Annotated in this window: 62 protein-coding genes, 2 tRNA genes and 1 pseudogene (2 of these 65 cut by a window edge); 50 read left to right on the forward strand and 15 right to left on the reverse strand. The window is 32.1% G+C overall.

Features of this window, described 5'->3' with window-relative positions; genetic code table 11:
- From DWY01_RS01210 to DWY01_RS01240, 7 genes are all read left to right on the forward strand, one after another.
- On the forward strand, positions 1-948 hold the 3' portion of the coding sequence (locus DWY01_RS01210; protein WP_117992523.1) for a hypothetical protein. Its footprint begins 378 nt before the window's first position; only the last 948 of its 1,326 coding nucleotides appear in the window; its start codon lies beyond the left edge, outside the window; the stop codon is at positions 946-948.
- 111 nt (positions 949-1,059) lie between these two features.
- The gene (locus tag DWY01_RS01215) at positions 1,060-1,929 is read left to right on the forward strand and encodes an ABC transporter ATP-binding protein (RefSeq protein ID WP_117992524.1); all 870 of its coding nucleotides are present in this window, start codon (positions 1,060-1,062) and stop codon (positions 1,927-1,929) included.
- 2 nt (positions 1,930-1,931) lie between these two features.
- Positions 1,932-3,047 carry an ABC transporter permease subunit gene (locus DWY01_RS01220; protein ID WP_117992525.1) on the forward strand — a complete coding sequence of 372 codons (1,116 nt, stop codon included), beginning with the start codon at positions 1,932-1,934 and terminating at the stop codon, positions 3,045-3,047.
- Between the two features lies 1 nt (position 3,048).
- Positions 3,049-4,389, forward strand: coding sequence for a hypothetical protein (locus tag DWY01_RS01225; RefSeq protein ID WP_117992526.1), 1,341 nt, complete (start codon positions 3,049-3,051; stop codon positions 4,387-4,389).
- The gene (locus tag DWY01_RS01230; RefSeq protein WP_199519818.1) at positions 4,370-4,624 is read left to right on the forward strand and encodes a hypothetical protein; all 255 of its coding nucleotides are present in this window, start codon (positions 4,370-4,372) and stop codon (positions 4,622-4,624) included. Before DWY01_RS01225 ends, DWY01_RS01230 begins: the two co-directional genes overlap by 20 nt.
- A gap of 32 nt (positions 4,625-4,656) precedes the next feature.
- Entirely contained in the window at positions 4,657-6,687 is a 2,031-nt protein-coding gene (locus DWY01_RS01235; RefSeq protein ID WP_117992527.1) for a DUF1430 domain-containing protein, read from the forward strand.
- Positions 6,684-7,313 carry a putative bacteriocin export ABC transporter gene (locus DWY01_RS01240; protein ID WP_117992528.1) on the forward strand — a complete coding sequence of 210 codons (630 nt, stop codon included), beginning with the start codon at positions 6,684-6,686 and terminating at the stop codon, positions 7,311-7,313. The genes DWY01_RS01235 and DWY01_RS01240 overlap by 4 nt, the downstream gene beginning before the upstream one ends.
- Before the next feature lie 243 nt (positions 7,314-7,556).
- Here the strand turns inward: DWY01_RS01240 and DWY01_RS01245 are convergent, their stop codons facing one another.
- On the reverse strand, positions 7,557-7,748 hold the full coding sequence (locus tag DWY01_RS01245; RefSeq protein WP_243001933.1) for a tyrosine-type recombinase/integrase: 192 nt from the start codon (positions 7,746-7,748) through the stop codon (positions 7,557-7,559).
- Positions 7,749-7,991: 243 nt separating this feature from the next.
- Between DWY01_RS01245 and DWY01_RS01250 the strand changes: the two genes are divergently transcribed.
- From DWY01_RS01250 to DWY01_RS11750, 5 genes are all read left to right on the forward strand, one after another.
- Positions 7,992-8,849 carry a MurR/RpiR family transcriptional regulator gene (locus DWY01_RS01250; RefSeq protein WP_117992530.1) on the forward strand — a complete coding sequence of 286 codons (858 nt, stop codon included), beginning with the start codon at positions 7,992-7,994 and terminating at the stop codon, positions 8,847-8,849.
- Positions 8,850-8,987: 138 nt separating this feature from the next.
- Positions 8,988-10,379 carry a 6-phospho-beta-glucosidase gene (locus DWY01_RS01255; protein WP_117992531.1) on the forward strand — a complete coding sequence of 464 codons (1,392 nt, stop codon included), beginning with the start codon at positions 8,988-8,990 and terminating at the stop codon, positions 10,377-10,379.
- A complete protein-coding gene (locus tag DWY01_RS01260; protein WP_117992532.1) occupies positions 10,369-11,400 on the forward strand; it encodes an aldose epimerase family protein in 1,032 nt (343 codons plus the stop codon). Before DWY01_RS01255 ends, DWY01_RS01260 begins: the two co-directional genes overlap by 11 nt.
- Before the next feature lie 14 nt (positions 11,401-11,414).
- Positions 11,415-13,022 carry a PTS transporter subunit EIIC gene (locus DWY01_RS01265; protein WP_217293540.1) on the forward strand — a complete coding sequence of 536 codons (1,608 nt, stop codon included), beginning with the start codon at positions 11,415-11,417 and terminating at the stop codon, positions 13,020-13,022.
- Positions 13,022-13,489: a PTS glucose transporter subunit IIA gene (locus DWY01_RS11750; RefSeq protein ID WP_243001934.1), complete on the forward strand. Its 468-nt coding sequence runs from the start codon at positions 13,022-13,024 to the stop codon at positions 13,487-13,489. Before DWY01_RS01265 ends, DWY01_RS11750 begins: the two co-directional genes overlap by 1 nt.
- Before the next feature lie 124 nt (positions 13,490-13,613).
- Here the strand turns inward: DWY01_RS11750 and DWY01_RS01270 are convergent, their stop codons facing one another.
- The 5 genes from DWY01_RS01270 to aroB are packed head-to-tail and all read right to left on the reverse strand — an operon-like array spanning position 13,614 to position 18,745.
- On the reverse strand, positions 13,614-14,468 hold the full coding sequence (locus tag DWY01_RS01270) for a YitT family protein (protein WP_199519819.1): 855 nt from the start codon (positions 14,466-14,468) through the stop codon (positions 13,614-13,616).
- Positions 14,469-14,522: 54 nt separating this feature from the next.
- Positions 14,523-15,377: a prephenate dehydrogenase gene (locus tag DWY01_RS01275; protein ID WP_117992534.1), complete on the reverse strand. Its 855-nt coding sequence runs from the start codon at positions 15,375-15,377 to the stop codon at positions 14,523-14,525.
- On the reverse strand, positions 15,374-16,636 hold the full coding sequence (gene aroA / locus DWY01_RS01280; protein ID WP_117992535.1) for a 3-phosphoshikimate 1-carboxyvinyltransferase: 1,263 nt from the start codon (positions 16,634-16,636) through the stop codon (positions 15,374-15,376). Before aroA ends, DWY01_RS01275 begins: the two co-directional genes overlap by 4 nt.
- Complete coding sequence (gene aroC / locus DWY01_RS01285) at positions 16,633-17,742, reverse strand: chorismate synthase (RefSeq protein ID WP_117992536.1); 1,110 nt, start codon at positions 17,740-17,742, stop codon at positions 16,633-16,635. Before aroC ends, aroA begins: the two co-directional genes overlap by 4 nt.
- A complete protein-coding gene (gene aroB, locus DWY01_RS01290) occupies positions 17,732-18,745 on the reverse strand; it encodes a 3-dehydroquinate synthase (protein ID WP_117992537.1) in 1,014 nt (337 codons plus the stop codon). Before aroB ends, aroC begins: the two co-directional genes overlap by 11 nt.
- Positions 18,746-18,827: 82 nt before the next feature.
- Here aroB and DWY01_RS01295 point away from each other — a divergent pair, with 82 nt between their 5' ends.
- Positions 18,828-19,436, forward strand: a complete 609-nt coding sequence (locus DWY01_RS01295) for an HD domain-containing protein (RefSeq protein WP_117992538.1) — start codon at positions 18,828-18,830, stop codon at positions 19,434-19,436.
- On the opposite strand, the gene DWY01_RS01300 is transcribed toward DWY01_RS01295, so the two are convergent.
- From DWY01_RS01300 to DWY01_RS01310, 3 genes are all read right to left on the reverse strand, one after another.
- Positions 19,431-19,874: an alpha/beta family hydrolase gene (locus DWY01_RS01300; RefSeq protein ID WP_117992539.1), complete on the reverse strand. Its 444-nt coding sequence runs from the start codon at positions 19,872-19,874 to the stop codon at positions 19,431-19,433. The two genes, DWY01_RS01295 and DWY01_RS01300, sit on opposite strands and share 6 nt — an antisense overlap.
- 99 nt (positions 19,875-19,973) lie before the next feature.
- Positions 19,974-20,231 (reverse strand): Ltp family lipoprotein, encoded by a 258-nt coding sequence (locus tag DWY01_RS11855; protein WP_199519823.1) that lies wholly within the window; start codon positions 20,229-20,231, stop codon positions 19,974-19,976.
- 106 nt (positions 20,232-20,337) lie between these two features.
- Positions 20,338-21,306 carry a serine/threonine-protein kinase gene (locus tag DWY01_RS01310; RefSeq protein ID WP_117992540.1) on the reverse strand — a complete coding sequence of 323 codons (969 nt, stop codon included), beginning with the start codon at positions 21,304-21,306 and terminating at the stop codon, positions 20,338-20,340.
- A 33-nt stretch (positions 21,307-21,339) separates the two neighbouring features.
- Between DWY01_RS01310 and DWY01_RS01315 the strand changes: the two genes are divergently transcribed.
- Together DWY01_RS01315 and cysK are read left to right on the forward strand one after the other, a co-directional pair.
- A complete protein-coding gene (locus tag DWY01_RS01315) occupies positions 21,340-21,753 on the forward strand; it encodes a hypothetical protein (protein ID WP_117992541.1) in 414 nt (137 codons plus the stop codon).
- Positions 21,754-21,915: 162 nt separating this feature from the next.
- On the forward strand, positions 21,916-22,845 hold the full coding sequence (gene cysK, locus DWY01_RS01320; protein ID WP_117992542.1) for a cysteine synthase A: 930 nt from the start codon (positions 21,916-21,918) through the stop codon (positions 22,843-22,845).
- A 21-nt stretch (positions 22,846-22,866) separates the two neighbouring features.
- Here cysK and metA read toward each other — a convergent pair whose 3' ends face one another.
- From metA to DWY01_RS01340, 4 genes are all read right to left on the reverse strand, one after another.
- Positions 22,867-23,847, reverse strand: coding sequence for a homoserine O-succinyltransferase (metA, locus tag DWY01_RS01325; RefSeq protein ID WP_117992543.1), 981 nt, complete (start codon positions 23,845-23,847; stop codon positions 22,867-22,869).
- Positions 23,848-23,926: 79 nt separating this feature from the next.
- A complete protein-coding gene (locus DWY01_RS01330; RefSeq protein WP_117992544.1) occupies positions 23,927-25,204 on the reverse strand; it encodes an O-acetylhomoserine aminocarboxypropyltransferase/cysteine synthase family protein in 1,278 nt (425 codons plus the stop codon).
- Between the two features lie 65 nt (positions 25,205-25,269).
- A complete protein-coding gene (locus tag DWY01_RS01335) occupies positions 25,270-25,698 on the reverse strand; it encodes an Rrf2 family transcriptional regulator (RefSeq protein ID WP_117992545.1) in 429 nt (142 codons plus the stop codon).
- An 81-nt stretch (positions 25,699-25,779) separates the two neighbouring features.
- Complete coding sequence (locus DWY01_RS01340) at positions 25,780-26,301, reverse strand: DUF308 domain-containing protein (RefSeq protein ID WP_117992546.1); 522 nt, start codon at positions 26,299-26,301, stop codon at positions 25,780-25,782.
- 63 nt (positions 26,302-26,364) lie between these two features.
- Between DWY01_RS01340 and DWY01_RS01345 the strand changes: the two genes are divergently transcribed.
- Positions 26,365-26,910, forward strand: a complete 546-nt coding sequence (locus DWY01_RS01345) for a DJ-1/PfpI family protein (RefSeq protein WP_117992547.1) — start codon at positions 26,365-26,367, stop codon at positions 26,908-26,910.
- Positions 26,911-26,945: 35 nt separating this feature from the next.
- Here the strand turns inward: DWY01_RS01345 and uraA are convergent, their stop codons facing one another.
- A complete protein-coding gene (gene uraA / locus DWY01_RS01350) occupies positions 26,946-28,199 on the reverse strand; it encodes a uracil permease (RefSeq protein ID WP_117992548.1) in 1,254 nt (417 codons plus the stop codon).
- Between the two features lie 94 nt (positions 28,200-28,293).
- Here uraA and DWY01_RS01355 point away from each other — a divergent pair.
- The 34 genes and pseudogenes from DWY01_RS01355 (at position 28,294) to DWY01_RS01520 (ending at position 57,059) form a co-directional block, all read left to right on the forward strand.
- A tRNA-Arg gene (locus tag DWY01_RS01355) sits at positions 28,294-28,370 on the forward strand.
- 12 nt (positions 28,371-28,382) lie between these two features.
- Positions 28,383-29,009, forward strand: a complete 627-nt coding sequence (locus tag DWY01_RS01360) for an HAD family phosphatase (RefSeq protein ID WP_117992549.1) — start codon at positions 28,383-28,385, stop codon at positions 29,007-29,009.
- A gap of 213 nt (positions 29,010-29,222) precedes the next feature.
- A tRNA-Arg gene (locus DWY01_RS01365) sits at positions 29,223-29,298 on the forward strand.
- 316 nt (positions 29,299-29,614) lie between these two features.
- A complete protein-coding gene (locus DWY01_RS01370) occupies positions 29,615-30,433 on the forward strand; it encodes a ParA family protein (protein WP_117992550.1) in 819 nt (272 codons plus the stop codon).
- A 13-nt stretch (positions 30,434-30,446) separates the two neighbouring features.
- On the forward strand, positions 30,447-30,752 hold the full coding sequence (locus DWY01_RS01375; protein ID WP_117925434.1) for a single-stranded DNA-binding protein: 306 nt from the start codon (positions 30,447-30,449) through the stop codon (positions 30,750-30,752).
- Positions 30,745-30,954, forward strand: a complete 210-nt coding sequence (locus DWY01_RS01380) for a Lar family restriction alleviation protein (protein ID WP_117992551.1) — start codon at positions 30,745-30,747, stop codon at positions 30,952-30,954. The genes DWY01_RS01375 and DWY01_RS01380 overlap by 8 nt, the downstream gene beginning before the upstream one ends.
- 15 nt (positions 30,955-30,969) lie before the next feature.
- The gene (locus tag DWY01_RS01385; RefSeq protein ID WP_199519820.1) at positions 30,970-31,938 is read left to right on the forward strand and encodes a ParB/RepB/Spo0J family partition protein; all 969 of its coding nucleotides are present in this window, start codon (positions 30,970-30,972) and stop codon (positions 31,936-31,938) included.
- Between the two features lie 260 nt (positions 31,939-32,198).
- On the forward strand, positions 32,199-32,882 hold the full coding sequence (locus DWY01_RS01390) for a hypothetical protein (protein WP_117992553.1): 684 nt from the start codon (positions 32,199-32,201) through the stop codon (positions 32,880-32,882).
- Between the two features lie 366 nt (positions 32,883-33,248).
- On the forward strand, positions 33,249-36,266 hold the full coding sequence (locus DWY01_RS01395; protein WP_117992554.1) for a SpaA isopeptide-forming pilin-related protein: 3,018 nt from the start codon (positions 33,249-33,251) through the stop codon (positions 36,264-36,266).
- A gap of 5 nt (positions 36,267-36,271) precedes the next feature.
- Complete coding sequence (locus tag DWY01_RS01400; RefSeq protein ID WP_117992555.1) at positions 36,272-37,021, forward strand: class B sortase; 750 nt, start codon at positions 36,272-36,274, stop codon at positions 37,019-37,021.
- A gap of 150 nt (positions 37,022-37,171) precedes the next feature.
- On the forward strand, positions 37,172-38,245 hold the full coding sequence (locus DWY01_RS01405; protein WP_220412688.1) for a YhcG family protein: 1,074 nt from the start codon (positions 37,172-37,174) through the stop codon (positions 38,243-38,245).
- A gap of 78 nt (positions 38,246-38,323) precedes the next feature.
- Complete coding sequence (locus tag DWY01_RS01410; RefSeq protein WP_117992556.1) at positions 38,324-38,746, forward strand: hypothetical protein; 423 nt, start codon at positions 38,324-38,326, stop codon at positions 38,744-38,746.
- A gap of 195 nt (positions 38,747-38,941) precedes the next feature.
- Positions 38,942-39,193 (forward strand): annotated as a pseudogene (locus DWY01_RS01415) (ATPase); the annotation flags it as partial.
- 180 nt (positions 39,194-39,373) lie between these two features.
- Complete coding sequence (locus DWY01_RS01420) at positions 39,374-41,053, forward strand: ArdC-like ssDNA-binding domain-containing protein (RefSeq protein ID WP_117992557.1); 1,680 nt, start codon at positions 39,374-39,376, stop codon at positions 41,051-41,053.
- Positions 41,050-41,991 carry a DUF3991 and TOPRIM domain-containing protein gene (locus DWY01_RS01425; protein WP_117992558.1) on the forward strand — a complete coding sequence of 314 codons (942 nt, stop codon included), beginning with the start codon at positions 41,050-41,052 and terminating at the stop codon, positions 41,989-41,991. Before DWY01_RS01420 ends, DWY01_RS01425 begins: the two co-directional genes overlap by 4 nt.
- A 125-nt stretch (positions 41,992-42,116) precedes the next feature.
- Positions 42,117-42,410 carry a type II toxin-antitoxin system RelB/DinJ family antitoxin gene (locus DWY01_RS01430; protein WP_117992559.1) on the forward strand — a complete coding sequence of 98 codons (294 nt, stop codon included), beginning with the start codon at positions 42,117-42,119 and terminating at the stop codon, positions 42,408-42,410.
- Positions 42,400-42,714 carry a type II toxin-antitoxin system RelE/ParE family toxin gene (locus tag DWY01_RS01435; RefSeq protein WP_117992560.1) on the forward strand — a complete coding sequence of 105 codons (315 nt, stop codon included), beginning with the start codon at positions 42,400-42,402 and terminating at the stop codon, positions 42,712-42,714. The genes DWY01_RS01430 and DWY01_RS01435 overlap by 11 nt, the downstream gene beginning before the upstream one ends.
- A 65-nt stretch (positions 42,715-42,779) precedes the next feature.
- Positions 42,780-43,328 (forward strand): hypothetical protein, encoded by a 549-nt coding sequence (locus tag DWY01_RS01440; protein ID WP_117992561.1) that lies wholly within the window; start codon positions 42,780-42,782, stop codon positions 43,326-43,328.
- Positions 43,312-43,641, forward strand: a complete 330-nt coding sequence (locus DWY01_RS01445; RefSeq protein WP_117992562.1) for a hypothetical protein — start codon at positions 43,312-43,314, stop codon at positions 43,639-43,641. Before DWY01_RS01440 ends, DWY01_RS01445 begins: the two co-directional genes overlap by 17 nt.
- An 86-nt stretch (positions 43,642-43,727) precedes the next feature.
- A complete protein-coding gene (locus DWY01_RS01450) occupies positions 43,728-44,387 on the forward strand; it encodes a DUF5688 family protein (RefSeq protein WP_117992563.1) in 660 nt (219 codons plus the stop codon).
- A gap of 79 nt (positions 44,388-44,466) precedes the next feature.
- Positions 44,467-44,676, forward strand: coding sequence for a hypothetical protein (locus DWY01_RS01455; protein ID WP_117992564.1), 210 nt, complete (start codon positions 44,467-44,469; stop codon positions 44,674-44,676).
- 218 nt (positions 44,677-44,894) lie between these two features.
- A complete protein-coding gene (locus DWY01_RS01460; protein WP_117992565.1) occupies positions 44,895-45,254 on the forward strand; it encodes a hypothetical protein in 360 nt (119 codons plus the stop codon).
- Entirely contained in the window at positions 45,227-46,564 is a 1,338-nt protein-coding gene (locus DWY01_RS01465; RefSeq protein WP_117992566.1) for a relaxase/mobilization nuclease domain-containing protein, read from the forward strand. The genes DWY01_RS01460 and DWY01_RS01465 overlap by 28 nt, the downstream gene beginning before the upstream one ends.
- The gene (locus DWY01_RS01470) at positions 46,561-47,283 is read left to right on the forward strand and encodes a PcfB family protein (protein WP_117992567.1); all 723 of its coding nucleotides are present in this window, start codon (positions 46,561-46,563) and stop codon (positions 47,281-47,283) included. Before DWY01_RS01465 ends, DWY01_RS01470 begins: the two co-directional genes overlap by 4 nt.
- Positions 47,284-47,288: 5 nt before the next feature.
- Positions 47,289-47,495: a hypothetical protein gene (locus DWY01_RS01475; protein WP_117924928.1), complete on the forward strand. Its 207-nt coding sequence runs from the start codon at positions 47,289-47,291 to the stop codon at positions 47,493-47,495.
- Positions 47,482-49,269 carry a VirD4-like conjugal transfer protein, CD1115 family gene (locus DWY01_RS01480; RefSeq protein WP_117992568.1) on the forward strand — a complete coding sequence of 596 codons (1,788 nt, stop codon included), beginning with the start codon at positions 47,482-47,484 and terminating at the stop codon, positions 49,267-49,269. The genes DWY01_RS01475 and DWY01_RS01480 overlap by 14 nt, the downstream gene beginning before the upstream one ends.
- Positions 49,247-49,552, forward strand: a complete 306-nt coding sequence (locus DWY01_RS01485; protein WP_117992569.1) for a glutamyl-tRNA amidotransferase — start codon at positions 49,247-49,249, stop codon at positions 49,550-49,552. The genes DWY01_RS01480 and DWY01_RS01485 overlap by 23 nt, the downstream gene beginning before the upstream one ends.
- A 14-nt stretch (positions 49,553-49,566) precedes the next feature.
- Entirely contained in the window at positions 49,567-50,397 is an 831-nt protein-coding gene (locus tag DWY01_RS01490; RefSeq protein ID WP_117992570.1) for a hypothetical protein, read from the forward strand.
- A 164-nt stretch (positions 50,398-50,561) separates the two neighbouring features.
- On the forward strand, positions 50,562-51,677 hold the full coding sequence (locus DWY01_RS01495; protein WP_117924920.1) for an ATP/GTP-binding protein: 1,116 nt from the start codon (positions 50,562-50,564) through the stop codon (positions 51,675-51,677).
- Positions 51,667-52,446, forward strand: coding sequence for a hypothetical protein (locus tag DWY01_RS01500; protein WP_117924918.1), 780 nt, complete (start codon positions 51,667-51,669; stop codon positions 52,444-52,446). The genes DWY01_RS01495 and DWY01_RS01500 overlap by 11 nt, the downstream gene beginning before the upstream one ends.
- Positions 52,447-52,488: 42 nt before the next feature.
- Positions 52,489-52,722 carry a hypothetical protein gene (locus tag DWY01_RS01505; RefSeq protein ID WP_117992571.1) on the forward strand — a complete coding sequence of 78 codons (234 nt, stop codon included), beginning with the start codon at positions 52,489-52,491 and terminating at the stop codon, positions 52,720-52,722.
- Positions 52,709-53,137: a PrgI family protein gene (locus DWY01_RS01510; RefSeq protein ID WP_117992572.1), complete on the forward strand. Its 429-nt coding sequence runs from the start codon at positions 52,709-52,711 to the stop codon at positions 53,135-53,137. The genes DWY01_RS01505 and DWY01_RS01510 overlap by 14 nt, the downstream gene beginning before the upstream one ends.
- Positions 53,079-55,415: a VirB4-like conjugal transfer ATPase, CD1110 family gene (locus DWY01_RS01515; RefSeq protein WP_117992573.1), complete on the forward strand. Its 2,337-nt coding sequence runs from the start codon at positions 53,079-53,081 to the stop codon at positions 55,413-55,415. Before DWY01_RS01510 ends, DWY01_RS01515 begins: the two co-directional genes overlap by 59 nt.
- Before the next feature lie 162 nt (positions 55,416-55,577).
- Positions 55,578-57,059 carry a lysozyme family protein gene (locus tag DWY01_RS01520; protein ID WP_117992574.1) on the forward strand — a complete coding sequence of 494 codons (1,482 nt, stop codon included), beginning with the start codon at positions 55,578-55,580 and terminating at the stop codon, positions 57,057-57,059.
- 426 nt (positions 57,060-57,485) lie between these two features.
- Here the strand turns inward: DWY01_RS01520 and DWY01_RS01525 are convergent, their stop codons facing one another.
- A protein-coding gene (locus DWY01_RS01525; protein ID WP_117992575.1) for a helix-turn-helix transcriptional regulator crosses the window boundary here: on the reverse strand, positions 57,486-57,671 show its end. Its footprint extends 1,113 nt past the window's final position; the window shows 186 of its 1,299 coding nt (coding positions 1,114-1,299); its start codon lies beyond the right edge, outside the window — the gene reads right to left on this strand; it ends in the stop codon at positions 57,486-57,488.

Consider the following 57,671-nt stretch of genomic DNA (forward strand, 5'->3'; position numbering starts at 1 on the left):
CATTTGGATGCTTTAAAAAAGAATGGTGATCAAAAATTTATGCGCCAAGTTCATAACTTAGGCTTTGAAGAAGCAGATATTTCATTTGATCAGAGTCGGATTTTTATGATTGGTAGCCAAATATCTCAAAATAAAAAAGAGGATTATAGAACCGTTGAATTATCTGTTCAAGAACAGCTACATCAATTAGAAACAAATACGGAACAATATGTAGGAAAAGGTCCATGGTATTTTTTAGCACACCAGTTAAGAATAGACAGTTCATTTGCGTATTTGTTTATGCCTCTATGTTTGATTTATTGTGTTGTTGTTTTAATGTACGAAAAAAAGACAGGTGTTTTTGAGCTCGAACAATTAAATGATGTGCACTTTTTCGTACACATACAAGTAAAAGTATTTATAGCTTTTTTACTTCTTATGATTGCATCAATTGGTATTCCTTTTCTTTTGCTAGGAATTAGTAATGGCTTTGCAGGATGGGATACATGGCTGTTGGCTGACACTAAACATTTTTTCTCTTTTAAAAGGATGTATCATACAGATAATTATGTCATAAATAATATGTCTGAATATTATGCGACAGAACAAGGATTTATACCTGATTTATCTTTTATTCCATTATGGAAAGCTTTAATAATATCTTTACCATTAATTCTTCTAAAATTAGAACTTTATATTCAAATGGCTATGTTTTGTGTATATACCTTCACGAAAACAGGATTTAATTATTTATCTGGAATAATTTGTATTATTTTATATGTCATCAGTCAAAGAATGGATTTGATATCTTTTATAAATCCGTTTAGTATAACCCCAAGTTTGAGTGTTTTATCGGGTTGTGGTATGCAAAATTGGTTGAATTCGATTTGTATATGTGTCGTTTTTATTTTTGCTTTACTATTTATAAATTATGTGAGTGTTCGACAGAAAGATAAGATGAGCTTATGAAAAAAATATTGTTGTATAGAAAATGATAAAAGAAATGTTTTGGTTTACATTTATTTTTGTAACATTTTCAATTGTTCTAACCTCTAACTAAAAAAAGGAGGGCTATTTATAATGATAAAACAAAATGTTTTAGATGTTTTAAATTTGTGTAAGTCATATGGCAAGCATTTAGTGTTAGATGATATTTCGTTCTCTATTCGAGAAAATGAAATTGTAGGTTTTATTGGTCCTAATGGTGCAGGTAAAAGTACATTAATGAAATGTTTATGCGGGTTAATTCATATGGATTCTGGAAATGTTACTATATGTGGTCATGATATACAAAGTCAAAGAGAGAAGGCTTTGTCGCATCAGGCTAGTTTGATTGAAAGTCCAGGACTTTTCTTTAATATGACTGGTTATGAAAATCTTGAGATATTTGCCAGCTTAAAAAATGTATCGAAAGATAAACTGCAACAAATGGCAGATTATACACGAATAGGAGATTATTTAAAGAAGCCTGTATCTAGCTATTCTTTAGGTATGAAACAAAGATTAGCACTTTCTATTGCATTGCTATCTTCTCCACAGTTCCTAATGTTAGATGAGCCTATGAATGGATTGGATCCATCGGGTGTATTTGAATTGCGAAAAGAGCTTCGTAAAATGGTGGATGAACAAGGAATGTCTTTATTGATTTCTAGCCATCAATTAAATGAAATTGAAAAGATTGCTGATCGAATTATTTATATTGAAAATGGTAAAATTAAAGAGGTAGAAAAACAAGAGCAGACAATCACATATCAAATTAGGGTGAATAAAATAATAACAGACCACCGGTTTAGAAAAATATCAGATTTTCTATATGAATTTTCTATTCAAAACCCAAATGAACTATCCGTATATTTACGCAAATTAGAAAGAGAAGACGTTCAACTGCTGGATATCACTAATACAAGCGATGATTTAGAGAATATGTATACAAGAATTTATGGAGAATAGATATGGTTTATTTGTTAAAGTATGAATGGCATAAATTTATTCGCACAAAAAAGAATTGGCTTGTATTCTTATTGATTCTTTGTTCTTTTATAGGATATGTTTCTTTTAACGGGTACCAAAATCATGTATACATAGAAGCAAAAACTGAACAGTTTTCCAAGGCAAGACAAAACGCTATGTACGATATTACGAATATGGCAAATTATCAGTTTTTGGCTAAAAAAGAAAAAGACAAACAATATTATGGAAATGCGATTGAATATTTTAAAAGGCTGTATTCCTGTGCAAATGATCTATACCGTGATTATTCTACCTCTGCTGTTTCTTTAGATGATTTAATGCAGTGGAATGATTTGTTAATTGAAGGAAAAATAAAAAAGTATATGACTATTTCGTATACAACGCATTCTTTAGATTACCTAAAAAAGACACAGAAAGAATATAGGTATTTAAAAAAGAATCATATTCCAATTAAGCATTCGCCTTATGTTTGTACAACATCTAACTTGGCTGTGAATTTATCGAATCATTATTTAGGTGCAGTTTTATTAATTTTATACTTCCTTTTGATTTTTGATATATTTAAAGAATTCGATCAAGGTGTGTATAAAATATTGTTTACTTCAAAATATGATACTTTAAAAATTATTCTTACTAAAGTGGTATTTTCTATTTTTTTGTTAATTGGATTTATTGGTTTGATAGTTCTATTATTTGGCGTAAATACAATGATTTTTGGTATGGGAAATACGCAATATTCATTTTCAGTGGGAAATCATATATATATGGAAAGTAAGATACTAATGTATATTATTTTTATAACAATAGCTATGAGTTTATTTCTGATAGGTGTCTATACATTAATTTCTTGCTTGTTTAAATCAACTACGACATCTTTGGTGATTACTATAACGCTTTATTTAATGGTTAATCTTTTTAGTCAGAACTTACATAAAATAAATTATTTCATTGGATTTCTAAATGTTGATATGTTTAGTATGCTTCAACAGAATAAAATTTTAACCGTTTGTATAATGAATATTGTTGTTTTAATAGTTTGTGTGATTTCAAGTATTTTATTGTTAAAAAAGAAAGATTTGATTGTAACGGGTGATTGATATGTTTAAATTTATGAAATTTGAAATAAAACGAAACTTAAAAAAATCACAGGTTAAAATATTAATTGGGCTTTTACTTATATGCGAACTTGTTATGTTGGTTGTATTAAACAATAAGGCACAGATAGAAGACGTATTTTCATTATCTCAAGGATCAATGGAAGTTAGTGCTTTAACTCGTTTTAATTTACCTGATTCGAAAAGAAAATATATCGAAAAACAGATTGAATCTGTAAATAATAAAGGGAAGTTTTTTGAATACTACAAAGAGAATAAACAGTGGAAGAAAATGTATATAACGGGTATGGAAGTCTATTGTTACAATGTGGATATGCGTACGAGCGTACCGATAAAATCACGGTCTACTTTTGATTATACAAATCATGAGAAAGAGTTAAAACAGATTCAAAAAAAATATAAATTAACACGAGTACCACCAAATCCCAAAGAGTGCACATGGTTTCAACCTGTAGGAACGGCTGGCTATGAAATGATTCCAACATATCAGCAGGGAGCACGTTATTTTGAGAGATTATACCGAAATGAATTGAGCCCTCTTTGCTATTCAAGCGTAGACAGTGCTACAATTTTAATACAACTAAGTCGAAATGTATTGTTTTTGGGCATTCCCATTCTAATAGTATTGTTATTCTTTAATGTACGAAAAAATTATCATGACGATGGTTTGGATAAATCTTTAATGGTTATACCCGGATTGAAAAATAAATTTTATATATACAAATTCACTTCAGATCTCATTTTGATTCTTGGCGTTGTATTTGTTCCCATATTAATATTTTCAATCATTCTAGGCATAAAGTCAGGATTTCAAAATTTTAAATATCCAATTTTAGCTAATGTGGATGGAATTACAGGTTTTAGTTTTTCAAGAATTAAAGATTTTGTAAATGGAACACAACACTGTATTTCGAAAAATGCTATGTATAATGTAGGTTTAACATATTACAGTACAGAAATGGCACGAAATCCTTATTTGGATTATACGACATTAGGAATTGTCATTATTTTGACAGTAGTAATGTTTATATTGTTGATTGGTGTTTATTATCAGTTTACTTTTATGGTTTCTTATCTTATTAAAAATGCGTATATAGGATTATTTATTAGTTTATTTGTTATAGCAGGACTATACTTTTTATCGCCGCTAGGTTCTTTAAATATGATAAATATAATTAATCCACTTACTTATAGAGATCCAACAATGATTATTACTGGAACAAGTAGTTTTCCATATTCAATTGGAATGATAGTATTGCTAATATACAATGTTTTGCTTTTTGTATTAAATAGAAAGGTGTTTAATGAAAATTATTATGAATAAAAAGCCAGGAAGAGTATTATTGATATGCATAATTGTGCTTGCTATTATTTGTCCTTTGCATATTTATCATGATAAGAAAAAAGTAGAAGATATAAAGTCAGGTGCAATTGTAATCCAAAATTCAGAAACACCTATTGATGAATTACATCCGGAATTTGCATATTTATGGCTGTTTCCATATGGAATTGTAGAAGTGGTACTACTATCTTTGTATTATGTTCGAACAAGAGATTGATTAACTACAATTGAAAAAGTAGGGAGCAGGTTATGAAGAAAATAATAATGGTTTTGGTTATCTTTATATCAAGTATTATTTTTTATGATAGTTATGTTGACTTGTCACAGAAACAATATAATGATGTGATAAATCTGAGTAACAAGTTTGCTCAAGAAAACGATATGGAAGTTGTTCCAATTGATTTACAATTGAGTGAAGATAAGCAAGAAAGAACAAAACAATTTAATCAAGTATACAGTTTTTTGCAAGAACATTCGTATCCTTGTTTTGTTGGCATAGTTTCTAAAAATATAAAAACGGAATATGTATATCTTCCAAAACAAAATAAACTACCAGTTTATACAGAAGAAAATAGAACGATTGATTTTAACAAAAATAGCGATTGTTATTTGTCTTCTTCTTATAAGGATAAAAATAGGTATGCAACGATTGATTTTATTGATCAAGATTATCATAGTGAATACAATAATGTGCATAGAATAAAGACTTTTGCGAATTATATAGAAGATTGGAATGGCAATACATTGTTTCCATTGTACTTTGTCACAAATTCCAAACAGGATTTGTTGAAGGATTTAGAGGATACGAAAATATTATCTGAATTGAAAGTGGATGGTGATATCACAACATCCGATTTTTCTACAGGAGTGATTGACTATTCGTTTTTAAAGAGAATTTTGATGTATTTAGCAATTGCGGTTTTATTATGTCTTTTATCTGATGCATTGACATCTAGAAAAGAAGTTTTTATTCGTAAGATGCAAGGTGCTACTTCATGGTTTATATATAAGAGGCTATATGGAAAATTTTATTTGTTAAGCATATTGATGTTTGTATTAACACAAGCTTTATTATATCTTCTTGTAGTTCAAAATTATAGACCTGTTACTCATGAACTTATTCAATATTTACTGCAGTCTGCTCTTCTTTTTGTGCTTTGTCTGATTGTAGTTGGATTTATAATATATGTCTTATTAAGTCAAATTCAATCGGTTGTTATATTGAAAAAATCTCAGTTTAGATGGATTTCAATGACTCTGTTTATATTGAAATGTGTCTTTTTGATTTCAATATTTATACCATTATCGACTTCATTTAAGTATACATCTCAAGTGGTTCAGGATGGGTATTACTTAAATAAATACAAAGAAACCTATAATAATTATCTTCGTTTAGAGGGTGTTAATATAAATATGTTTTCTTTGGGATACCAAGATGCGATGAGCCAGTTGAATGAAAAGATTCGAGAATATCCATATATATATGAAGATTTCTTAACCAAAATAAATCGTGATGAGGATGAAATAACATATCCTTATATCATTGTAAATGAGCAGTATTTAAAGGAATATGATTTATACAAGGATGGTAAGCCAGTTAAAACATTTAAACCTGGTACTCTTTATGCTCCAAAATCAGTGAATATAGATGAAAGTTATTGTTTGGCTACGGAGTGTGAGTATGATCAACTTGATGATGGTTATGTCATGCTTTCACATAGTTTAAGAGAGGATAATTGGCATGTGAAAAATCCAATTATTTATGTTGTGGATGAAAACTATGATATGAGTCAATTTGGTATTTTTATTAAGGATAAAGATAAAACCGTAAAGAAGTCCATTAATGATTTCTTGAAATCTAAGGGATTGTATCAAAATATGAATTATGCGTATGAAAATTATGATTATGGAAAAAAGACCATGGTAATCAATAAATTGATTATAGATTCAGCTATATTACTTTTTGTATATGTGATTGTCTTATTCTTGTTCCAGTATCAATCTATATATTTATATTTTTTAGAAAATCGAAAGATGATTTCTTTAAATTGTTTGTTGGGAAAAAACATCTGGCAAAAATATCGTGATTTTATTATTGTGAATCTGTTTGTTTATCTTGTCTTGCTGTTGTGGGTGGTTCTAGTTGTAAAAAATATTTCGACAATAGGCTTGTATTTGTGGATATTCACAATTCTAATCGATTTTATGATAGCTCTAATTTTTAGAACGTATTTTGAAAGAAAGAAAGTGTTGTTATCCTTGAAAGGAGATTTGGAATGAAGGTAGTAGTTGTTGATAAGATTCATAAACAATATCATGATCATGTGATTTTTGATGATTTCTCAATGGAAATAGAACAAGGAAGTTTTGTCGCAATACAAGGTGCTTCAGGATCAGGAAAATCTACATTGTTAAATATGATTGGTCTTTTGGATTCACCAGACAAAGGGAATATCGTGGTTTTTGATAAGAAAAATGTAAAACCATTTTCTAGACAGGCCAATAAATTGTTAAAGGCAAAAATAGGATATTTATTCCAGAATTTTGCGTTGATTGATAATAAGAGCGTGTATTACAACTTGTATTTGTCTATTGATCACTTTTCATTTCCAGATAAGAAGGAAAGAATATTAAAAGCACTTGAAGATGTGGGTTTAAAAGGTTTCGAAAATAAAAAGATATGTGAATGCTCTGGTGGAGAGCAACAGAGAGTTGCCTTAGCTCGTCTTTTAATCAAACCATGTCAATTGATTTTGGCAGATGAACCAACAGGAAGTTTGGATTCAGCAAACAAAGAGGTTGTGTTTAAAATCCTAAAGAAAATGCAGTCACAGGGAAAAACAATTGTGATAGTCAGTCACGATGAAGAGCTTGTAGAAAGAGCGGATCGTATAATAAATATCTAAAATGCACTTTAAGCACGCGTATAAGACGCAAAAATAACTGAATGTGCTTTAAATAAAGAAACATTCAGTTCTCTAAACGTTAGTATTTTACTTGCTAAGAGAACGCAAAAGCCTTTATATAAAGGCTTTTTTCTTTTGCCTAATTGCTATAAAATCGTATGCGTAGGACACAAGTAGGACACATGTAGGCCACACAAAGATTTAAACTAAAAACCTCGAAGAATATCACTTCGAGGCCATTTTTTATATTTTGTTGATCGTATCCAATAATATTTGATAATCCATGTGAGTATATACTTTTACAGTCAAGCTCATTGCACCTTTATGGCCAACAATCTTCTTGATTGTAGTTGGATTCACATCCGCTTTTGTCAGTAATGATATACAAGTATGTCTTGTATCATGTGGAGTGTGCTTCATGTTTAATCGTTTCATACTTCTGCATCAGTATTGACTTACCCGATTTTCTGATACCGGTAATAACTTTTATATAAGGCGTATCCTTCAGATCCTTTATTCGATTCAGGTATTCAGTTCTTTCAATGGTTTTCATATTGCCTCACTTTCAAAAAATGAAATTTTTTAAACTTTTGAAAGTGAATAGTATGCTTTTATTAATTTTTTTCTTTATATTTTAAGAATTCTTAGATATGATTGGAATAGTTGGAGGTGTATAACATGAAATTGGAAAAAAGGATAGAACTTTGTGATTCTATGACACCGCTAGAGTCTGAAATCGCATCTTATATTTTAAATAATAAAGATGAGATTACGAAACTAAAAATTCAAGAATTAGCTGATATACTTTTTATATCAAAATCTGCGATTCATCGTTTTGTGAAAAAGATAGGTTTTAATGGATTCAATGATTTAAAAGTGAGTATCGCAAAAGAAAATGCTGATTTATTAGAAAACAATTCATATATCAATGTGAATTATCCATTTCAGGCAAAGGATAATCCAAGACAGATAGCTTTTAAGCTTTTAGAACTTTATGAGAAGGCTATTAAAGATACATTTGAATATGTTGATTTAGACCAAATCAAAGCAGTTTCACAATTAATAGATTCGGCAGATGTAATTGATGTTTATACTCATGCCCATAATTCAAATATTGCAGAAAACTTTCAAGATAAAATGTTGACTATTGGAAGAAGTGTAAACTGTCCAAGTAGCTTTTATAATCAAAGATTAACTGTATTGGCTTCGGACCAAAAACACGTAGCGATTATTCTATCTTATTCGGGAAAGGCTACATTTATATTGCCAATTGTAAAAAAATTATATGAAAAAGGTGTGAAAGTTATACAAATTGGAAAAGCAGGAAGTAATTATTATTCTCAATATGTGACATATCATTTATCTATTAGTGATTCTGAAAATAATCGAGATAGGATGTCTCAGTTTTCAAGTCATATAGCTATGCAATACATTATGGATGTTTTGTATGGTTGTATTTATAATGTGAGAAGAAAAAAGAATACAAAATATATTTATGATTCGATTGATTATATGGATGATCGACCAAAGGATTAAAAAGATTCAAAAAGTTTCAGATTTTTTTGAATCTTTTTTATTTTGTGTAGAAAAAACTATCTTCGATTCTTGGGCATATTGAATAACAACTGGATAAAAAGTAAATTAAAGCTACCAAATAGAAAAGGAGAAAATATGATGAAAAAAGGATTGAAAATTGTTACGATTGGTGGCGGAAGCAGTTATACACCTGAATTGATGGAAGGTTTCATTAAACGTTATAATGAACTTCCAATTAAGGAAATTTGGCTTGTCGATATTGAACAAGGAAAAGAAAAAGTAAATATTGATGCTAAAATGTCACAACGTATGTGGGATGCAGCAGGCTATGATGTAAAAGTGCATGTAACCTTTGATCGTAAAGAGGCATTAAAAGATGCGGATTTTGTTACAACACAATTTAGAGTGGGCTTATTGGAAGCCAGAATTAAAGATGAGAGAATTCCTTTGTCTTATGGAATGTTAGGCCAAGAAACAAATGGAGCTGGTGGAATCTTTAAAGCGTTTAGAACTATTCCTGTAATTCTTGATATTGTAGAGGATATGAAAGAATTATGTCCAAATGCATGGTTAATTAATTTTACAAATCCAAGTGGAATGGTAACGGAAGCGGTTATTAAATACGGGAAGTGGGATCGTTGTATCGGTTTATGTAATGTTCCAACGATTGCTATGATGAAAGAGCCTATTGCATTAAATGTAGATCCAAATGAGTTGATTTATCAATTCGTAGGATTAAATCACTTTCATTGGCACAAAGTATATGATAAAGATGGAAATGAATTAACAAGTAAAGTAATTGATGCTATGTTGGATGGAAAAGATGTTGGTCTTCCAGCAAACATCAATAACGTTCCTTTCTTTGGAGAACAAATCAGAGAAATGAATATGATTCCTTGTGGATACCATAGATATTATTATCGTCAACAAGAAATGTTAGAGCATAGTTTGATGGAATATGAAACAATTGGTACTCGTGGTCAACAAGTAAAAGAAACAGAAAATAAATTGTTTGAATTATATAAAAATCCGAATTTAGATCATAAACCAGAAGAGTTATCAAAACGTGGTGGAGCTTATTACAGCGATGCAGCGTGTGAATGTATCAATGCGATTTACAACAATAAACAGACTCATATGGTTGTCAGCACAAAAAATAGAGGAGCAATTCCAGAATTGCCTGAAGATTCAATTGTTGAAGTAAGCTGCTATATTGGGGTAAAAGGAGCAATGCCTGTTGCTTGGGGAAAATTACCAAGTGCACAAAGAGGATGGCTTCAATGTATGAAGGCAATGGAAGAATGTACAATCGAAGCTGCAGTTACAGGTAATTATGGATTGGCACTTGAAGCATTTACATTAAATGAATTGATTCCATCGGGAGAAAATGCAAAACGTGTTTTAGATGAATTGTTGATTGCACATAAGAATTATTTACCACAATTTAAGTCTACAATTGAAAAATTAGAAAAAGAAAATATAACAATCAAAGATTCAGTAGTGAACGAGATTATTGCTCATGAGCGTTAAAAAAGAAATATTTGGAATACATCCATCGGGCAAAGAAGTTTACAAGTTTGAAATCGTAAATAAGCAAGGTATGAAAGCCGTAATCACTAATTTTGGTGCTATTCTAATATCCTTGTTTGTTAAAGATAAAAAGGGTAATTTTCAGGATGTAGTATTGGGATATGACTCATTAGAAGAATATCTGGATAATCATCCAATGTTTGGGGCAACGGTAGGTCGCAATGTGAATCGTATATCGAATGCAAAATTTGAATTGGATGGCAAAACATATTTATTAGATAAGAATAGAGGAAACCATAATATCCATAGTGATAAAGAGCATGGGTTTCATAAAGTGATTTGGGATTATGAAATCACTGGTGACAATTCTGTATGTTTATCTTATTTCAGTTGTGATATGGAGCAAGGCTTTCCAGGCGAAGTCTATATAAAGATGACATATACATTGACAGAGACAAATGGATTGATATTGTCATACTTTGCGACATCAAATAAAAGAACGGTTTTAAACGTTACGAATCATACATATTTTAATTTGGGAGAAAATATATTTTCTACAGAGTTCTGTATTCATGCGAAATCATTTACGCCTGTTGATGAAGATATAATTCCAACTGGTGAAATTAGAGAAGTAAAAAATACACCAATGGATTTAACAAAGTATTCATTTATTAAAGATAGATTAAATTCAAATTATCACCAACTACAAATTGAAAAAGGGTATGACCATAACTATGTACTTGATCATCCTCATACGGGATTTCGATTAATTGCTCAAACTAGAAATATGAAAAGTGGAATACACATGGATGTGTACTCGGATATGCCAGGAATGCAGTTTTATACATCAAATTCATTAAAAAATACAATAGGTAAAAATGGAGTTGTTTATAAAAAGTATGATGCATTTTGTATGGAACCGGATTATTTTCCAAATGCTATTAACACAAAAGGTTTTGAAAAACCAATCTTTGATTCAAATAAAAATTTTATTTCAACGACAATGTATCAGTTTTATTAGGAGGAAAATGAAATATGAATAAGTCTAAAGAGACTGGAAAGTTTTTTGCTACGATCCAGCAGGTAGGAAAGTCTTTCTTTTTACCAGTATCCGTTTTACCAATCGCAGGCCTTTTATTAGGGTTAGGTTCTTCGTTTACAAATCAAACAACGATTGAGACATATCATTTAACAGGATTATTAGGATCAGGAACTGTATTAAATGGTTTATTGACAATTATGTCTCAGGTAGGTACAGCGATTTTTGGAAATTTACCTTTGATTTTTGCATTAGCAGTTGCATTAGGTATGGCAAGAAAAGAAAAGGCAGTTGCAGTTTTATCATCTGGAATTGCGTTTATTGTAATGCACACATCTATTAATGCGATGCTAAAGATTTCTGGTTATATTCTTCCAGATGGAAGTCAGGCAGATTTTGTTTTGCAAGGACAATTGTCTAGTGTACTAGGAATTACATCATTAGAAATGGGTGTGTTTGGAGGAATTATTGTAGGATTAGGAGTTGCAGCATTACATAATAAGTTCTACAAACAAGAATTGCCTATGGCATTATCATTCTTTTCAGGAGTTCGATTTGTACCAATCATCAGTACTATTGTGTATATTTTTGTAGGAATTCTTTGCTTCTTTGTATGGCCATTTGTACAAAGTGGAATCTTTACATTAGGTAATTTAGTAACAGCTTCTGGATATGCAGGAACATTTATTTTTGGATTCCTTGAACGTGCATTGATTCCATTTGGCCTTCACCATGTATTCTATATCCCATTTTGGCAGACAGCACTTGGTGGAACGGCAACTATTGATGGAGTTGTAGTTGCAGGTGCACAAAATATCTTCTTTGCAGAATTGGCATCACCTAATACGGTACGCTTTAGCGTAGATGCATGTCGTTTTATGACTGGTAAATATTCGTTTATGATGGCAGGATTACCAGCAGCCGCATATGCTATGTATAAATGTGCTAGACCTGAAAATAAAAAAGTAGTAGCCGGTTTATTATTTTCAGCAGGTTTAACTTCATTCTTAACAGGTATTACAGAACCTATTGAATTTACATTCTTATTTATTGCTCCAGGACTATTTGTTTTACACTGTGGTTTAGCAGGTTTATCATTCTTGTTATGTCATCTGTTGAATATTTGTATTGGAACAACTTTCTCATGTGGTTTGATTGATTTTACACTTTATGGATTGCTTCAAGGACCAACAAAAACAAATTGGCCAATGATGTTAGTTTTATTTGTAATCTACGCAATTGGATACTATTTAATCTTCTCATTCTTGATTAAGAAATTTAATATTATGACCCCAGGACGTGAAGAAAATTCAACAAATATTAAGTTGTATACGAAAGAGGATTTGAAAAATAAAAATAACACGAAATCAGAATTAATTCTAGAAGGTGTAGGTGGAGTTGATAATTTAGTGGATATTGATGCTTGTGCAACTCGACTTCGCTTAACTGTTGTAGATGAAAGTTTAGTGAATGAAGAATTGTTAAAAGAATCAGGATCAAAAGGGTTAATTAAAAAGGGTAAAGGAATTCAAATCATTTATGGTCCACAGGTAACAGTTATAAAAAGTGATTTTGAAGAATATGTAGAGAAAGTGAGTCAATAATGTTTTTTAGAAAGAAAGTTAATGAGTTAGAAATCTTTAAATGCGCGCAAGGAGATATTGTGCCTATTGAAAATGTTCCTGATTCAGTTTTTGCAGACAAATTACTAGGTGATGGAATCACAATTAATCCTAGTAATGGAGAAATTATTTCACCTATTGATGGACAAGTTGTTATGATCCAAGATAGCCTTCATGCGATTGGGATTCAATCAGATGATGGTATTGAAATATTGATTCATATTGGATTGGATACAGTCGAATTAAAAGGCGAAGGATTCGTTAAGAAAGTGAATATAAATGATAGAGTGAATAAAGGTCAGCCTATTGTATATTTCGATAAAGAAATGATTGAAGAAAAAGGCTATAATACGATTACGATGATGATAGTTGTTAATGATGAGCGTATTTCTAAATTAGAAAAAGGCGATCAATTAGATAAACCTTTAATAAAAGTTCAATATAAATAATAAAACTGTAGCGATATGTGAGTCGCTACAGTCTTTTTGTATATTAAAAAACAAAATATCACAATCCATTTCGAATACTAAAAGGATTATCGAAAGTGCAATTAAACTATGAGACTGAGTCCTTTTAAATGTGATTTTTCTTAGTGTTCCAAGTACCGATGACTTCATTAACTGTTGATACCGTTACAAATGCTTCAATATCACTCTCTTGAAGATAATATAGTAATTTTTTATATTCATTTGTAGCCATGATTGTGACAAGCTCTGTATGTTCTGTCTTATCATAACCACCTTTTGCGGAATATAAAGTAACACCACGCTTTAATGTGTTCATAATATAATCTTGAATGACTTCATATTCTTTGGATAAGATACAAATCTTCTTTTTCTTATTAAAACCATCAATAAAATAATCTACAGCTTGACCATTGGCTAGTGTTGCCAATGCACCAACCACTAAAGCACCAATATCATATACAATTAGACTTGTTGTACAAATGAGTAGACCGACTAATGTACAAGCTTTGCCTAAATCCATATGTGTATATTTATTTACAATTTTCGCGATGATATCCGTTCCACCACTTGATGCGTTTACACGGAATAGAATGGTCTGTCCAAAAGCTAAAATTAATATATATGTAGCCATGTCAAAAACAGCATTTTGTGTTAAAGAGATATTATTTGGATAGACTCTTTCAAATACAGCCAGAAATAAAGGCAATAATAAAGAGGCATAAATCGTTTTTGCCCCAAATTCCTTTCCAATTAGAACAATACCTAAAATCAACAATAATGTGTTGATCACAAAGGTAAGGGTAGAAATAGATAAGCTTGTGATTTTAGCTAAAACCATAGCTAAACCGGTAACACTTCCAGTGATAACTTGACTTGGAATCAAGAAGAAATATATGGCGACACTGATGATAAACATGGCAAGTGTGATAGTCAAAAAGCTTTTTAATGTATTCGTTTTCATTTTCAAAACCTCCAACCTTAATTATGCCAAAAAAAGTGCAAAAAAAGAAGAGGATTATCTCTTCTTCGCATCGGTTTTATTAAATTTATCTCTACGCTTTGTAGATTGAATGAATAGGCGCTTCATTTCTTGTGTATCTTCTTGTTCTAAAGAATCTCTAAAGTGAGAAATTGAATCGATAAACTGGTTGATTTCATCTAATAAGATATCTTTATTCATAATGAAGAGTTCAGTCCATAAATCTTCATTGATTTTCGCAATACGCGTTAAATCTCTAAAACTATCTCCTGTATATTCAACAAGATGAGCATTATCATGCGTATTCATTAAGGATACCGCAATGACATGGGTCAACTGAGATAAGAATCCAATCATTTTATCATGCTCTTCAATAGATAGAGTACAGATTCTACCAAATTCCATTTTAGTAGCTAAGTCTTTTACGGCTTCAATTGTTTCCTTTTTATTCTTTTGAGTTGGAACAAGAATAAAGTTAGAACCCTTAAAAATTGACTCATCACTAAATTCAATACCACGAGATTCTCTACCACACATGGGGTGAATACTCAATAATTCAAGATCTTTGCGTAATACATCTTGAATGGGTTTAACAATATTTGTCTTAACACCACTGATGTCCATTAATAATGAATGTTTAGGAATATCATTCTGATAGACTTCGATCCAAGGAAGAATCTTAGTAGGATATAGACAGAAAATAAATGTATCACACTTAGAAATGACATCTAAGGGATTTGTGCTTCCATCTACAATAATATTTAATTCTTTGGCTTTATCGATTGTTTGCTCAGAAACATCAATACCATAAACATTGTAGTTTAGGTGTGTTAGTTTCTTTGCAAAGCTTGCTCCCATTAATCCAAGTCCGATAATCGCAATGTTTGTCATAGAATCTCAACCTTTCCGCCTAAGCTTTGAATATCTTCAAAGAAAGTAGGATAACTCTTTGTGATGGCTTGGGCATCATCAATAATACATTCTGCATCAGCACATAATCCAAAAACGGTCATTGCCATAACAATGCGGTGATCGTTATGTCCAAAGATTTCTACTGTACTATCTGATTTATAGTGTTCTTTACCGTGAATTTGAATCGAATCAAATGTAGAAGTAATATCCACACCCCATTTTTTTAGTTCAGTTTCCATAGCTTCAATGCGATCACTTTCTTTCATGCGTAAACGAGCTGCATTCACAATGTTTGTTTCACCATTTGTGAAACTGGCCAAGACACATAAGATTGGACCTAAATCTGGACAGTTGGATAAATCAATGGTTTGTGGTATTGGCTGTTTTTTGGTGAATGTGATCGTGTCCTCTTTACTTGTATAACTAGGAATACAATCTAGAATTGTCTTGTCTCCTTGTTTACTTGACATGTCCATGTTGGAACACGAAAGAGTATTGTTTAAAGTGCCTAATACTGCAAAGAAGGCAAGCTGAGAAAAGTCTCCTTCTACAGAAACATCTTGTGCTTTATAGTGTTGGTTTCCTTTGATTAAATAAGAGTTTGAACTAGTTTCAATGATTTCAATGCCAAATTTAGCTAGCATTTGAATCGTTAAATTTACATAGCTCTTCGATTCATAAGGTTCAGTAATTGTAAGTGTACTATCTTGATTTAATAATGGAAGTACAAACATGAAGCCGGTAATAAACTGACTTGAAATATCTCCTTGTACAACATAGTCTTTTGCTTGTAGATTTCCACGTACAATGATTTCTTTATTGGATTGATTAAATTCAATATTTTGTTCTTTAAATTCATTCGCATATACATCCATAGGTCTTTGAAGCAATCTTCCTTGACCTAAAAATTTAACTTTGGCATTTGTACATGCAGCAAGTGGAATCAAGAAACGCAAAGTAGAACCAGATTCATTGGCATTACATGTAATATTTCCTTCTTGTTTAAAGAGATTTGTGCCGATTACTTCATATGTAGTTTCATCCAATTGTTTGATTTTGGCACCCAAGGCCTTCATGCAGCCAACGGTTGCCTCAATATCCTTTGAGTTTGTGACATTAGAAACAATACTTGTACCATCACTAAGTGAGGCGCAAATTAAAGCTCTATGCGCCATCGATTTGGATGCAGGTATTTTTATGTTTCCACTTACTTTACTTGGTGTTACTTTTACTTTCATTCAAAATCCCCCTGAAGTGGCTTAATGGCAAGCCTTGACATATATAAATCTAATAAACCAAACGCAACCACACTATCGACTACAATTCTTGCACGATGTAAGATGCATGGGTCGTGTCTTCCTTGAATTTGTAGATCAACATTTTCTTTTGAAAGATAATCCACAGATTCTTGCGTTTTAAAAATTGATGGTGTTGGCTTAATACAAGTGTGAATCAAAATCGGCATACCATTTGTGATACCACCATTGATTCCGGCATTGTTGTTGGTTTTTGTTTCAATTTTATCATTAAAACGGAACGCATCATTAGCTTGAGATCCTTTTAGTTTCGCAAAGCCAAATCCTTCACCAAAGGAAACGCCTTTTACGGCTGGTACAGAGAAAATTAAGTGAGACAAAATACTTTCCACAGAATCAAAGAAAGGTTCTCCTAGTCCTGCAGGAAGACCTATAACTGCGGTTTCTAAAATACCACCTAACGAATCACCTTCAGCGGCGGCTTTTTCGATTTCTTGAATCATTTGATCTTTAATTTGATCGTCAATAACCGCAAATGTTTTCTCGTTGACTTCAATAATTTGTTTTTCTAGAATACTCGAGTTTTGACTAAAAGAAATATCCGAAAGGGTGTATAAGTTTTCGATGTGAGATCCAATCACAATACCCTGTGATTTAAGAATCTGTCTACAAATACTACCAGCTGCGACAATGCATGCGGTAAGTCTTCCAGAAAAGTGTCCACCACCACGATAGTCTTGGTAGCCATTGTATTTTTCAAAGGCTGTAAAATCAGCATGTCCAGGACGTAATCTGCCATGAAAAGCAGAATAGTCTTTTGATTTAGTATTTTGGTTTTCAATAATAATCGTTAATGCCGTTCCTGTTGTATAGCCATTATACATTCCAGAAATAACATGAACTTCATCCGCTTCATGTCTTTGTGTTGAAATCTTTCCTGTTGCCTTACGCTTATCCATGTCAGCTTTGATTTGTTCCATATCCACTTGAAAGCCTGCAGGAAGACCATCTAATGTGATACCGATGGCTGGACCATGGCTTTCGCCAAATAAAGTCCAAGATATATTTGTACCGAAGTTATTTTTCATACGGGCCTCTTTCTAATATTTCTTGTATTTCTTCAAAAGAAAGTTCTTTGATGATATAAGAACCAGATTGTTCAACTAAAATAGTAGATACTGTGTTATGACTGCTTTTCTTATCATGAGTCACATATTCTAATAATGTGGAAGTATCATAGTCAGGTACTTGAGGTAGATCTAGCTTTTTATATATATTTAATACGCGATTTTTTAAGGCTTCATCTTCAATAAAGAATAACATACCCATCGCAACACATTCTCCATGAAGGTATGTATTTAATCCATATGCGGATTCAATGGCGTGTCCAATGGTATGTCCAAAATTTAATATTTTTCTAAGATTACTTTCTCTTTCATCTTGTTGAACAACATCACGCTTTAATTCAATCGAACGCGTAATAATCGCATCGATATCTAATGTGTCTTGTTCAAATAAAGAGACTAAGTGATCATCTAAAATCAAACCCATTTTTAAGGCTTCACAAAGACCGTTGTGTTGTTGGCGAAGAGAAAGTGTTGATAATACGTTTGGATCGATGATAACGGTTTTAGGTTGCCAAAAAGCACCTACAATATTTTTATAGGAACCCATATCAATGGCTACTTTTCCACCTACACTGGAATCAACTTGGCTTAATACGGTTGTAGGGATGTTGTAGAAATCAATGCCACGCATATAGCTAGCAGCTACAAAGCCGGCAAGATCTCCGACAACGCCTCCGCCTACCGCAATAATTGCATCTTTTCGAGACATGTTGTGTTGAATCATTTCTTCTAAAAGATGTTTATATTGGTCGAAGCATTTGGATGGCTCTCCTTGTGGTATTGTGCATACAAAAGAATCTGGACATTGTTCTTTGACAGTATTGACCCATTTTTCAGGTACACCTGTATCTGTGATAAGCGCAATCTTTCTTGATACAGGAATATATTCATGTACTTTTTGAATTGCGTTTCTTTCAATATATATTGGATATGAATGATTTTGTAAATCGACATTTAGCTTCATAATAAAAAACTCCTTTCGTATATCATACCATGAACACGGATCTTTTTCAGAAAATTTCTGAAAGAAATAGTATAATAAATTTATGGAAAACTTAGTTAAAGCTCAAGACTATTTGAAATCGAAAATAAAGGATACGTATCGTTTGGCGCATTCATATCGTGTCGCAAATATTGGAAAGGAAATTGCTGAAAAAGAAGGGTTGAATGTAGAAGATTTAATGATTGCGTGTTTGTTGCATGATGTAAGCTATTGTACACTTTTTAAAACACAAGATGAGTGGCAAAATCATGGAAGGGTATCTAGTAAAATGGTGCGTGAATTTTTGGAATCGATTGACTATTCGAAAGAGCGTATTCAGAATATATGTTATGCCATTGCGATTCACGTAGATTTAAAAGCGGATTTTGATGGGGAATATAATGCGTTTACATTGAGTGTACAAGAAGCGGATAATATTGATCGTGTAGGTGCATATCGTCTATATGAAACGTTAGAAACTGTACAATTTAGTAAACAACCCCTCGATGTACAAATACAGTATGTGGATTCAATGCTTCAAACATTGAATGAATATGCTTCTTATGAGTGTACAACCCCAACGGCACAAGCATTGTGGTTGGATCGTATTCAATTTCAATTGGATTACTTTGAGCGTTTAAAAGATCAATTAAAAATATCCACAGCCTTATAAGCTGTGGATAAATGTTTCTACACGATGCATGATTTGTTTTAAATTCTCAATATCGGTTTGAATATTTCCTGTTTCTAAGGAATGATTTCCATCAACAATACTATGAAATTCAATCAAGTGATAAATACAATATTGTTCGATTTTATCATAGTTAGCCCACTGATCCTTGGTTCCAGAATAGACTAAATCTTTTTGTTGAAGATATTCCAAAGTAAAATCTAATGGTGTGAAATAGATATTGGCAGTTAACTTATATTCATGGGCAAGCTTAGCTGCGCAATAAGTACCTATACTTTTTGAGATGAGAAGAATGGAATCATATGTGCTTAAATCCATTTTTTCAATTTGATTTTTGGCTTGTTTATACGCCTCATCTTTAGATTTATTTAAATCAAAGTCTAGGTTTTTAAAATGAATTTCTTTGATCTCATAATCCATATTCTTTAATATCTTCTTTGAATAATATAGTAATGGTTTATCAGTGTGATATCCAATTCCTGGAAATAATATAGCGAGTTTCATGCTTTTAGTATAGGATTATTCATCTAAATTATCAATCGCATATTGTGTAGCTTCTGCATCAAACTTTTCTCCATATTCAGAAGTCAATTGATCATAGATTCTTTGTTTGGACATGTGCATCATTTTATTGTAATTTTCAGCTTTATGCAGTGCATTACGATACTCTTTTGGAACACTTGTATCTTCCTTTGTTTCTACTATTTTTTCTTTTGTTTCTTTAGTCTTTGTCTCTTCATTACTCGTTGTTGAACATGCGACAGCCGATAAGACAATAACGGCCCCTAAAAATACTTTTAAACCCTTTTTAAAATATACTCCTTATTCTTTTTCTTTAGTATAAGAAAAATATAAAGAGGTTTGGTATGCCACGAGCATACATTTAAATTAGGGAATCAATCCATACGAAAAATTCAATGTTTATAATTGTGAATATAAAGTAGATAATAAAGTATAAAATAAACCAAGGTATTTTTGTAAAATGCTTGTGAAACAGATTCTTGTTGTAGTAAAGGAATAAGCCAAAATACATGAAGGTAAAACAACTGATTTTATTGATTGTACTATTTTTAATTGGGTCACCAGGTTGCATATCCACTGTCACCATAAACATAAATGCAATCCAGGCAAGACTAATCATCTTGGATTTGAATGTATCGTTATTAATAGCTGGAATTATAACTTGTTTTTGTTGGATAGCTAAATCCATCTCTTTCACAGATTTATAGCGGTTTTTATAATCCAATTGTGTTGCCTTTAAAATGATTTGTTTTAAATCAAAAGGAATATTGTTTTGATGCTCTAAAGAACCATTCAATAAGTAATTCATTAATTTGCCCAATGCATAAATATCTGTTTGTGGATTGGATTGTTGAAAACCAAATTGTTCAGGTGCTGCATAACCAACACTTCCTAAAATAAGGGTATCTTTACTTTTTCTTGAATCTAAAAAACGTGCAATCCCAAAATCAAGTAGAGTCACCTTATTATTGTGATAGATAATATTTTCTGGTTTTATGTCACGATGGATAATAGGTGGATTCAACTTGTGTAATGTATCTAAGCACTCACATAGTTGATGCATAATATTTCTTACATCTTCTTTTGAAAGAATTTGTTGATCCAAGGTGTTTCCTTCTATGTATTCTTCTAATAGAGTTAATTGATTGTCATTTTCTTGGACCACAAATATTTTAGGTAAGTATGGATTCTTTATCTTTTGAAGTGTTTGATAAAGAATTTTATCATAATAATTTAATTCTTTCTGGATATATTTAGTGTGCGTTGTTTCATGTTCAATTAATGAAATGGTTTTATCATTATCTTGTTTAATTATTTGTAAAGTCTTCATAAATTGCTCTTTCTTGTGTATATTATAAGTATTATGGCAGAGACAAATCAATTATTAAAAACAATTCAAGAAACAAAGAGTGATGGATTAAGTACTTTAATGGAAAGTCTAGGTGATTTAACTTTTTCAGAGTATTTAAACCATATCATTGAAATTAAGCATATGTCTAAGGCGCAAGTTTTATCGAAGACAACGATTCAAAGGAATTATGGGTATCAAATCTTTGATGGCTCAAAGGTTCCTAATAAAGATAAGGTGATTCAATTAAGTTTAGGCTTAGGATTGGATTTGCGTATGACAAATAACTTATTGTCGCTATCGAATAATGGCATGTTGTATCCAAAAGTAAAAAGAGATGCACTATTGATATATTGTATTGAAAATCATAAGAGTGTGTATGAAACCAATGAGTGTTTGATGGAGTACGGGTTAGAATTGTTGGATTAGTGATAGATAAATTTCTATCACTTTTTTGTTGACAAGGGGAAGTCAAACTCCTATAATGCCTATAAAGTTACTAGGAATAGTAACCGGAGGTACTGATTATGAAGCGATGTTGTAGCTGTTTAAATGAATAATATTGAATTTGTTCAACAGGAGGAAAAGAAAATGACAGTATATAAAGCCATTTCAGATTTAATTGGAAATACACCATTAGTAGAATTAACACATATTGAAGAAAAAGAAGGTTTAGACGCTAGTGTAGTTGCGAAAGTAGAATTTTTTAATCCAGCAGGAAGTGTAAAGGATCGTATCGCAAAGAAAATGATTGAAGATGCTGAAAAAGCAGGGAAAATTAAACCGGGTGCTACATTGATTGAACCAACAAGTGGAAATACAGGTATTGGTATTGCATCTGTTGCAGCAGCTAAGGGTTATAAGGCAATTATGACAATGCCAGAAACAATGAGTGTGGAGCGTCGTAACTTATTGAAGGCGTATGGCGCAAAAGTTGTTTTAACAGATGGTAAGGCTGGTATGAAGGGCGCTATCGCGAAGGCTCAGGAATTGGCAGCCGCCACACCAAATAGTTTTATTCCAAGTCAATTTGAAAATCCATCAAACCCTCAAGCTCATTACGAATCTACGGGTCCTGAAATTTGGAAGGATACAGAAGGAAAAGTTGATATTTTTGTTGCCGGTGTTGGAACGGGTGGTACTGTAAGTGGTACAGGTAAATATTTGAAGGATAAAAATCCGAATGTGAAAGTGGTTGCGGTTGAACCTGCAACAAGTCCAGTATTGTCCCAAGGTCATGCAGGTCCTCATGGTATTCAAGGTATTGGTGCTGGCTTTGTTCCAAACACTTTGGATACAAGCGTATACGATGAAGTATTTACAGTCACAAATGAACAGGCTTATGAAACAGGTCGTTTGATTGCACATAATGAAGGTATGTTAGTAGGTATTTCAAGTGGTGCTGCTACATATGCGGCTATTCAAATCGCAAAACGTCCCGAAAACAAAGGGAAAACAATTGTGGTATTATTACCAGATACAGGTGAGCGTTATTTATCTACTCCAATGTTTGCGGAATAATAAAAAATACGAAGTAAAAAATTACTTCGTAAATGTCTTGGCATAGCCATGATCTTCTCTAGAACCCGTACCAATGGGTTCTTTTATTTTTCCAATTTCTTCAATTTCAAATGGTGTCAATTGATATACATAGTTTAGCCAGTTGCGGTATAACAAGTTAGCGTGACTTCTCCATTTTAAGATAGGTTCTTTTTTTGGATCATCATCTGGAAAATAATTGAATGGGATATGAATTGGTTTGTTGGCTTTTAAATCCCTGAAATATTCTTCTTTTAATGTCTCTTTACTATATTCCAAATGTCCTAGAATAAAGATTTGTCGATAGTCCTTTGTGACAATGATGTTTGATCCAATTTCATCATTTTTAGATAGAATAGATAAGCATTTTACTTTCTTAACAGCTTCCTCATCAATTGCTGTATGTCTTGAATGAGGTGTATAGTGGATTTCATCAAAGCCATTGGTTAAAAAGTCATATTCATCGACTAATTGTTCTGGAAAGATGCCAAATACTTTTTCTGGCAAGATATGCTTTTGAACTCCATAATGATAATACAGTCCGGCTTGGGCTCCCCAACAAATATGTAATGTGGAATAGACATGTGTTTTAGACCATTCCATGATTTCTTCAAGCTCATTCCAATAATCGACATCTTCATATTCTAGATGTTCTACAGGAGCTCCTGTAATAATCATTCCGTCGTAACAATTCGTTTTTAAATTTTCAAAGTATGTATAAAATTTTACTAAATGATCCTGACTTGTATTTTTAGAAACATGGTTTTTTACCATCATAAAATCAATGTCGACCTGTAATGCACTTTTAGAAATCAATCGTAAGATTTGGGTTTCCGTTTCTATTTTTTTGGGCATTAGATTTAAAATCACAATTTTTAATGGTCGAATTCTTTGCCGATGTGCACTTTTATCTTCAATCGCAAAGATTTTTTCGCTTTCTAATATGTCTTTTGCGGGTAATGCGTCGGGTATGTTGATTGGCATATATAAACAACTCCTTTTTTTGTATATCTACTATTATACGCGAAAAAAACAGAATGGAAAATTCCATTCTGTAAAAATACTAAGCTTTCATGGCATCTAGTGCTTGTTGTAAATCGTTGATGATGTCTTGTACATCTTCAAGACCTACAGAGAAACGAATTAAGTCTGGAGCAACACCAGCTTCTTTCAATTGTTCTTCACTCATTTGACGGTGTGTATGACTTGCTGGGTGTAATAGACAAGTTTTTGCGTCGGCAACATGGGTTACGATAGAAGCTAATTTTAAGCTGTCCATGAACTTTTCAGTTTGATCACGATCGGCTTTTAATCCAAATGACAATACACCACAAGTTCCATTTGGACAATATTTTTTAGCTAATTCATGATGTGGGTCACTTTCAAGATCTGCATATTTAACCCATGCAACATCTTCATTGGCTTCTAAGTATTTGGCTACAGCTAGTGCATTTGCGCAATGTGCCTTCATACGTACAGCTAATGATTCTAATCCTAGATTTAAGTAATATGCGTTTTGTGGAGCTTGGATTGATCCTAAATCACGCATCAATTGGCTTGTAGCCTTTGTGATATATGCTAATTTACCGAATTTTTCAGCGTATACAATGCCATGATAAGATTCATCTGGTGTAGTTAGTCCTGGATATTTTTCAGCGTGTTCTAGCCAGTTGAAGTTACCACTATCCACAATTGCACCACCTACACAAGATGCATGTCCATCCATGTATTTAGTAGTTGAGTGGGTGACAATGTCTGCTCCCCATTGGATTGGTTGACACATAATTGGTGTGGCAAATGTATTGTCGATGATTAATGGAACGCCATTTTCGTGTGCAACTTTTGCGAATTTTTCAATATCGAAAATACGTACTGTTGGATTTGTGATGGTTTCTCCAAAGACACATTTTGTGTTTGGTTTGAATTCTTTTTGAAGATCTTCTTCACTAATTTCTGGATCAACAAATGTACAGTCGATACCCATTTTCTTCATTGTCACACCAAATAGGTTGTATGTTCCACCATAGATGGCACTTGATGCAATTAAGTGATCTCCAGCTTCACAGATGTTGAATACCGCAAAGAAGTTGGCAGCTTGTCCACTTGATGTTAACATAGCGGCAATACCACCTTCTAAAGCAGCAATCTTACTTGCGACAATATCGTTTGTTGGGTTTTGAAGGCGTGAATAGAAATATCCACTGTCTTCTAAATCGAATAATCTTCCCATTTGAAGACTTGAATCATATTTAAAAGTTGTACTTTGATAAATTGGTACTTCTCTAGGCTCGCCGTTTTTTGGTTCATAACCGGCATGTAAACATTTTGTTTCAGTTTTCATAATAAATTTACCTCATTTCCTATCCATTATTGTAATATTATCTTTAAAAAAAGTAAAAGAAAAGCTTAGATTACATAATCAAAGCTTTGTTCATGATTTAAAATGTCTTGGAGTGTGATTCCTTTTAGATAAGTTTCAATCACTTGATTTAATCCTTCATAAATATAAAGTGTTGTACAATCTTCTTTTCTTGGACAAGAATTCACCTGTGAATCTAGACAGGCAACGCAAGATAAATTTCCTTCGGTTGCGACAAGTACATCATATACACAGATTTGTTCTGGACTTTTAGAAAGTTTGTATCCACCTTGAAAACCACGATTGGATTGAACCATTTGGCTTTTGGTAAGAATGGGTACGATTTGTTCTAAATATTTTTTGGAGATATTTTGTCTTTCGGCAATGTCCTTTAGTGTGATAAACCCTGAATCATTATGCTGTGCTAAATCAATAAGTAAACGAAGCGCATAACGTCCTTTCGTTGATATTTTCATTATATATTCCCCTTTTCGTTATCCTATACTACTATAATAATATATATTTACTAGGTTTTCTAGCAAAGAGATAAAAAATACCTATGAATTCGTTTTATGTAGAAAATATTGATCCAAAAAGATAAGGATTCCATTTAGTACTAGGAAAGATCCAGTTAAAGAGAAAATAAAGTCTAAGGATTGAATGGGTTTCATAAGTAACACAATGCCAATGACTAGAATGAATATAGCTCCTGCAAGATTGACTTTCCATTGTTCAAAACCATTATCTTTTAAGAGTAATACTTTTTGAAAATGAGATAGGGAATTGATAATCAATAGAATTCCTACAAGCATAGGTACGATACTAATGAATTTTTTTGGATCAAAACTCATATATAGGCCTACAGACAATAGAAATAAGCCTAATACAAGAGTTGTTAGTGTTGTACTATTTCTTTTCTTGAAATATGTATAAAGAAATAGAATCGCAATGACTAAAAAGATACATCCAATAATTCGTGTAATTGTTGTTAATATGGAGACGTTAAATATGCATAAGACTAAGCCAGATAAAATGCATAGAATTGCCGATGATATGGCTTCTGTTTTTGTTTCTTTCATATAATCACAACCTTTCACAATTATTATAGTCTGTTGTATACTAAATCTAAAGAGGTGACAAACATGAAAGTAGCAGTGTTATTAGAAAATGGTTTTGAAGAATTAGAAGCGATGGGTCCGATTGCCTTACTTAGACGTGGTGGATTGGATGTGGATATGATTGGTGTCAACAACGAAGAACAGGTTACAGGTCGTTTTGGTGTAACCTATTCGAGTGTGTTTCCAATGAACACATATGACTTTAGCGATGTGGATTGTTTAGTTTTACCTGGTGGTCCACATTATCAAAAACTAGAAAAGAATGAAGAAGTATTAAAATTAGCTCATGAGTTTGCCGAAAATAAAGTGTTGGCAGCTATTTGTGCTTCTCCAACGATTTTGGGTCATGAGGGTATCTTAAAGGGTAAGAAATATACTTGTTTTAAAGATATGGATGAAGATTTTGGTGGGGAATACCAATATGAATATGCCGTTACCGATGGGAATATCATTACGGGTGTAAGTGCAGCTGCAAGTATTGAGTTTGCGTTTGCGATTCTAGAAAAGCTTTGTGGTAAAGAGCATACGGATAAAGTAAAAGCATCGATTTATTATGATGCAAAGCACTAAAAAAATTGTCATCGCGAATGATGACAATTTTTATTTTATTCTTCTTCGTTTAATAAATGGAATTTTTCAAAGATATAGAATAGTAAAGACATGATCATTCCTGTGATACAAGCAAGTACCATTCCTGATAAGGAAATATTTCCTAAGTGAATTGTTACTCCACTAAGTCCAACAACGAACACAACGGATGTTAAAATCATGTTTACACTTTTTCCATAATCTACTTTTTGATCTACTAGAATTCTTAATCCACTTGTACCAATCATACCGTATAGTAAGAAACTGATTCCACCGATAACTGGATTTGGAATTGTTTGAATCAATGCAGATAATGGACCAATGAATGAACAGATGATGGATAGGATGGCTGCTCCGGCAATAACTTGTACGCTATATACGCCTGTAATCGCCATAACTCCAATGTTTTCTCCATAAGTTGTAGTTGGAACAGATCCAATTAAACCTGAAATCATTGTTGAGAAATTATCTGCGAATAAAGAGCGGTGTAGTCCTGGATCTTCGATTAAGTTTCTTCCAACAACTTCACCTGTAACGATTTGGTGACCAATGTGTTCCGATGCGATGACTAATAATACGGGAAGCATCATTAGAATGGCGTCAATACTGAATTTTGGTGCTTGGAAGTTTGGAATTGAGATAAAACTTGCCTGAAGGACTGGAGTAAAGTCTACAATACCTACGGCAACAGCAGTTAAGTATCCTGTAACTACGGCAATCAAGATTGGAATTACGCTTAAGAATTTTTTGAAGCATACACTTCCAATTACAGCCATACCAAGTGTAACCGCAAAAACAATCACGTTTTTAGGGTCGATGTTATCACCTAGAATTCCAGCTGTACTTGCAGCCGATGAAGATAGTTCAAGACCGATTAATGCAACAACGGGTCCCATTGCGGCAGATGGTAGTACGATATCAATCCATTTTGTTCCAAATTTCTTGATGATCATTGCCAACAAACATCCACAAAAACCTACCGCAACGAATCCACCGCATGCGTATGGATAACCGAATTTTGCGATAATGATATTTGCGGGAGCAATGAAGGCGAAGCTACTTCCTAAATAGGCTGGTGCTTTTCCTTTTGTGATAAAAATAAACAACAATGTTCCGATACCATTCATGAATAGTACGATAGCTGGGTTAATACCGAATAAGAATGGTACTAATACACTGGCTCCAAACATTGCGAACATGTGTTGAATACTTAATGGTATCAGCAGATTTGCAGGTACCTTTTCTTCAACTTGAATAATTCGTTTTGCCATGAAAAATTTTCTCCTCCTAAAATTTTGTCCATTAACTTTTATACCACATTTTAATGGATTATGAAACCAATTTAGGCTATAATTATCAAGTAATGCGCCTGTAGCTCAACTGGATAGAGTATCAGATTCCGATTCTGGCGGTTGCAGGTTCGAGCCCTGTCAGGCGCGCCATATAGGTGAAACATGGAAACAATACTTTTTGATTTAGACGACACATTAATTGAATCGATGCATGTATGGGAAGATGCCATCATTCATTTATTTAAAAAGATGGATTTGTATATGAGTATGGAAGAGGCTCGTCAAATCTTTTTTACAATGAAATTTTCGGAAGTTTTAACGTACATCAAAGAAAGATTTCATACTAAACAAGATGAGGCTTGGATGTTCAATGAAGTAAATGAAGATATCTTGAATCAATATGCGTATCATATTGAGGCAAAGAGGGGTGCTTTGGATTTCATTAAAAAGTGTGCCTCAGAAAATAAAAAAATGGCTGTATTAACATCAAACACAAGGGTATTATCTGAAAAAGTATTAGATCGACTTGGCATGTTGGAATATATGGAAAATGTATATTCAGCGGATGATTTAAAGATGTCAAAAAGAGAAGTGGATATTTATGAGTATGTATTGAAGGATTTAAATACAAGTGCAGAAAGTGCAATCGTATTTGAGGATTCGATGTATGCGATCAATACAGCTCGATCATTAAATATTGAGTGTATTGGTTTAGTGAATCCAAATAATCAAAAGGTGTTTGAAGAAAACCATGTAAAAACAATCGTTGATTTTACAGAATTGTGTTAAAATCATGATGTGTCCCAGTAGCTCAGTTGGATAGAGCATTCGCCTCCTAAGGGTCAGGTGGAGCAATCCCCTTTTGGAAGCGATTTATGAAATAAATTTGAAAATTGCTCCGTGAAAATTAAATACGTCTCAGTACCTCAGTAGGATAGAGGGTTCGCCTCCTAAGAGTTAAGATTGAGTGACAAAAAAATGTAAAAATTGAATAGAAAATATGCCTCCGTAGCTCAGTGGATAGAGCGTCGGTTTCCTAAACCGCAGGTCGAAGGTTCGACTCCTTTCGGGGGCACCATTTATTTATTAAACAAAGGGTTTTCAATACTTTGTAACCCATGCAACTAAGCGATAGAGTCTGTTGATTTTGTCGCTTTTTTCTTATCAGAAATCGGACGAATTTTACTGGTTTCTCAGAAAATAGAAAATAGCTTGATTCAAACATTTTGACTATTTTCAGCTAATAATAACAGGCTCTCAGCTAATGTGCATCTTTTAAGAACACTTGATGAGTGGCCAAACATAAGCGTATTAGAAACATAAAACAGGACAATATGAGCAAACTCCTTTTACATAGCCAGGAAATCCTGGTATATGAGAAAGGAGTTTTTATTATGCCAAAATGTAAAGTAATCGCAGTCACAAATCAAAAAGGTGGTGTCGGCAAAACTACAACTACAGAGAATGTGGCCATTGGTTTGGCTCGGAATGGATGCAATGTATTGATTGTGGATTTTGATCCCCAGGGCGATCTTACAAGCTGTCTGGGATGGAAAAACAATGATTCATTGGAACACTCCGTTTCATCTATGCTTGATGATTATATCAATGACAATGATATTAATTATGAATCGTTGATTTTACATCATGAAGAACATGTGGATTTAATTCCGGCAAATATTGAATTAGCTGATTTTGAAATGCGTCTAGTGAGTGTAATCAACAGAGAACAGACTTTAAGTAATTGTATTGAGCCATTGAGAAATCAATATGATTACATCTTTATTGATTGTCCACCATCTTTAGGAATGTTAACTGTAAATGCTTTATCAGCTGCTGATGAAGTACTGATACCAGTACAGACGCAGTATCTTCCGGCAAAGGGAATGACTAAGTTATTACAGACAGTTGGAAAAGTTCAACGTAAGATTAACAGTAATCTAAAAATCACCGGTATTGTGATGACACTTGCGGATCTAAATACGAATCTAACAAAGAGTACGATTGAAACCATTCGAGAAAGCTTTGGAAAGAATATTCGTGTGTTTGATACAATCATTCCAAAAGCAACGAAAGCGAGTGAAGCAAGTATTTCCGGTAAGAGTATTTATGCGTATGCCAAAGATTCTAAAGTAGCTTTAGCTTATTCGAATCTTACAAAGGAATTGATCAACAATCAAAAAGTAAAGCACAAAGAAGAATTAAATAGATAGGAGAAAAATGTAAATGACAAACAATTATGTTTTATTGAATGGAAAACTCTCAAGAGATATTGAAGTTACTAAAAATGATAAGGGCAATTCTTTTGTGAAGTTTTGTTTAATCTGTACAAGAGACGGTATTAATTCATATTCAGATTATATTAACTGTATCGCATTTGGAGAAATAGCGAATGCCATCTGTAGAAAAGGAGAAAAGGATACAGCTTATCACATTGAAGGAAATATCCGAACAAACTCATATGAGAAAAATGGTAAAAAGAATTATTCCACAAATGTGGTTGTAGAATCTTTTAGATTGCTGGATGCCTAGAATCAAACGATGTCCATTTTGTCATTCAACCGCTCATTTAGTCATTGATTGGGACAGTAAAAAAATCAATGGATATTATGGTCAGTATGTTATCTGTACGTTATGCTCTAAAAGAACGAAAACTGAGCCAACATCAGATCAAGCGATTGAAGAATGGAATCATCATGTATTAAAAAAGAATATACAACTCACTTTATTTTAAAAGGAGGTGGCAAACTTGCCAAAATTAGACTTAGGATTGCCAAGCTATGACTCCTTATTTTCTACAGAAGAAGAAAGACAGGAAGCCAATACCGAAAAGGTAATGACAATCCCTATAAACAAAATTAAAGATTTTGAAGGACATCCATTTCATGTAACTATGGATGAAGATATGGCGAAGCTGATTGATTCAATCAAAGAAAACGATATGCTGATGCCTGCACTTGTAAGACCTAAACCAGATGGAACTTATGAAATGATATCTGGTCACAGGCGTAAATTTGCCATGTCACAGCTAGGAAGAACCGAAATGAATGTTATCATACGAGATTTGGATGATGACCAGGCAACAATTCTGATGGTAGATTCAAATATTCAGCGTGAAAACATTTATCCTAGCGAAAGAGGTTATGCCTATAAGATGCGCTTAGAAGCTATGAAACATCAAGGAAAACGAATTGAAGAAATTCCAGATGACGAATTAGGTGTTGAATATAAGAAGACAACTTGTGGTCAAGTTGGCCACAAGTCCATTGATATACTGGCAGATAATGTTGGTGAAAGTAGAAAACAGATTCAAAGATTTATTCGATTAACCTACCTTGTTGAACCATTGCAGGAAATGGTGGATGGACGAAATGAGAATGAGATAAAAATTGCATTTAATCCCGCCGTTGAGTTGTCATATTTAACGGAATCGGAACAATTTGATTTGGTAAATGCAATCATTGAAAATCAAAGAACTCCATCATTAGCTCAATGTCAGGAATTCAAGAGATTAAGTCATGATGGTGAGCTTACTGCAGACTTTATTGAAGATACGCTTTCTGAGGAAAAACCAAATCAGAGAGAGAAACTATCTTTTCAAATGAAGGAAATTGATAAATATTTTCCCAAGGATTACACACCAGGCAAGAAGAAGGATTTGATGATCCACTTGCTGGAAAACTGGGCAAAGAAAAAATCACGAGAACAAGAGCGATAATTGAATGTGGAAATTGCTTTGTTCGTACTTGTGATTGTTCCAAACTGTTGGAGGGGCAGTTTGTCTTTGCGTGGTGAGGTGTGACTTTTACCTCCCCTAAAACCCCTCCTACCTACCGAAAGAATTTTATTACCTACCGAAAAAGAAAAAATGTTTGTTATCTATTAAGAATAAATATTTGTATGTTGGTAAATAAAATTTATATTGAGTATTTTTAAGTAAAGAGATGTTATTAAGAAATACAAATGGAGGTAAATCAAATGAAGAAGTTAATTATTTCAGTGGTTAGTATTGTGATGATGATTGGAGCAGGAGTAGCATTTAAATCAAATCAAGATGTTTCTGTTCCTACTGTGGAAAAGTCTTCTAAGGAAACAACGAGTGTTGAAAAGAAGAAATTTAAAGTTAGTAAACATGAAGATGTTGACAAAGAGGATTCAAAGACTGATGAAATTCAGGTTAAGGAAGAAAATACAACCAATAAAAATGATTTAAAAAAAGAGGGCGTTTCTTCTGGCACAAAAAAACAAGATACTCAAAGTAACGATACTTCAAAGAGTAGTGAGAAATCTGATACAAAAGTAATTGATTCTGGTAATAACAATTCTTCAACTACGAATGATTCAGTGCAACAAACCACCTCAAAAGAAGAAACTGTTGTTGAACCAACACCTGCACCAGAAACAGTACAACCAAGTTATGCATGTCCACAAGGAGTTGATCAAAATGTTTCCTGTGATGTGATCCTAGATAGTAACTTCTATTATGCAACGTATGGTTCTATGTCTGAAGCAGAATCAGCAGGTGAATACTATTTGAATGATGTGATGTACATTGGAAATGCTGAAATAACAAATTACTCAGTGCAGCCTGTATATCGAAATAATCATAGTATTGCCTATTACGGATTGAACCTTTGGAGCAACGGAAGTTTGATTCAATAAAAAAGTCTATGAGAAAAATCATTTAATTTGTATCTTATTAGTAAAAACGATATATTATAACTGAAGAGTCGGTATGGAGACTATAAACCCATGCCATTGGTCGGAACAAAGACCTAGAATTTGTTCCAGTGCAGAGAAAACTGCTAAACATCTTAAAAGGCGAGTAATCGCTTTTTAATTTTAGAAGGAGAGTATTGAATGAATAATATTTCATTTAAACAATGGAAATGAAGAAATATTATCTTATTATCATAAAGATATTTATCACTTGATATAAAAAAATTAATCTAAATGAAATACATTATTTTAGCGAGGAAAAATTCTCGCTTTTTTTGTTGCAACAACCTAAAGGAAAGGAAAAAGAATATGAAAAACATATTAAAGAAAGGTAGTAAATTCTTCCTAACAGCATTAGTTATTCTCAATTCATTGATGAATACTCTACCGGTACATGCTGAAGAAACGACTACAGATGAAAATGATTTAGATACAATTGTAGAACTTGGAAATGCAGAAGATGTATTTCCGGAATTGATGCCGCAGTCTGATGGAATCTCATTAACGGATACAACAGGAACAGGCAGTATTTATGCAATGATCCATATTGCCAATCAGTATGGATTTGATTATGTACAGCAATTGTATGTTGGGGATAAGACAGTATTCTGTATTGAACCTATGCAGCTTTTTACAGAAGGCTTGGATTATCATCAGGATACTGCAAAATGGGATGAGTTATCTGAACAAACGCGTCAGAATATCTGGGAAATCAATTATTATGGATACAGCTATTCTGGTCATCAAACAGAAAAATACTATGTCGCAACTCAGGTTATGATTTGGCAGGCAGTGACTGGAACATGGTATCAGCCTTACTATACAGATGGAACAACAGTGTATGATATTTCAAATGAGGTAGCAGTCATCAACAATTTACGTACTCAGCCTCAAGGTAGACCATCATTCAATAATCAAACGATTAAAATGGGATTAAATACACCGGTGACATTAACGGATACGAAGGGTACTTTATCAAATTACTCAATCACAAATTCAAATGGGATTCGTGCTTCTGTAAATGGAAACAATCTTACAGTAGCTATCACATCTGAAAATTATGATAAGAGTATTACTTTTTCACGTAACTTTACAGCACGAGATGTGAATGTCATTTATGGATCAGCTGGCTATCAAAGAGTCATTTATTTAGCATCGAGGCGAGATCCTTCTCCAAACTTTAAATTAAATTTCGATTTGATGTATGCAGATATTGAAGTTGAAAAACAGGATTCTCAAACAGGTACTAAGACTCAAGGAGATGCTACATTCAATGGAGCTACATTTGCGATTAAAGATACAAGTGGAAATGTACTTGAAACAATTACGACAAATGGTTCAAAAGCTAAATCTAAAAAATATCCAGTGGGAACAACTTTGAATGTATGTGAGGTTACTTCTCCTGAAGGATATTTAACTAATAGTTCTTGTAATACAGTAGAACTCAAATATTCAGGTGATAACACACCTAGTACATTCTATACAACTGTTAAAGATCAAGTAGTTAAGGGTCGTATTGAAATTGCGAAAACGATTGATAAAGAGAAATATGGATTATTCCAAAGCAATGTTCAAAAGCCTGGTGAAGGATTTAAATTTGATATTATTTTAAAATCGACAGGCAAAGTCGTATCAACATTGACTACGGATGAAGATGGTCGAGCTATTAGTGAGTATCTTCCATATGGAACTTATATCGTTAAAGAACACGAAACAAAAGGCTATGATACTTTAAAACCTTTTGAAGTAAAGATTGATCAAAATGAGAAGACATATTTCTATAACATCTATAATGATACAATCAAAGCAGAATTAACTATCTACAAAACGGACAGTGAAACTGGAAAACGCATTCCGGCAGCTGGAGTCGAATTTAAAATCAAAGATGCAGATGGTAATTATGTAACACAGGAAGTAACGTATCCAAAAAAAGAAACTACAGATGTATTTAAAACGGATGAAGATGGATCTGTACATTTACCTTCTCCATTAAAATATGGTGAATATAAATTGGTGGAGATCAAAGCACCTCATGGCTATGTATTAAAAGATACAGAAATCCCAATCAATGTGGATGGTTCTAGTACAGAAATCTTTATGAATTTTGACAATAAAACACAAAAAGGCCAGGTCTATGTGGAAAAGAGTGGTGAAATGTTGTCAGGAGCAAAAGAATCTGAAACAGATTATGGAACTTTGTATACTCCTGAATACAAAGAACAATACTTATCTGGTGTCACTTATGAAATTACAGCACGTGAAGATATTGTAACTCCAGAAGGAACTGTGTGGTTCCACAAAGGAGATGTAGTTGATACATTTACAACAGGGGATGGTGTAACAACTTCAGCTTTACTTCAATTAGGTAAGTATTCTATTAAAGAAACAGCAACACAAACTGGTTTCGTGTTAGATGGAAACACATATGATTTTGATATTGAATATGCAGGTCAGATGATTGATGTAGTTGAAATCAAACAATCTTATGTAAATGAAAGACAGAAATTAGATTTGCAGATTACTAAAACATTTGAAGATGAAGATAAGGATGCATATAAAGATGTTGTCTTTGGTGTATATTCTAAAAATGATATTACTTTAAATGACAAAGTGATTATTCCTGCAGATGGATTGGTTGGAACATTAACGATTGATGAAGATGGTAAGAACATTGAACAGTTGGATCTTCCAACAGGCGAATATTATGTTAAGGAATTGGAAACAAATGTAGGCTTCAAATTGGATGAAGAAAAGCATGACTTTACTTTCGATTATGATGAAGATACAACTAAACCTACTGTATCAGTTTCAATGGATCTTTATAATGAAAAACGTCGTTTAGAATTGGATGTCAATAAAGTGGATAAAGATCCTCATGATCATTTCTTAAATGGAGCCATTTTTGAAGTCTACGATAAAACATTAGATAAATACGTTACTACATTAGCTTCTGGACAATTGATGATTACTGGAGAAGAAAAAGATGAAGAGTATGAAATCTCTAAAAAAGAAGACTTCTCTAAAATTATCAAGACAGTTAAAACAGATGAGAATAAGCAAATCATTTTAGATATTGATGATGGAACATATTATTCTAGAAAAGTTGGAGATGACAAATTCACTAAACATGTCATTAAAGACGGTAAAGCAGTGCTTTCTGATGCGATTTATGGTCATGAATATGAATTTAAGGAAATCAAAGCTCCAACTTCTTATCAATTAGCTGATAAATCTAAAGCTTATAAAGTAGAGGCGGATGAGGAAACTGATACAATTATTTATTATTTTGAAAACGCACGTATCGTTGTTCCAAATACAGGGGTATAAATAGTATGAAACATAAAAAAATAAAAATAGCAGTTGCACTAGTTGTAGTGGGATTGATTGGTGGAGTTATCTACAATCAAGTTACTGCAAAGAAATCTTATGAATATTCGGATTATTATGTAGAAACAAAAACGACTAAAAAAGAATCAAATAAAGAGAATGAGGAAGCTTCTGAAAAGGAGCTTTCTTTATCTTTGTTGAAAAAAACAAATAAAGATGTTGTTGGTATTTTAGAATTTGATGATCGAATTATTTATGAGCCGATTGTACAAGCTCCAGATAATGATTATTATGTTAGACGAAATATTGATAAGCAGTATGCGAATGCAGGTATTCCATTTGTATCAGCGGATGGAAATATAGATTCAAAAAATGTTGTAATCTATGGTCATTCTAGTAAATGGGATAACATTATTTTTACTCCTTTAATGAGTTATACAGATCAGAACTATTATAAAAAGCATGATACATTTAAATTCATTACTGAAGATGAAACAAGAATATATCAGATTTTTGGAGTAATGAATATTGATTTGAATGATTTAAATGACTCTTTAGAATTCACACAAACAGAATGGGATTCAACAAATTCATTTAATGCATTTATATCAGACTCCATTAATAGGGGATTGTATAAAACTGGTGTTTCAGTGAATAAAGAAGATCGATTAATGACATTGGTTACTTGTGATACAAGAGGTAACAATAAGAGAATTGTAATTCTAGCTAAATTGGTTGATACAGAATATGTTTAAAAACTACGGAGTGTGATATTATTTAGACAGATAAATCGGAATTTCCAGAACTGAAATGTTAGTCAAGAAATAGATACAACATTGGGTTTTCTTAAGTTAAATTGTGTAATGTGAAGAACTCATACAAGGAATATATGGAGGAGATTAGCTGTGGCAGATAATATTAAATTTGAAATGTTAGCAGACAGCATAAAAAATATTAATTTAAAAGCTGGAAACGCTGCTAGAAGTGCGGTAAATCAATTGATGACGCTTAGAAATTGGGCTATAGGATACTATATTGTAGAATATGAACAAAGGGGAAGCGATAGAGCTAAGTATGGCACCCGCTTATTAAAAACACTTGAGGAACAGATAGCTGAAAAAGGAATGAATTCTACTTTGTTTAAATGGTGTCGTCAGTTCTATATATTATATCCTCAAATTGGTGCGACAGTGTCGCGCCAATTCAGTTTGCCAGATTTTGGAAAAAGTGCGACAGCGTCGCACCAATTCATAACTAAACCAGATGTATTAGTGAATAATCTTTCATTTTCACATATTCGAGAAATAATGGTAATTGATGATGCATTTGAAAGATTTTTTTATGAAACAGAATGCATTAAATGTAATTGGAGTGTAAGAGAATTAAGAAGGCAAATAAAGACAAATTTATATGTAAGGGCCGGAATAAGCAAAAAACCTGAACTTCTTATACAGTCATCGGAAGATAATTGTAATATAACAATGATTACAATTAAAGATCCTTTTACATTTGAGTTTTTAGGACTTGACGCAAAGGAAGCTGTTTCGGAATCTGATTTGGAACAAGCTCTTATGGACCATTTACAAGAGTTTATGCTTGAATTAGGAGAAGGATTTTGTTTTGAAGCAAGACAAAAGCGAATTGTAATTGATGATAAATATTATTTTATCGATTTAGTATTCTATAATAGATTACTGCATTGCAATGTAATTATTGAGTTGAAAAACGATGAATTTAAACATGAAGATTTAGGACAATTAAATGCTTATGTAGGATATTATAAGAAAAACGAGATGGCAGAAGGAGATAATCCTCCTGTAGGTATTTTGTTGTGTACGGATAAAGGTTCAGAGATGGTAGAATATGCACTATCAGGAATGGACAATCAATTGTTTGTCTCAACGTATATGTTGCATTTGCCTGACAAAAAGAAATTACAAGAATTTATTTTAAAAGAGATGGAGGATATGGGAATTTGACGAACGATTGTGTTTGCATGAAAAAGATAATTAAGAGATAGTAAAATTCCAGTTTATTTAAGGAAAGAAAAGATAGCATTGACAAGAATTTGCTGTTCTCATTATGGTCATGAAACGGCAAAAATTGTCTATAGAATTCCAACAATGATTACTCAACTTCAAAAAGATATAGATGATCATAAAATTTATTTGGTACGTGGTAAAACGATGCCACCTTCAAGTCGATATTGTTTTCATTGTCATAAAGATGTTTGTTATTTATTTTTACCTATTGATGAAACTTCTACTACTTCAGTTGAATCTGAAATGGGTGGTTTTTATGAAGGATATCAAAAGATTGTTGTAAAAAAGATTAAAGATTGGTTTGTTGATTCTTATTCAGATTCTATTGGTACTTTAGAATGCGAAACAAGTATTGATTTAACTGAAAAGGAATATAAGAAGTTTATCCATAATATATATCCTACATTAAAGAATGGAATGAAAACTATGATGATTTAGATATTTGTGATGAAACAACCTGGTCTATCATTATAAAAGCAATTAACAGTTTAGGTTTACCTGAGATTCGATAAGCATTAGCACTTCAGCTAGTGCTTTTCTTTAATCAAGTGAGCAACATGATGTTCACACTATTAGAAATTAAAAGGATCATTCTATTACCGAAAATTTAATAATTTTTAAAAAGTGGGAATAGGATATGAGGTATATGTTGGCAAACTGTATAAAAAAGAAATCGACTTTGTTGCCAAGAAACGTGATACACAAATATATATTCAAGTAAGTGATAATGTTTCGGATGAAAAAACATTTGAAAGAGAATACACACCATTACGTGCGATAAAAGATGCATACCCTAAGTTGATCATTGCAAGAACACGTCATGAAACATATGATTATCAAGGTATTCAAGTTATTGATCTTTGCAGATGGCTTAGAGAAGAATAACGATTCGTTTTTAAAAGCATAATGGGTACTGTCCAGACAATGTCTGGATGACTTTATTGTATGAGTTAAATCTACAGTGTTACTTAACTGAAAATAATTAGGTGCCTAAAAATCAGTACAGAGCATTACAACTTTGGTAGTGCTTTTCTTTTTGCCTGATTTAGAAAGGATGGTGATGTTATGGCAGAATTTAAATCTCAAGATGAGAAAACTAAACAGGCTTTTTCAATGATTGAGCAAGGAGTAAAGGATGTTTATTCTTCTGAATCTTTTAAACAGTATCTATCCTGTTTAAGTAAGTTTCATAGTTATTCTTTGAATAACACTTTATTAATATTGTCACAGAAGCCGGAGGCTAGTTTAGTAGCTGGATATCGTGCCTGGCAGACAAATTTTAATCGTCATGTAAATAAGGGTGAAAAAGGATTAATGATTCTAGCTCCGGTAACAACAAAAGAAGATAGATTAATGAATAAATATGATGAGAATGGAAATGTGATTTTAGATGAGTCTGGAAATCCGATTCAGGAAATGCGTGCAGTTAATCTGACTCATTTTAAGACAACGACAGTCTTTGATATTTCACAAACTTCAGGAGATCCTCTTCCATCTTTAGTGCATGATTTGACAGGATCTAGTAATGAAGTGAAATCGATTATTCAATCTATTCAATCTGTATGTACAATACCAATTGAATTTAAAACAGAAACTGAAGATCTTAGTTTTATGACTGGAGCTAAAGGATATTATTCGCCAAGGAAAGATAAGATTGTTATTAATAAAGATTTAGAGGATTTACAAACCGCAAAAACATTAATACATGAGTATGCTCACAGCATACTTCATAAAGAAACTGATAAAAATCAAAGCCAACGAGAAATTGAAGCAGAATCGTTGGCTTTTGTTATTTGTGATCATTTTGGAATTGATACTTCTGAATATTCATTTGGCTATATCGCGTCTTATGCCAACAAGGATTACAGTGAATTGAAATCTATTTTAGTGAACATTCAGAGTAAAGCACACGAAATGATCGAACTAATAGAACCTGTGTTTAAGGAGAATTTGCATATGCTAGAAAAGGAAAATCAATATATTACTCCAGTAGAAATGGAAGAATTGAATCATGATATTGTACTTAAAATTGCATCCATGATGGAAAAGTATAAAGAAGTTATGTCGGATTCAAATATTACAACTTCAGATATTCATGAAACGATTGATCAAGAAATATCGAATCTTTTGACAGATAACAAAGAATATAGAGTACAAGATCATTTGTATCAGAATAATGAAGTCTACCAATTTGCTTTGCATAGTGCTTGTTTTGATGCGTTTATGAATGAAGAGTTTGATCCAAAACAATCCTGGTTTATGGATCATTCAATTGAAAGAAGAAACTATGAGATGTTTGAAAAAATAGCCAATCCATTATTAACAAACAGTGCATATTATATGAAATTTGGAACACCTAATTATATGGATTTAAATATCGAAATTATTGGGGATGATCGATTGGCTATGGCTCATAACTATGTTTTAAATGGTGATGTGATGGCTGATCCAGATGTCGAATTTACGGTTGATAAAAAGAACAGAATGCTATATCCACAGACCTATCAGCAGGATTCACTTCAATACTTTGAAAGAGTAGATGGAGATTCAACTCGTGCTCGAGAACTGAATCATTTTATGTATGAATGGCTCACAAATGTTGTTGATCAAAAGTATAAAGTGCAAACTATTTATACGGAAGACAAAGAACTTTCTATCAAAGAAAATCCAAATGCTGTAAGAAGCTTTTGTAAACAGAATGGTATAGGAATGATGGCGCCTAAACAAAAGGAGTTGGAAAAATGAGCAAAAAGTTTATTCGGAAATCGGTTCTTGAAAATGTTAGGACACTATCAGCATTTGATTATTTAAATAACTATCATCCTTCACTATTAGTAAAAAATGGAAAGAAGGATTACTATCATAGAGAACATGATTCATTGCACTTTTCAAATGGAAAGTGGTATTGGTGGTCACAAGGTATAGGTGGTACGACTGCATTGGATTATTTGATTGCTGTAGAAGGATATGATTTTAAAGAAGCGTGTAACTATTTGGCCAGTTTAATGAACATTAGTGATCCAGTTGTTACGTATTATCATAAAAAAGAAACTAAACCATTCGAGCTTCCTGAGAAAGATAAAAACAATAATTTAGTGATTCGTTATTTGTGTGAAACACGAAAAATAGATAGAGAAATTGTGGATTATTTTATTTCTAAAGGGATGCTTTATCAGTCAGCAAATTTTCGAAACGCTGTGTTTGTTGGATATGATGGTGATATGCCAGCTTATGCATTTAAGCGAAATGTATTTAAAGATTTTAAATTAGAACATACAGGAAGTAATAAGGCTTTTAGCTTTAATTATCAAAATAAAGAAAGTAATGTTCTTCATGTTTTTGAAGCAGCTATTGATTTATTGTCTTATATGACATTATTAAAAATGGAGGATGTTGATTACAAGGCTTTTAATTTTTTATCTTTAGGCGGAGCTTGTGAAAAGATAGCTGCAAAGACGGAAGCTGATATGCCAATAGCATTAAATGCCTTTTTAGAAAGAAATCCCAATGTTCAAATTATTGTTTTCCATTTGGATAATGATGAAGTAGGTAGAGGTGCAACGCAAAAGATTATGATGATTGCAAGACGTAACTATCAATGTTTTGATAATCATCCTGTGAACTTTAAAGATGTAAATGATGAATTAATTCATAAAAGTCTGTTGCTATCGACGGATTTATGAATTTGACAAATGAATCATTCATATCCTGTTGGATACAGAATAATGTAATTGTGATTAATAAGTAATGTTTTTTATATACAATAGCAATGAAATTGCATATAATTTAAATATGGAGGTGATGCTGTATGTCTACTATTCAAGTAAGGGTGGATGATGATTTGAAATCTAAAGCAGATGCATTATTCAAGGAATTAGGTACAGATACAACAAGTGCAATTCGTATGTTTTTAACTCAAGCAGTTGCTTATGATGGAATTCCTTTTGAAATTAAAAAATTCAATAAAACAAAAGAAATGAAAATTATGACAGAAGATGAGTTTTTGGATAGACTTGCTTCTTCTAGAGTTCAATCTAGAGAAGGAAAAGTAATAGATGCAGATATAGCAATAGATAGCATTAGAAATAAATATGGATTATAAAGTAATATTTACTGAAAATGCTTTAGAAGATATGGATTCTATTGTAGAATATCTTCTTTTTCACTTGCGTAATAAACAAGCGGCAAATCATTTTATCGATTCTGTTGAAAATGGAAAGTTCGTATTAAGTAATTCTGCTGAGTCATTTCAACTGTGTTTGAATCCGAGACTTCGAAGCAAGGGATATCGAAGATTGAATTTAGATAAAACTAAATATTTCTTATTGTACCGTACTGAAAATTCAATAGTTTTTATAGATGGTATTTATCATCAATTACAAGATTACGAAAATAAAATTAAATAATTCTTTTTGAGAAAGTTTACGCTTTCTCTTTTTTATTACACAAATTTAGAAAGAGGTGGATTAATTTGAATAAGCAATTTGATTTGTTTCAAAAGATGAAAATCAAAGAAGTCTGTGAAAATATTAGTCGTATGACTTATGCATATATCAATCCAGACACAAAACGACCAACCATAGTACCGTCAAAGCATTATAAAGATATTTTAGATCAGCCGGTAGAAGTATTGGTTAATGATCAAGTGAAAAAACAATTTTTAAATATTATGTTTAAACAAATGAAAACATTAAAAGAGGAAGAACCCATCTTGTTTAATGAAACACTGTTGTTGATGGATTTGAATAAGACTCCAGATAGCTTGGAACTAAATGAAGAAGCAGCATTAAAGATAACGGCTACAGAATTGGTGGAAAGTGAGAAAACACAAAAGAAAAAATTCCATTTAGTGGATAATGCATATTTGGATTCATACAAAGCAACAAAGAATGATAGTGAATTGATGGCTCAGATATTTAAAGAGCAACAAAATGATCGTGTTTATTCTGTTGAATTAGATGAGATGGAAATGGAAAAACCTAAGTCAAAAGGAGGAAAAAAGAATGACTTACAACACTAGAATTTATAATTATTCAAATTTAAAATCTGAAGACAAACAAATTGTCCAGGCACAATTGTTAATGTTTGAAACTGTAGAAGACACAATTACAGAATATATGTATCGTAGAGAATCTTCTACAAATATTTTGGATGCAGTTTCTTATGAAGAAGGAATTAAAGCTTTAGAACAAGTACAACAAAATATGTTTAGTGATATTGTAGAATATATTGTTTACGCAATTGACAGTTATGAAGAAGATGTGGACGAAGTTGATACACAGTATCCGCTTTTTGGCTTGTATCAAGAAGTTGAGGATATTGATAATGAATGATTTAGAAACGTGTGATTTTAATACAGTCAATCTTGAAAGATTGGCTTTTTATTTTGAAAAATTAGAAGAAGGAGAGGACGAATAATATGATTCACAATGATAAAGTTTTAGAAGATGTAAATGCATTACTTGATTACAATTCAGTTAAAGATTTCTTATTCATGAATGTAATTAATGCAGAAACTAATAAAGAAGAATTATCTATGGAGCCACATACAGTTATTGGAGATTTAGCGATTGTATATAGAGTAATGATTAAAACAACTGATAATCAATTTTGCTCAGCTAGAGTTACAAATGAAATGCTTGATCATTATGGTATTGATGTATCGCAGTTGCACAATGATGCTTTAATTTCATCACCAAATATGATGAAACCAGAAATTATTCCACTTGAAACATTGCTGATGGGAGTTCCAGAACAAGAAGCGTGGCAAAATGAAGACAGGCATTTTGTAGTTTTGACAAATGAACATAGAACGGATGGAGCAGCAACAATTTTTTATTCCGGAGTTTTGAATGATCTAACTGAAAAATTAGGGCATGATCTTTATATTGTTCCTTCTTCAACAGATGAATGTTTAGCTTTATGTGATTCTCCAACATTGAATATAGATCGTTTGAAAGAAATGCTTTTACTTATGAACGGTCCAAATTTTATGGATCAAGATAAAAAGTTATCTGATATTTTATATCACTATTATCTGATATTTTATATCACTATGATAAGGATAATCATGTATTAGAGAAATCAGATGATTATGAAAAGAGAATCAACAAACAGAAATATTCACAATTACTTCATTGATATTTGGAGAATTGAAAATGATTAAATACGAAGATATCATTAAGCGAATTTCGTTTATTGAAAAAAGAAAAATTAAAAATGAGGAAAAGATAAAATTTCTAATAGAAGAAAATAATACTTTATCTTCAAATTTAAAAATACTAAATCAGAAAAAAGAAATGTTAGAAAAAATGAATCATGATCTAGCAGATCTTATACCTGATAAGAAAAAGGCTGCAGGCAATTAATGTCTACAGTTGTAGCAAGCAACGTCTTTGGATATCCAAAGACAAGTATTTAGGGAACATCCCTAAGACCCTGAGCTATCAAAAGAGTTGGTAGCTCTTTTTTTGTTGGAGGAGAATATTAAATATGAGTACAGTAACAATTAGTTTATTAAGTTTCCTGGGTGGTTTGATTATTGGAGTTTTCTATATTTTGTTTATACAGGGTGCTTTTTATAAAGATGCGGAAAAGAAATAAACAATTTGTCATTCGTTTATCGGATAGTGAATGGAATCATCTTAATGAATTAGTGAAATATTCAGGACAATCAAGAGAATCCTATCTACGTATGTGTATAAATGGCTTGGTTCCTAGACCTGCACCTAGTGTTGAGCTTGTAGAAGTAACCCAAGAATTAAGACAAATTGCAGAGAGTATTAACGGAATAGCTGGAGCAGTTTATAAACAAAATAAAATGGATGATTCAGTTTACATGGAAAATTATGAGGCGCTTCAAAAACAAATTAACGAAATTATGCTTTTGATTCGGCAACCTATCAATATGGAGGAAATATGGCAATCACAAAAATATGGGCAGTAAAGGATGATTTGAGAAGAGTTTTAAACTATATTGAAAATCCGGATAAGACAAAAGAAGAATTAAGTGATGGATTAAAAGAAGTTTTGGCTTATACAACGCAAGGATACAAAACCAATGAGAAAGAATATATCACTGGAATCAATTGCGAACCTAGTACATCACTAAAGCAGATGATGAATACCAAACTATCCTATAACAAGATGGATGGAAGACTAGCCTATCATGCAGTACAGTCTTTTAAGCCAGGTGAAGTAACCCCAGAAGAATGTCATTCATTAGGTGTGCAATTAGCGAAACAAATGTGGGGAAATCGATTTGAAGTCGTTGTATCTACACATTTAGATAAAGATCATTTGCATAATCACTTTGTTGTGAATTCAGTTTCCTGGGTAGATGGCATGAAGTATGATAACCGGAAAAAAGATATTGATCATTTTCGAGAATTGAATGATGCAATATGTAAACAGCATGGTTTGAATGTTATTGAAAAACCGGAAGGAAAAGCCATGAATTATGGAGAGTGGAATGCAGAAAAAAAGGATGGCATCTATTTTAGAAAGATTATTCGTTATGATGTGGATTCTGTTTTAGCGTATGCTAGAACTTTAGATCAAATGAAATCAGGACTTGAAGATATTGGGTACGTAGTTGATTTAACTGGCAAGCACTGGACTTTAAAACATCCACAGTCGCAAAGAAAGTTTCGATTTTATAAACTTGCTCGTGATGGTCGATATGACGAAGATCATATCATGGAACGAATCAACAACAATTATTTATTTCCAATGCAGCCAGTTAAGGATATTGTGCCATGTAAAGAATATCGTGGTGATCATACAAAATTAAAAGGAATCAAGGCTTTATATATTAGATATTGTTTTGAATTAGGAATTATTCGGCCTAAAGGAAAACGACAGAAATATCCAAGTCCACAGTTAAGAAAGGATTTGATATACATGGATAAAATCACAAATGAAAATACTTTTGTAGGCAAGCATAATCTGGAAACAATCGAAGATGTGCTTGCCTTTAAAGTATCTCTAAATAAAGAAATAGAATCTTGGATGAATCAAAGAAGATCCATCTACAATAAAATTAAAAGAACGCGTGATCCAAATTTGAAAAAGCAATTAGAAATGGATCGTGATACGTTAACTTCTAAAATTGCACATGGGAAAAAGGAAATCAAAATATGCGAAGATATAGAAAAGAGAGTTCCTGATATTCAAGATAAATTAAAAATGGTGAATGCATTAGAAGATGAGCGTATCCAAACACAAAAAGAATATGAAAGGAGCTTGAATTTATGAACAGTGCAGATACTGCAGATCAAATGATGAAGATGACCTTAGAAGGTATACAGGTTGCTGCTGAAGTTGGTTTAAAAGCAGGTGGCATGGCAGCAAGATCTTTGGCTGTCACTTTATATGCTATTTTAAAAGACAATAAAAAAGTGAAAGGAAAAACCAATTTAAATAACTTGTTAAAGTCGGATAAAGAGTTAAAGGTCTTTGCTATTCATCATTCGGATTTAAAAAAGTTTTGTGAAGAAGCAAAACATTATGGAGTTTTATATTCTGTGTTGAAAGAAAAAAATAATACAGATGGGATTGTGGACATTATGGTAAAAGCAGAAGATGCTTCTAAAATCTCAAGGATGGTAGACAAGTTTGATCTAGCTACTATCGATACAAAAGCAATTCGTGAATCTGTATTATCACAACAGAGTATAGATGATGCTAAGCCACTTAGTGATGAAGAGCATGATGCCTTATTGTCAAAGCTAATGGATGATAAAGAAAACCCCAACAAAGCTCGGACAAGCAAGGACGGTACTCCGTTCGAGCCATCTTCAAAAACATCGAAGAAAGAAAACAAGAAGAAAACCGTCGAAAGAAAAAGGTCAACAGCTACTACGGATAGGCCTTCTGTTCGCAAGGAGTTGAAGGACATAAAACAGCAGCAAAACCTAAAATCTTCTGCACCTAAGTATCCAGTTAAGAAAAAATCAAAAAAGAAAGTGAGATAACGATTATGAGAAAATGGTTTAAGAAAAATGATGACGAAATAATTGAAATTCAGGTAGATGATACAGAGAGAAGAATTATTGTTAGGGCATTAGCTGATCTAAGAGATAAACAGCGATTAGCTCATAAGAACTATGATTTTTTAGATTCTCTTATTGTAAAGGTTTGTGATGCAGACCATCCATCAATAAAAGATCACTATGAGAGATGCTAAGAACGACGAATATTTATTTCTAGGCTTATTACTCATTCCTACAATATGGTTTGCATTTTTGATTGCACCATATATGGATCAAGGACTCATTCATGCACTACCTTATCTAAGTGAAGCATTGAATCATCCCTTTCAATTTCAATGGTGTGATAATTCTTTAAAAACGATTGGAATATTCCTGGTTATCTATGTTTTAGGAATTGGTATTTACTTATCCAATGAAAAGAATTACAGACAAAAAGAAGAGTATGGATCAGCTAGATGGGGATATATACGCTCTTTAGTAAAGAAACATTCGAATAAGGATTTCTTTGAAAATAAGTTATTTACGCAAAAAACACGAATGGATATTCATGGAAAAATTAAAAACGTAAATCTTCATACGGTTGTGATTGGTGGTTCTGGCGCTGGTAAAACTCGATATTATGCTAAGCCTAACATTATGCAGTGTAATACGAGCTATGTAGTATTAGATCCAAAAGGAGAAATTATCAAAAGTGTAGGTCATATGCTTGAAGATGAGGGGTATGAAATCAAAGTTATTGATTTAATCGATATGTCTAAATCATTGGGGTATAATCCATTTCATTATATTCAAAGTGACAAGGATGTATTGAAATTGATCACGAATCTAATTCGTAATACAACTCCAAAAGGATCTTCTACAAACGATCCGTTTTGGGAGAAAAGTGAAACAGCATTACTTGAAGCATTGATGTTATATTTATATCATTATGCGCCGGAGGATGAGCAAAACTTTACGATGGTAATGGAGATGCTGAATTATGCTGAAGTAAAAGAAGATGAAGATGATTATGAGAGTCCGTTGGATGAGTTATTTAAACGTCTAGAAACGATAGATAGTAATTCTTTAGCACTTAAACAATATAAAATATATAAACAGGCAGCAGGTAAGACCGCTAAATCTATTTTGATTTCAGTCGGTGTAAGACTTGCTGCTTTTAACTTGGAAGAACTTGCATCACTTACTAGATATGATGAGATGGAGTTAGAGCAGATAGGCGAAAGGAAAACAGCCTTATTTGCGATTATTCCTGATAATGATTCAACATTTAATTTTGTCATCGGTATGTTGTATACTCAGTTATTTCAAATGTTATATTATCAAGCAGATTTTGTTCATGGCGGCCAGCTTCCAGTGCCAGTACATTTTATTATGGATGAATTTGCCAATGTTGCTTTACCAGACGAGTTTGATAAGTTGCTTTCGACAATGCGATCACGACTTATTTTTGTATCCATTATTTTACAGAATTTGGCACAGATCAAAGCATTATATAAGGATACTTGGGAGTCGATTATGGGAAACTGTGATTCTAAATTGTATTTAGGTGGAAATGAACAAAGTACACATGAATATATAAGTAAGGAGCTTGGAAAGGCAACGATTGATACAAATACGTATGGTAAATCAGAAGGTAGAAGTGGAAGTTTCACAACAAATTCTCAGAGAACTGGAAGGGAATTGTTAACTTCTGATGAAGTTCGTTTACTGGACAATAATTATGCTGTTCTATTTTTGAAAGGTGAAAGGCCTGTTCGAGATAGAAAATTTAATTTGTTAAAACATCCTCGTATTAAACAAACAATGGATGGAGGTCGTGAACCGTACATTCATGGACAAGTGAATCATTTTATTGAGGATTGGCAAAATATTCTTCTTAGCAATAATGAGTATGAATTATTGGATGTAGAAGAAACAGAAAACTATTTAAAGGAGATTGAAGAAGATGAAGAAAATAAAAATGATTAGAAAAGTATTATTCTTTGCATATGTTGCATTGGTGATTGTAGGAAACTTTGCAACACCGGTTTATGCAGCAAATGATCCAGTTACTGTTGTAAATAACTTCAGTGAATTTATGTTTGGACTTATTCGAGCGATTGGAATGATTTTATTAGGTTTTGGAATTGTACAGGTAGGACTTTCTTTGAAAAGTCATGATCCAAGTCAAAGAGCGAACGGTTTTATGACGGTAGCCGGAGGAATCATTATTACTTTTGCTAAAGAGATTTTGAATATTATTGTAGGATAGGATGGTGATTTCTAGTGAGTGGAATCATAGATAACCTAACTAGTGCCATCAATACCTGGAATTCTAAATTAGCTGAAATATGGTTGTTATTAACAGAATCACCTGAAACTTTTAAAGGTGGTGATATTTGGCAAATCATAGTTAAAATACATGGAGCACTTCAAGCAATTGGATTAGCACTTCTTGTGCTATTCTTTGTTTGGGGATTGATTAGAACCTGCACAAGTTGGCAGGATGTAAAAAGGCCGGAACAGGCCTTTAAATTGTTTTTAAGATTTATTATTGCCAGGGAAATGGTGATGTATGGAATGGAATTAATGACAAAGATATTTGAGATAGTACAAGGAATTATTCAAGCGATTACTGAAACTGCAGGATTAGGTGTATCAAGTGAAACTGTATTGCCACAAGAAATCATTGATGCAGTAAGTAATACAGGATTTTTGGAATCTATTCCTTTGTGGGCAGTTACACTATTAGGATCAATATTCATTACAATACTATCGTTTGTGATGATTTTAACTGTGTATGGAAGGTTCTTTAAATTGTATATGTACACAGCTATCTCTCCAATACCACTTGCAGCAGCTGCTGGAGAAAGTACACAAAACACAGCATTTACGTTTATTAAAAGCTATGCAGGAGTATGCTTAGAAGGAGCTATTATTGTTCTTGCTTGTATTATTTTTTCAGCTTTTGCGTCTAGTGCACCAGTAGTTGATACTACAGCATCTAGTGTATCTATGGTATGGAGCTATGTCGGTGAACTGATATTTAATATGCTGGTTTTAGTTGGTTCTATTAAAATGAGTGATCGTATAGTCAAAGAAATGATGGGTTTGTGATTTTTTACTTCTTAATAATTAAGATATAAATGAAATTGTGAAGAAATCTATTCAGAAGAAGATACCAAATACTCTAAATTGAGAATGAATCTGATCTGTAAAAAAATTACAGTATCTATTGACCGTAAAAAAATTACGGTTATAATGAAGCTGAGGTGATACTAATGCTTAAACATTTCAGAGTTAATAATTTTAAGAATTTTAAAGATGACTTAGATATTGATTTTTCAGATGTGAATGGATATAAGTTTTCTCAAGATTGTATTACTAATGATTTGATTGGAAAAATGATTATTTATGGTAAAAATGGAAGTGGTAAAACAAATTTAAGTAAAGCTCTTTGTGATTTAAAAGAAACATTAACGATGTCTAATGATATGAAATCAAACCATTCTTTTATTTCAAATGCGAACTCTAATAACGAGATTACGACTTTTACTTATACCTTCCTATTCAATAATAAGAAAGACAAAGTGGTATATGAATATCAAAAAACAGATTTATTCAATTTAACCAATGAAGTATTAAATATAAATGGAAAAATCATCTATTCTTATGATTTTAATAAGAATAGATTTATAGAAAAAAGCGAAGACTATTTTCATAATTCAGATATTTTCTCAATTTATCAAAAAAATACTAATCCATCATTACCATTTGTACGCTGGTTAGTAAATAATGGTGCTGTAGAAAAGAGTTCGGTTTTTAACAAGATGTATGAGTATGCAGTAAAAATAACACAAATATTTACTCCTACAACTGCATTGATTCAATTATCAAGAAATGAATTAGACGAACTTGATCGTAATGTGAATGATTTAGAAGATTTTTTGAATTATATGGGTATTGAATGTAAATTGTCTATGGAAAAACTGCCAGATGGTAGTAAAGAGCTTTATTTTGTATTTAAAAATAGAAAAGTAGCCTTCTTAGAGAATGCATCTAGTGGAACATTGTCATTGTTTAATTTTTATATTCGGTTTTTAATGCCACATAAAGAAAGTTCTATTCTTTATTTTGATGAATTTGATGCCTTTTTTCATTTTGAATTATCTGAAAAAATCATCCAATATATTAAAGAAAAATATAAAGATTCTTTGGTTATCTTTACTACGCACAACACAAATTTAATGAGTAATAAAATTATGCGTCCTGATACATTGTTCATACTTTCAACAAGTGGAAAATTAACACCGTTATGCAAAGCGACGGATCGTGAGTTAAGAGAAGGTCATAATCTTGGTAAATTGTATATGAATGGTGAGTTTGATGAAGACTAAAAATATATTATTTATAGTCGAGGGTAAGAATGATGAGCCACGATTTATTGAGCAACTTTTATCAAAATGTTATCCAGCATCAAACTTTAAAATATATTCCTATGAAGCAAATTTGCATATGCTTGCAAGCAGGTTAGAAAATGATTATTTTGATTTTGAAGAAGATGAATTAGATATATTGCTATTTTTAAAGTCTTACGAAACAAAACATAAAAAAATCTTTGACTTAAAATATACAGATGTATTTCTAATATTCGACTTCGAGCCTCAGCATCCAGATTTGCATTTTGATACGATTCAAAAAATGATTCGGTACTTCAATCAATCTGATGAAAGGGGAAAGTTATTCATTAACTATCCGATGATGCAGTCTTATAGACATTTAAAAGCCCTACCTGATAATGTTTTTTTGCAGACTAGATTGTATAAACAAGATTTTAAACACTATAAAGAAATAGTATCAAATGAAAGCTTTAATAACGACATTTCAACATACGATTACACAACATTCGTAAGTTTAGCATTCCATCATTTAACTAAACTATTATTCATTCAAAATAAAGAGAATCGAGCACCGACAATGGATGATTATGATCATTTAAATTATGCAAAAATATTTGATATTCAATACGAAAACTTGAAAAACAATTTTATTTGGATAGTTAATACATGTATTTTAATTCTAATTGACTACAAACCAAAAAATTTCTTTGATCAAATCACAAAACATGAAACATCATTTAAATTACCCTATATCGAGCAGAGTTAATCTCTGCTTTTATTATGCCATTTTGGAGGAAAGGAAAATAACATGAAAGAATATATATTAAATACAATTGTACTAAAAACAGGAGATTCAATTGAAATAGTTGAACCTTCAACTTTACCTATGAAAGATAGGGTTATGTATAAGTTACAACATGAACAGGATCGAGTTGTGATTTCAAGAGAAAATGGGAAGATGGTGATTCCAATGGAGAATATTATGTTCTCATCATCTATCCCTTTGGACATTATTCATGAGGATTTTGATGATGAAGTCTAATTTTGAAATTAAGATCAATAAGGAAATACGGGATTATACGGAGAGTATATTTTTTGGCTTATCTCTTCGACAGAGCATATTCTCTATTATTGCTTGTGGGATAGCTTGTGGTATCTTCTTTTTGTTGAATGATACGCTAGGGACTGAAATAACTAGCTGGTTATGTATGCTTGGAGCAGCACCATTTGCTGCTTTTGGATTTATAAGATTTCAGGGTATGTATACAGAAGATATTGTTAAGACGGTATTTAATTCGTTGTTATTATCGTCTAGAGATTTAATCAATAAACCATTTAACTTGTATGATGAGGTTTTTGAGCCAATGATTAAACAATCAAGAAAGGAGTCAATTGTACATGATAAAAAGTTACGAAAGATTGAAAAAGCAGAACAAAGAAAGAATAAGAGTGCCTAGGACAGTGCAGGATACCATCCCAGTAGATTCAGTCTATAAGGATGGTATTTTTCGTTCTGGAAACAGATACACAAAGAGTTATAGGTTTTTGGATATTAATTATAAGATTGCATCAGGAGAAGATAAAAATAATTTATTTCTAACATATAGTGATCTACTAAATTCTTTTGATCCATCTGTAATGACGAAAATTACCATTAATAATCGAAAAGTTGATATCAAAAAATTTAAAGAAGATATTTTAATTCCATTAAAAGAGGATGGATTGGATAAGTACAGAGTTGAATATAACGAGATGTTATTGTCCAAATTAGCAGAAGGTGATGATATTATCCAGGAAAAATATATTACAGTTACAGTTTTTAAAAGTAACATAGAAGAAGCTAGATTTACTTTTTCTCGTATAACTGCAGAATTTTCAACTTTATTTTCTAGACTTGGAAGTTCTTGTATTGAATTGGATGCAGAAGAACGTTTAAAGATATTACATGATTTTTATCGAAGTGAAACAGAGGAATTCCAATTAGATCTATCCGATTTAGCTAGGAAAGGACATTATTTTAAAGATTTAATTACTCCAAGAATGTGCAAATACCACAATAAGTATTTTGAGTTTGACGGTAAATATGGTCGTGTTCTTTATTTAAATAATTATCCTGGATTTCTAAAGGATGAATTTGTATCGGAGTTGTGTGATTTGAATAAAAATTTGATGTATTCAATGGATATTATTACAGTGCCCACAGATGAAGCAGTTCGAGAAGTGGAAAATAAATTTCTTGGTGTTGAAAAGAATATTACAGATTGGCAAATGAAGCAGAATCGTAATAACAACTTTTCAGCAATCATTCCATATGATATGGAATTGCAACGCAAAGAGTGTAAGGAGTTCCTGGATGATTTAATTGTACGAGATCAAAGAATGATGCTTTGTAACATTACGGTTGTACATTTAGCTGATTCTATTGAAGAATTGAATAAGGATACAGAAACATTGAAGGCAGTAGCTCGTAAATATGTTTGTGAACTGGAAACTTTGTATTTTTCAAAAAGGCAATTAGATGGTCTACAAACAGTATTGCCAATAGGAGTCAACAAATTAAATATCACGCGTACTTTATTAACCGAAAGTGCGGCTGTATTCATTCCTTTTAGAGCACATGAGATTATGCAAAAGGGTGGGGTTTGGTTTGGCCAAAATGCGATTACAAACAATCCTATTCTTTGTAACAAGGCATTGCTTCAAAATCCTAACTCTTTCTTTTTTGGTATTCCAGGATCCGGGAAATCATTCTTAACAAAAGAAGAAATTGAATTCTTGATCTTATCTACAGATGATGACATTATCATTGCAGATCCAGAAGGAGAATATGATTCCATAATCAATGCTTTAGGTGGACAGATCATACGTATTAGTACAAATAGTACGGATTATATTAATGCAATGGAAATGGTAGAGGGATATGGCGATAGTGGAAACTCAATTGCCGATAAATCTCAATTTTTGATGTCTGTATTTGAAAATTTAGATGCTAATCATGGCGGTATTACACCAATTGACAGATCTATTATCGATAGATGTGTAACGCTAGTTTACCAGGAAGCAAAAACCAATGGCTATGTACCAACGTTAAAACATCTTTATAAAAAGTTATTGGAACAAAATGAACCAGAAGCTAAATCTTTAGCTATTAAACTAGAATTATTTACAAATGGATCATTAAATATATTTGCTCATGAAACGAATGTAGATATCAAGTCTAGAATTTTATCGTTTAACATTTTTAATTTGGGAAAACAATTAAAAACATTAGGCCTATTGGTAATTACAGATGCCATTATCAATCGTGTGAATGAAAACTGGAGAAAAGGGAAACGTACTCATATCTTCATTGATGAGATTCATGTTATTTTTGAGAATGAAGAAAGTGCAACATTCTTTGCCTCGGCCTGGAGGCAGTTCCGTAAAAGAGATGCATATCCTACAGGGATTACACAGAATGTTAAATATTTATTATCGTCTCAGCAAGGAATTAGTATGTTATCCAATTCTGAATTTATTGTCATGTTGAATCAATCGGCAAACGATAGAGAAGATTTAGCTAAATTGTTAAATATCTCAGAGGAACAGATGAGCTATATTACAAATGCTCCTATAGGCTGTGGATTGATTAAGTATGGTGGATCTATAGTTCCATTTGTAAATAAGATGCCAAAAGGATTGTTGTATGATTTAAATACTACAAGGCCAGGAGATAAAAAAATAATTGTCCAATAAAATACAAAAGACTCATTAAAAAATTAGATTTAATGAGTCTTGTTTATATATAAAATGTTGAGGTATCAGCTAATTCAGAACAAGATATTTTCGAATACATCAACTAAGTTTTGGGACAATTAAAGTAAGCAAGTATTAAAGATGTTAAAGGAGTTGATGTAGATGAAAGCTATAAAGACAAAACAGAAAGTACTATCCATAAAAACAAAGGATGTTAAAGGGAATGTGAATCATTTTATTAAGCAGCAAACTATTCACATAAGAAATAAGGAAGAAGATAAAAAGGTAGAACAGTCTGTTAAAACAAATCCGAACGTACAAGCTACGAATAACGTTAGTGAAGTTGCTAAGCAGACGTTTATAGAATCAAAGCAGCGTGCTACAAAATTTATTAAACATAAGCATAGAGAGCATAAGTTTAAAACTGCAGATAAGAAGGCAATGAGTGAATCTATTCCGGTACACAATCAAAGAATTACTTATGTATCTAAGGCAAAGCATCATGTTGTAAACAAAATAAATATTTCTAAGATTAAACAAACAGCGGATAAAGTAGTAACACAACCGGCTATTAAGAGTACAAATAGAGTAATAAAAACATCCATAGAAGTGGTCAAGAAGAGTGTATCAGCGATGAATACACTTTTTTCTTTTGGAACGGGATTGATTTTATTACTTGTTGTTACTTTATTTATTGGAACATTTAGTGTGCTGGCACAGGATGGTGGATCAAATAGTGAAATTGTTTCTTTAAGTGAAGAAGTCATTGCGTATGAAGATACAATTCGAAAATATGCAAAAGAATATGATATTGAGGATTATGTCACCTTATTACAGGCAATTATGATGCAGGAGTCAGGAGGAAAAGGCAATGATCCAATGCAGGCAAGTGAGTCAGGGTATAATACAAAATATCCTAGAGTACCTAATGGAATTACGGACCCTGAGTATTCTATTGAAGTGGGAACACATACTTTTTCAGATTGTTTAAAGAAAGCAAAAGTAAAGGATTCATCCGATACGGAACGTATATATTTGGCTTTGCAGGGATATAATTACGGCTCTGGCTATATTGAATGGGCAATTCGTAATTTTGGTGGATATTCTAAATATAATGCACAACAGTTTTCTGATAATAAAAAACAAGAGTTAAATGTATCCGGCTATGGGGATCCTTCTTACGTTGATCACGTTATGAGATATGTAGGGATCACTTTTAGAGGTGGTACAAATCCTAATTTTAATAATCTAGAAGCCTGGGTGACAAGGAATCCTTATGCACAGGCTGGATTATATGGACAATGTACATGGTTTGCTTGGGGAAGATTTTATGAATTATATGGATATGATCCGGGCTTTAGCGGTGATGGAAGCAGTTGTGTTAAGGAATTGATAGCAGCACATCCAGACAAATTTGAACGATCTTCTTCGCCAAAAGCCGGTGCAGTGTTCTCTGCTATTGGACATAATCATGTTGGCATAGTCATTGCAGTAAAAGACAATACATTAACTGTTCAAGAAGGTAATCTTGATGGTATTACAAATACATTTCAAGATGCAAAAAAGGATTGGCAAACAAAATCCTATACGTTAGATCAATTAAGATCTATATATGGTGGAGTGGTGTTTGCTAACCCAAAGTAAAAGTGGCGGGAAATTATCATCTCCAAATATTTTATTTACAAGTATATTTTAAATGATGAAAAACTATTGTTACTAAAATTATTAACATTTAAGAAAATTTATGGTAGATAATGAATAAGCTAAGTCCTGAAGATAAGATGAGGGTTAGAAAAACAATGGATTTAGAGGGAAATAAAAACAGTCGAAATAGGTGAAAAAAAGCACCTGGCAAATGCTAGGTGCATTCTTTGACAAATGGTGATCTCAGTAGGAATCGAAAAGCGATTTTGTTTAGAGTGGATTTTATTGTTGTTTCTGCTTTATATAAAGCTGCAATAATTCAATAAAATGCAAAAATCCTATAGTTTTTATCTGCTTTTGAAAATTTTTTGATAAAATTTTGCAATCAAAAAAAGAAATCTAGTAACTGATTGAAACTACGTAATTTCAAAGTAGAGATGTTTTAAAGTTTAATTTATCTTCATTATTAAGTTTGATATCTTTTAAAATATTAATCATCATTTCTTTATCATGTGCTTCTTCATAGTAATCCAAAATAAAATTTTGAATTAATGGAATATCTTCATAATTACTATTTTTCAGGAGTGATTTGTAATAAATGTTAATTTTTGT

It is taken from the genome of Eubacterium sp. AF22-8LB (genome assembly GCF_003458715.1).
In the GTDB taxonomy this organism is placed as follows: Bacteria; Bacillota_I; Bacilli_A; order Erysipelotrichales; family Erysipelotrichaceae; genus Holdemanella.

Bases quoted from the DNA above. Each gene is read 5' to 3' on its own strand.
- DWY01_RS01455 (WP_117992564.1), top strand. From the start codon at position 44,467: ATGATTAAATACGAAGATATCATTAAGCGAATTTCGTTTATTGAAAAA.
- DWY01_RS01250 (WP_117992530.1), top strand. From the start codon at position 7,992: ATGAAATTGGAAAAAAGGATAGAACTTTGTGATTCTATGACACCGCTA.
- DWY01_RS01260 (WP_117992532.1), top strand. From the start codon at position 10,369: ATGAGCGTTAAAAAAGAAATATTTGGAATACATCCATCGGGCAAAGAA.
- DWY01_RS01430 (WP_117992559.1), top strand. From the start codon at position 42,117: ATGTCTACTATTCAAGTAAGGGTGGATGATGATTTGAAATCTAAAGCA.
- DWY01_RS01435 (WP_117992560.1), top strand. From the start codon at position 42,400: ATGGATTATAAAGTAATATTTACTGAAAATGCTTTAGAAGATATGGAT.
- DWY01_RS01445 (WP_117992562.1), top strand. From the start codon at position 43,312: ATGACTTACAACACTAGAATTTATAATTATTCAAATTTAAAATCTGAA.
- aroC (WP_117992536.1), bottom strand. From the start codon at position 17,742: ATGAAAAATAACTTCGGTACAAATATATCTTGGACTTTATTTGGCGAA.
- DWY01_RS01310 (WP_117992540.1), bottom strand. From the start codon at position 21,306: ATGAAGACTTTACAAATAATTAAACAAGATAATGATAAAACCATTTCA.
- DWY01_RS01345 (WP_117992547.1), top strand. From the start codon at position 26,365: ATGAAAGTAGCAGTGTTATTAGAAAATGGTTTTGAAGAATTAGAAGCG.
- aroA (WP_117992535.1), bottom strand. From the start codon at position 16,636: ATGAAAGTAAAAGTAACACCAAGTAAAGTAAGTGGAAACATAAAAATA.
- DWY01_RS11750 (WP_243001934.1), top strand. From the start codon at position 13,022: ATGTTTTTTAGAAAGAAAGTTAATGAGTTAGAAATCTTTAAATGCGCG.
- DWY01_RS01400 (WP_117992555.1), top strand. From the start codon at position 36,272: ATGAAACATAAAAAAATAAAAATAGCAGTTGCACTAGTTGTAGTGGGA.
- DWY01_RS01370 (WP_117992550.1), top strand. From the start codon at position 29,615: ATGCCAAAATGTAAAGTAATCGCAGTCACAAATCAAAAAGGTGGTGTC.
- DWY01_RS01390 (WP_117992553.1), top strand. From the start codon at position 32,199: ATGAAGAAGTTAATTATTTCAGTGGTTAGTATTGTGATGATGATTGGA.
- DWY01_RS01505 (WP_117992571.1), top strand. From the start codon at position 52,489: ATGAAAGAATATATATTAAATACAATTGTACTAAAAACAGGAGATTCA.
- DWY01_RS01340 (WP_117992546.1), bottom strand. From the start codon at position 26,301: ATGAAAGAAACAAAAACAGAAGCCATATCATCGGCAATTCTATGCATT.
- DWY01_RS01275 (WP_117992534.1), bottom strand. From the start codon at position 15,377: ATGACAAACATTGCGATTATCGGACTTGGATTAATGGGAGCAAGCTTT.
- DWY01_RS01395 (WP_117992554.1), top strand. From the start codon at position 33,249: ATGAAAAACATATTAAAGAAAGGTAGTAAATTCTTCCTAACAGCATTA.
- DWY01_RS01220 (WP_117992525.1), top strand. From the start codon at position 1,932: ATGGTTTATTTGTTAAAGTATGAATGGCATAAATTTATTCGCACAAAA.
- DWY01_RS01230 (WP_199519818.1), top strand. From the start codon at position 4,370: ATGAAAATTATTATGAATAAAAAGCCAGGAAGAGTATTATTGATATGC.
- DWY01_RS01265 (WP_217293540.1), top strand. From the start codon at position 11,415: ATGAATAAGTCTAAAGAGACTGGAAAGTTTTTTGCTACGATCCAGCAG.
- DWY01_RS01475 (WP_117924928.1), top strand. From the start codon at position 47,289: ATGAGAAAATGGTTTAAGAAAAATGATGACGAAATAATTGAAATTCAG.
- DWY01_RS01495 (WP_117924920.1), top strand. From the start codon at position 50,562: ATGCTTAAACATTTCAGAGTTAATAATTTTAAGAATTTTAAAGATGAC.
- DWY01_RS01485 (WP_117992569.1), top strand. From the start codon at position 49,247: ATGAAGAAAATAAAAATGATTAGAAAAGTATTATTCTTTGCATATGTT.
- DWY01_RS01375 (WP_117925434.1), top strand. From the start codon at position 30,447: ATGACAAACAATTATGTTTTATTGAATGGAAAACTCTCAAGAGATATT.
- DWY01_RS01510 (WP_117992572.1), top strand. From the start codon at position 52,709: ATGATGAAGTCTAATTTTGAAATTAAGATCAATAAGGAAATACGGGAT.
- cysK (WP_117992542.1), top strand. From the start codon at position 21,916: ATGACAGTATATAAAGCCATTTCAGATTTAATTGGAAATACACCATTA.
- DWY01_RS01480 (WP_117992568.1), top strand. From the start codon at position 47,482: ATGAGAGATGCTAAGAACGACGAATATTTATTTCTAGGCTTATTACTC.
- DWY01_RS01315 (WP_117992541.1), top strand. From the start codon at position 21,340: ATGGCAGAGACAAATCAATTATTAAAAACAATTCAAGAAACAAAGAGT.
- DWY01_RS01470 (WP_117992567.1), top strand. From the start codon at position 46,561: ATGAACAGTGCAGATACTGCAGATCAAATGATGAAGATGACCTTAGAA.
- DWY01_RS01245 (WP_243001933.1), bottom strand. From the start codon at position 7,748: ATGAAACGATTAAACATGAAGCACACTCCACATGATACAAGACATACT.
- DWY01_RS01460 (WP_117992565.1), top strand. From the start codon at position 44,895: ATGCGGAAAAGAAATAAACAATTTGTCATTCGTTTATCGGATAGTGAA.
- DWY01_RS01215 (WP_117992524.1), top strand. From the start codon at position 1,060: ATGATAAAACAAAATGTTTTAGATGTTTTAAATTTGTGTAAGTCATAT.
- DWY01_RS01520 (WP_117992574.1), top strand. From the start codon at position 55,578: ATGAAAGCTATAAAGACAAAACAGAAAGTACTATCCATAAAAACAAAG.
- DWY01_RS01270 (WP_199519819.1), bottom strand. From the start codon at position 14,468: ATGAAAACGAATACATTAAAAAGCTTTTTGACTATCACACTTGCCATG.
- DWY01_RS01360 (WP_117992549.1), top strand. From the start codon at position 28,383: ATGGAAACAATACTTTTTGATTTAGACGACACATTAATTGAATCGATG.
- DWY01_RS01300 (WP_117992539.1), bottom strand. From the start codon at position 19,874: ATGGATTATGAGATCAAAGAAATTCATTTTAAAAACCTAGACTTTGAT.
- DWY01_RS01335 (WP_117992545.1), bottom strand. From the start codon at position 25,698: ATGAAAATATCAACGAAAGGACGTTATGCGCTTCGTTTACTTATTGAT.
- metA (WP_117992543.1), bottom strand. From the start codon at position 23,847: ATGCCAATCAACATACCCGACGCATTACCCGCAAAAGACATATTAGAA.
- DWY01_RS01450 (WP_117992563.1), top strand. From the start codon at position 43,728: ATGATTCACAATGATAAAGTTTTAGAAGATGTAAATGCATTACTTGAT.
- DWY01_RS01235 (WP_117992527.1), top strand. From the start codon at position 4,657: ATGAAGAAAATAATAATGGTTTTGGTTATCTTTATATCAAGTATTATT.
- DWY01_RS01420 (WP_117992557.1), top strand. From the start codon at position 39,374: ATGGCAGAATTTAAATCTCAAGATGAGAAAACTAAACAGGCTTTTTCA.
- DWY01_RS01330 (WP_117992544.1), bottom strand. From the start codon at position 25,204: ATGAAAACTGAAACAAAATGTTTACATGCCGGTTATGAACCAAAAAAC.
- DWY01_RS01515 (WP_117992573.1), top strand. From the start codon at position 53,079: ATGATAAAAAGTTACGAAAGATTGAAAAAGCAGAACAAAGAAAGAATA.
- aroB (WP_117992537.1), bottom strand. From the start codon at position 18,745: ATGAAGCTAAATGTCGATTTACAAAATCATTCATATCCAATATATATT.
- DWY01_RS01240 (WP_117992528.1), top strand. From the start codon at position 6,684: ATGAAGGTAGTAGTTGTTGATAAGATTCATAAACAATATCATGATCAT.
- DWY01_RS01255 (WP_117992531.1), top strand. From the start codon at position 8,988: ATGAAAAAAGGATTGAAAATTGTTACGATTGGTGGCGGAAGCAGTTAT.
- DWY01_RS01425 (WP_117992558.1), top strand. From the start codon at position 41,050: ATGAGCAAAAAGTTTATTCGGAAATCGGTTCTTGAAAATGTTAGGACA.
- DWY01_RS01225 (WP_117992526.1), top strand. From the start codon at position 3,049: ATGTTTAAATTTATGAAATTTGAAATAAAACGAAACTTAAAAAAATCA.
- DWY01_RS01500 (WP_117924918.1), top strand. From the start codon at position 51,667: ATGAAGACTAAAAATATATTATTTATAGTCGAGGGTAAGAATGATGAG.
- DWY01_RS01295 (WP_117992538.1), top strand. From the start codon at position 18,828: ATGGAAAACTTAGTTAAAGCTCAAGACTATTTGAAATCGAAAATAAAG.
- DWY01_RS01380 (WP_117992551.1), top strand. From the start codon at position 30,745: ATGCCTAGAATCAAACGATGTCCATTTTGTCATTCAACCGCTCATTTA.
- DWY01_RS01465 (WP_117992566.1), top strand. From the start codon at position 45,227: ATGGCAATCACAAAAATATGGGCAGTAAAGGATGATTTGAGAAGAGTT.
- uraA (WP_117992548.1), bottom strand. From the start codon at position 28,199: ATGGCAAAACGAATTATTCAAGTTGAAGAAAAGGTACCTGCAAATCTG.